Raw genomic sequence first — 51,770 nt, forward strand, 5'->3', positions numbered from 1 at the left:
GGCCTTAAGATATGGTTATTAACAAAAATCAATTCCTCTAACCAGTAATTATCAGTAAATTTGGACATCAAAATTTATATAATCAAGAAGTCAAAAAAACATGACTACCAAAAATCAACCCGAAAGTACTTGCCCTGCGGAGGGATTATTAAAGACACTGTCTGGAAAATGGAAGCCTCAGATATTCCGTTTTGCAGTAGATGGCCCCGTTCGTTTCAACGCCTTACTTAGGGATATCGAAGGAGCCAATAAACAATCTTTAGCAACAGCGTTAAAAGAACTCGAAACCGAAGGAATTCTACATAAAACTATTATCAGCGAAAAGCCATTACATATAGAATATCATCTTTCTGCAAAAGGCCTATCTCTTGTACCCATCTTTCATCAGCTCGAAGGCATCATAAAATAGCTTTGTCTACTATTTGAAGATAAAAAATAAACTTTTTGGATAAAAAAAGTATCCAAAAAGTTTGATTGTCGTAAAAAACCATTACTTTTGTCATAAATAACCTCGCAAAATAATTTATTTGTCTATATTTTTACGTAAAAAATAAAAAACGTAATTATGTCGACTGCTCTAAACCAAGTAGAAATATTTCGGACAGAGGTTAGTTGTCCGAAGACCGCCGCCCAATTGCTTCAGCGTTTGCATGAAGTATTTCCGCATGATAAGTTTAATTTCGATTTAGAGGATTGTGATAGAATTTTGAGAGTAGACAGCCCTCACGTAGAAATTGAAGCTATTCAAAAATGCCTTAGGGCACGAGGATATTTTTGTGAGTGGATTGAATAATATCCTACGTTTTGATACTTACTACCTATTCTCGTTATTGATGGACACGCTATCAATCAATGAGGTAGTAAAGCAAAAAAGATTATTTGACAAACAGTAATTTCGCCGATATCAGTTGCAATACTGATCTAAATAGCTATTTGATACTATTTAACATCGGCCTGCTACAATTGTTCTGCTCAATGCACAACTGAATTCATTACTTTGTTTCATATAAAACGATATAAGGCTTATGAAACCCCTTATTATCATCGAATCACCTTCTAATTTAGGTCTGAAAGAACCTTTGGAAGGAAAGGAGCCAGGTGTTAAAAAATTACCAGAGCATCTTAAAAAACATGGGTTGTATGAAAAAATCAACCCTGCACAGGTAATCCATTTGGCTGCACCTGTATATGGTAGTCAGCTAGATATAAATTCGGGTGTACTCAATACGTATAAGCTTGTTGAATACGCCAAGGTGCAGGCTCATGAACTCAAACGAGTATTGTCAACCAAGGCTTTCCCTATTGTTATTGGAGGGGATTGTAGTATTTTGATTGGGAATGCCTTGGCCTTAAAAGAGCTGGGAAACTACGGTCTTCTGTATTTGGATGGTCATACCGATTTTGTATTACCGTCGATGTCAAAAACTGGTGGAGTGGCAGGAATGGATTTAGCAATCGTAACAGGACATGGACATCATCAGCTTACTAATATTTATCAATTAGAGCCGTATTTTGAAGAAGAAAATGTTTGGTGTATAGGTAATAGGTATTGGGACCCCGAATACGTGGGTCTCATACAATCTTCACAAATTGAATATGTGCCATTATCTCACCTTCGAGAGATGGGTATCGACACCCTTTTATCTCTGTTTTTTATGCATATTGAAGCCAAAAAATGGGATGGCTTTTGGATACATTTAGACGTAGACGTTCTGGATCATAAAGTTATGCCAGCGGTTGATAGTCCACAACCTGGTGGTATGTCTTATGAGGAACTATGTGAACTATTAATTCCCTTGATGTCGCACCCCAAGGTGACTGGTATTCAATTAACAATATTAGACCCAACCCTTGACCCTTATGGCATTTATGCCCAAAGATTAATCGATAATCTTGTCAAAATATTGGCTCCTCTAAAAGTGGTTTCCAATGCTCATGACGAGGTAATGAGATTTTGACCTTAGTTTAACCTCTTAACTTCTCTACTATACTATTAGTTAACTTGGACCCTACACCTATTTTAATTTCGTTGTATCTCAATCAGTTGGGAATCTTCAAAAATACTAGCGGGAGAGATGACGTTTTCATTGAAAGGGATTCGTTTTTTATATCGCTCTTCTAATTTTTTTCTTACAACCTTGTTATCTATATCAAAATCCCTTAGTCGTTGAAGTTTCCCAATCTCTATATTGGCACCACGCTTGTAGATTTTCCAAATAAGTTCTGAGCAATAGATACGTTGATCGTCCCAGCCAAAGTAAATATCGTATTTCTTCCCTTGAAGTTTTTTTCCTTCTTTTTGCATTGCATCTAGTACATTCAGCGCAAGAATGCTTTCGGCATTTTTTAACCTTTTTACGACAAAATGATGTTTTTCGCCTCTTGCAATCCATTCATTCAATGGCGTAAGTTTAACAGGTTGAACTGCCTCGAACACGAAATACTCCTTGCCTTTTTGATAAATAATCCCACAATGTGAATACTTAGAATGAGTGGCTAATTGAATGGCTTTGCTCTGCGAAGAACGTGAGATTTGAAAAATAAGATCGCCATTTTTATAGCTTTTTGTAGAAGAATGACAGCTTCCGAGTGTAATAAATAGTGCGTAGTACAAGCAAAAGATTGAATTCATAGTAGATGGAGGTTTATTAAATACAATAAGCCGAGGAACTTGCATTACTCGGCTTTGTTATATAACGTAATATAGGTAAAAGTCTTTTGTTGATCGAAAAAATACTTTTGATATTCTATTCTTATAACGAACCTTTACTGTCCATTAAGTATGCAAACTTGCTGAAACACGTTTGAATAAATTTTTAATTTTTGCCGCTGCATTATCTACAGGTTCGGTCAACAAGCCACTAAATTCTTCTCCTTTATGCAAAAAATGAGTCATTACATAACCAGAAGTCATTCCCCACTTCTGTATAAAAGTAAAATAGCCTTTATTTTTATTTACTCGCCCTGTCGAACGGCCAGAGAAATGATACACTTTACTTTCACCAACGCCCTTGAATAATCGAATCCCCATTTTCCATAATTTCATAGAAAAATCAGGGTCAGAATACATACCTGGATGAAACTCAACACTGTAACCTCCGACGGCATTCCAGATATCTCGATGCACGATATTGGGTGGCCAAGTCGCGCCCGTCCAGTCGGGCTTTTTCAGGGTTTTGTACTCTTTTAATAATTTTGATTCATTGAATGTTGTCAAATCCTTACCAAAATCATGATGAATCACACAATTGTTGTTTGTATGGTAAGGCTCAATCATGGTGGCCGACAAGAAGAAGTAAGGGTGTCCAATAGCTTTGATTTCATCAGAGATGGCTTGATCCCATTCTGGACACACGTACATATCGTCGTTCATGTATAAAATATAATCGGTGGTTGCCTGTTGGGCAGCATAGTTCAGAGCATAACAAATCCCTATATTATTTGCGCTATAAGTATAGTCGATATCTGACTGTTCACGAACCCAATCTAAGGTTCCGTCCTTTCCTTCATTGACATGGACGATTATTTGGTGATTGAATTTTGAATTTTTTCGAATACTTTCTACACAAAGCTGCAAATAAGGTAGATTATTCCAAGAGGGAATTAGGATTGAAAATCTTTTCCCCGTATCCACTTCTGGGTGGTTTTTTTCTTGTAAGGTATTGATAAAGCTCATGGTATTTTGAGAGTTGGTCGGTAAAACTTTAGTTACACAAAAACTTAGACAATAAATCTTTCCCTAGTGTTGTTTCAGCATGTCCGTTCTGTGACCAATAGCATAAAAGTTGCGACCAATACATCAAAATTTCATATCTAGTTATCGTAATTGTCCTTGATAAATTTCTTCAAAAGCTGGTAAAAACCTACTTCCTACAGGAACTTCGACCCGACCAATTTCTATTTTTGATTTTTGAAATGCTGTAATTTTTTGTAAAGAAACGATATACGAATTGTGTACTCTACAAAAATATTGCGCTGGGAGTTTCCCCTCCATTGCTTTCAAGTTGGAGCGTGTCAAGATAGGTTTATTGTCATGAACTGTAAAGATTTTTACATAATCTTTTAATCCTTCCACAAAAAGAATATCACTATAAAATAGCTTAATTTTCTTATAATCAGCGTTGATAACTACATAATCTACCTCAGGTGCTGCTGGTTCGACAACCTCCTTATGCCTTAAGGTATACATTTCGTATGCTTTGTTGGTAGCACGTACAAAGCGATCAAAAGGAATGGGTTTCAATAAATAATCAATAACATTGAGGTCGTATCCTTCGAGTGCATATTGTTGATAGGCAGTCGTAAATATTACCATAGGAGGCTGGATAAGACTTCTCAGAAATTGTGTTCCTGTAAGAGTTGGCATCTGGATATCCAAAAAAACTAAATCAATTTGTCCTGAATTGATTAATTCCCAAGCTTCAAAAGGACTCGAAAAAGTATTTACGAGTTCAAGATAGGGGACTTTCTGAATATCGTCGGCAATCATCTCTAAGGCAAATGGTTCATCATCAATTGCTATACACTTTAGTTTAGTGAGGTAATCGTGTTGGGTTGATGTTTTCATAAAATTCATAAAGGTTGATGGATTTTGAGTGATTAAAAATCATGATACAGAGCTTTGGTATTAAAAAATTGTATAGGAGATAGTACCAATCAACGGTTTTATATTGGTGTTGGAGATTATTAATAGTGTATTGGTTAAATAGCAACTTGGCCAAACGACCAATTTTAGCTCACTCAACTCGGAGAAAATTATAGTTGGATATTAACTTCAACGATAAAAAGACCATTTTCTGTTATTGTAAGTTGATGTTTTTCAGGATAATGTAATGCCAAGCGTTTTTTTACATTTTGTAGTCCAATTCCTGTTTTATCTTCTTCTTTAAAATTATGGTCAAAATTGCGATTTTCGGTTCTAAAGGTTAGAGTGCGATTATCTACAAAAAGTTTAATCAAAATATGAGATTCCTCTATGCTGTGCAATCCATATTTAAAGGCATTTTCTACCAAAGGAATAAATAGTAGTGGTTCGATGGTATGCAAATGAATAGGACCCTCAAAAACAAATTCTGCTGTATTTTTTCCCGAAATACGCATTTTCTGTAGCTCAATATAGTTTTGTAAATAGTCTAATTCTTGTGCTAAAGGAACTTTGTCACTTTCGGATTGATACAACATATACCTTAGCAGCTGCGACAGTTTGATAATAGCATCTTCGGTATTTTCAGATTTTTTTCGAGCTAACCAACGGATATTATTCAAGGTATTGAATAAAAAATGCGGACTCACTTGAAGCTTTAAGACAGCCAGTTCGGCTGCTACTTTTTCCAACATGATTTGTTGTTGGGTATCATAATTTCTTAATCTTTCCTGCCACAATGCCAAGGATGAACTAAAAATTATCGAAAAGAAATACGTCAAGGTGGCGTTCATCAGCTGAGGAAAGGGCAACATCATCCGCGGAGGAAGTGGCATGTTTGGATAGGGCCTATTTTTCCAATCAGAAGGTGGAGGCATTTTAGGCATTCCCAAATTGAATTCATGCAATCTCAAATAATAATGTGACCAAATCCAGTGTAAGAATAGCGTAATTACAAACCCCAAAATGATATAAATTGTAAAAATATCTCCTCGCTTTTTCATTAAATACCTCGGTACCAATACCCACAAGTTGATATAAAAAGCTACCATCAATGCTAGGTTATTGAAGCATTGCACTGTAAAAAAACGACTAAACTCTGGTCGATTATAAAAACTATTGGGCATCATTAGCACTGGCAAAAAAAAGACTAACGACCAACCAACAAGATGAAATACTAACTGATACCTTTCAAATACTTTCATGCTTTTTTGTATGTGTTGTAGTAAATAAAGTGTTGAACTAACGTTAGAAAATTCCAAAATCACGACAACTGTCTATCAAGAATGCCTTTGTGTAGATAAACTGTGTACTCACAGGCATTTTCTACAAATACATCTTCTATATCTATCAACCGAGCCACTTAGGTTTTATCTGTATATAAATTGTATAGTTTTGAAAAACAGTTGATTAGGTCTTTGTAAGTTGTACTGGCCATATAAGTTTTTTTGACATAATGAGCTGTAAAACAATACAGATAAAACTTTTAATACACAAATAAAATGAAAAGAACACTCTTTGGTGTTTGGCTAACAGTCCTCTCTTTTGGTAGTATTTTGTGGGCAAAAGCGCAGAATTCTTCTACGCCAAATTATGCTAAGGTTTTTCCACAAAACCACTTAAACCGAATTTTGATTTCTATTTCAAAAGCTGATTGGGATAGCATCAAAATCGATATGAAAGAAAAGTTTCATACTGACTTCGGAAAGTCTCCTTTTCCGCGTATGGGACCACCCAATGGCGAAGGCCCCAAACAACAGGGGTTCCCAATGATGCCACCAGGTGAAAAGCGTCCTGATGGATTTTTTCCTAAGCGAGAAGGAGATGATGAAATGATGCATCCTCCATTAGGGACAGCAGAAGAGCCTCGATACGTTGCTTGCCAAGTAGAATTTGATGGTAAAAAATGGACAAACATCGGTTTCCGACTCAAAGGCAATTCGAGCTTGATGAGTTCTTGGGGGTCGGGGGTGTACAAAATGCCCTTCAGATTAGATTTTGATAAATATGAAAAATCAGATTTATACGGATTTCATGAACTATCGATGTCGCCCGCCTTTCATGACAATTCCTTAATTCGCGAAAAATTAGCCAGTGACCTCTATCGTCAGGCCGGCATACCCACTGCACAAACAGCTTTTTATGAAGTATATCTCGACTATGGAGATGGCATGCAGTATGCAGGTGTTTATACCATGGTTGAGGTAATTGACGATACGATGGTAAAGGCTCAGTTTGGTAATTCGACTGGAAATATTTATAAACCCGAATCAACTTTTCAGCGATTTAAAGAGAAAGAATTTGAGAAAAAAAATTTTAAAAAGGAAAAGAATTTTCAAGATGTCCAAGCTTTTATAAAAGCTTTGAACGACTCCAGTAGAGTAATCTCGCCTGTTGCTTGGCGTACCAATTTGGAAAAAACCTTTGATATGAAGCATTTTATCAAATGGTTGGCTATCAATACCGCCATGACCAACTGGGATACTTATGGGGCAATGGCTCATAATTTTTACTTGTACAATGCGCCCAATCGTGGTTTGGTCTGGATTCCTTGGGATAACAATGAGGCTATTTCGACTAACGAAAAGCCAAATTTTGCAATTCCAGAAGGTATGCCAGAGCCACCCAAGGACTTCAAAATGCCCAATAGAGGACTTTCATTATCTTTAAAAGATTGCCCCAAACAGTTTGTATTAATATCTTATTTAGCCCAGGATTCTGTTTACTATGCGCTGTATTTGAAAGAAGTAGAAAATTTTAGGAAAAATACTTGGCAAGTCGCTAAGCTTAGTAAACAAATCGATAGCTATGTTGCCCTAATAAAACAAGCTGCTAGTAGAGAAAAAGCACCTTATTCTCATCTGATGAGTGAAAAAAGTTTTGAGGAGGGAATTTTGAGTTTACAGAAACAAATTCTTAAAAGAGCCTCCGAAATTGACCAGTTTTTGGCCGAAAACCCAAGGTCAAAATAGTAGCAAACAAACAAGACTTGGTATTTTTGGAAAGTGTTATAGAGTGTCGAAAATAAAGTAAATTATGTATACAAATGGCATTTTTGGGCTCAAAAATGCCATTTTTTGTATAAAAATTGTGTTAATGGAAGTTAAAATCTACAGATAAAAACATAACTTCTACACTCTGAGCCCCACTTGATTAGGGTCTCAATATTTATCTGTTCCTTTGTAAAAGATTTCTGGACGAGAGTTAGAGATTTTATGTATAGGATGATGATTCATGGTAACTGAGCCAGATTTAGGGTTAGTTAAACCATTCATACAGTTGGGAAGTGATTTTATTTAGAATCTTTTTTAATAAGCAGGCAACAGTTTTTAAACAATTCAAGTCATGATTACTGAAAGGTTAACCTAATAGAACGAAAAAATTTACCAAAACTTTTAAGCACCAATATAAAATCTCTAACAATCAAATATGAAGAATTACACAATCGCAATGCTATTACTTGCTACGTCCTATCTAAGTTATGGACAAAGTAAAAAGGAAGTCAAGAAAAACAAGATTAAAACCGTAAGCGAACAAATTACCGAAAATGTTGGAGGTAAAGAAGTGACAAGGAACGATGGTTACAAAAAGTTTAACAAACAAGGAGAGGTCATCGAAGAGGCCGAATATGACAAGTATGGTAAACTCAAAAGAAAAGTCCTTTCAAAATACAACGAGTTTGATGACAAAATAGAAGAAATTATTGTAGATGGCAATAATCATCAGGTAGAAAGAGAAGTATATAAATATGATTCTTTCAAAGAAAAATCTGAGGTGTTACATTACAACGAGCGCAACGAATTGGATAGTAAGTCGGTATATACTACCAACGCGAATGGCCTCAAAACAGAGAAGAAAACTTACGATGCAAAAGGCAAACTGATTCAAGTTAAAAAGTATACGTATGGATTCTAACACATTCTTGCAAGAGGTTCAACTACAGGCAAGCTTGTTTGAACCAATTACGTTGGCGGAAATGGATGGGGTCAAACTCATGGACCGCATGGATGTGAAGTATTTGATTCCATTGGCACTACTTCCTGATATTCTGCGTGAAGCACAACCCTCTTATAAGGTTTTGGAAATAGATCAAAATCGACTTTGTAATTACAGAACCTTGTATTACGACACCGATGATTTATCCCTTTACAAAGCTCATCAAAATGGCGTATTAAATAGGTACAAGGTAAGAGCAAGAAATTACGTGGAATCAAGTCTGTCTTTTTTTGAGGTAAAATACAAAAACAATAAAGGCAGAACTAAAAAAACACGAATCAAGCAACCTGAGATTACTGATTTTCTTGAAAATGAAAGTGTTGATTTTTTAAAACAAACAACACAAGAGATTCTTCCCGAAACATTAAAAGGAATTCTTTGGGTAAATTATCAACGTCTCACACTCGTGAGTAAAGTTGGTGCGGAACGATTGACCATAGATTTGAACCTTACTTTTGAGTTTGACGAACAGCAAAAGGTCTATGCGGCGATAGTTATTGCGGAGGTAAAGCAGGAAAAAGTAGGTCAATCCCCTTTTATCGACCTCATGCGAAAATATCGACTCAAACAAGGCGGTATTAGCAAGTATTGTTTCGGAATCATCAGTTTGTACCAGCAAATCAAACAGAATAAGTTTAAAAAGCATTTAAGAAGAGTCTCAAAAATATTGGCGCACCATGACCATCTTACAACAACTAACCTCACCACAAGTTACTGAAAGTTTTCAGTGGATAGACAAATTACCAGCCAAGTTCTTTATCCGAATGGGAATTAATTTGCTCTCAGTTTTGGTACTAATAAGGCTGATTTATTATAAAAATTACCGTCGTGCTGACCTGTTTTTAACCTTTTTTGTTTTCAATATTATCATCTTTTTGTTGACCTATATGCTCAATAAAGTGGTAATGTCGATGGGGGCAGCATTTGGTTTGTTTGCCGTATTTTCGATGCTACGGTATCGTACTGAGGGTATCTCTGCCAAAGATATGACCTATCTTTTTATGGTAATAGCCATAGGATTGATTTCGGCAGTGAGCAAAGGTGGCTGGGACGAATTATCGGTACTGAATGGATTAATATTATTTGTTACATGGTTGTTAGAGAGTGGCTTAATCATGCGAAAAGAGTACTCCAAAATTGTGATGTATGAAAGAATAGAATTGATTACACCCGAGCGACGTGAAGAGCTTTTGAAGGATTTGAGAGTACGTACAGGCTTAGACGTTCACAGAGTTGAAATTCATGAGATTGATTTTCTGAAAGATGGAACAAGGATGACTATCTTCTATCATTAATTGAAGCTTGTAGCTTGAGTGATAAACTCTCGGACAATCATGTCTTTTCTGTGCATAACTCAAACCCTTTTAACCACAGTGAACCATAATATGAAAAGAATACTATTTCTCTTGCTCTTTATGTCTTTTAAGATGTGGGGACAAGAAACGGATTTACGTTCTTGGTCTGGACTCTCATTGGAGAAAAAATTAAACAAGCATATCAGTCTCAATGCCAATTTGCAAGTTCGAACGATGGATAATTTTACGACTGTTGGTTCGTATATCGGCGAATTTGGGATAGGGTATAAACTCAACAAGCATTGGGAAGTATCAGCCTATTACCGATACGCCCAAAAGCATAAATGGGATAAGAGTGATGATGCGTATGTGTACAAATCTTTCCATCGATTTTATGCCAATATCGAATATGACAGAAAGATTTCAATTTTTAAATTGAGTTATCGACTTCGTTATCAAGACCAATTTAAGGATACAGATACAGGTTTGGAAGAAACCAAAAGTTATTTAAGAAACAAAATTGAACTTTCCTATCCAAACAAAACAAGGTTTACGCCCGCTATTTCGGCAGACTTTTTTTACAAAATCGGAGAGGAATTTGATCAAATAAGATATAAGGCAGGCGTTGACTATACCATTAACAAACGCAATAGTGTGGGACTCACATTTTTTAGAGATTATTCTCTGGTGCCATCAGATCTCAATGTTTACACCATTGGGTTAACTTACAAGTTAAAATTGTAGTAAACGGACTATACGTGATTAGCAAAAAGTTTGTGCGAGCAAAGTCTCTAGCACAAACTTTTTCTTTTATAGGTCAGTCAACATAATCATGAGTTTTTCGAGCTCTTTGGTGGCATTTCCATAATTCGAATCATATTTATTAAAGATGATTGAAAAACAGTATAATTCACCATTGGAAGCTGTAAAATAACCTCCATAGGCTCTTACCCCCTCAATAGAACCACTCTTGGCATGGATATTACCAGCGGCTTTACTCTTCCTTGCAAGATTGGCAACTGTACCCGACACACCTACAACAGGTATAGATTCGTAATAAGAATTAAAGCTTTTTTCGGTGGTCATAATCGACAAAACATCGGTCATAATATCAGTTGTCACAGCATTGCTTGGCGATAGCCCACTTCCATCTTTCATTTTCAAGCCTTGCATATTTAGGCCTTTGGCACGCCAAATCTGCTCAAATGCTTTGACGGCATCGCCTGTTCCATTACCCATATTGAGCAACACCGAAGGCGTTTTCAAAAAAGCTTCAGCATAGAGATTGATACTATGATAATTACAAGCCTTTACCAATTCTTTCAAACTTGGTGAGTTTTGGGTAGCAATGGTCATCGTACCGTTTGGTTTGCTATGCGTTAAATAGCGTTTGTCTAATTCCAAAGTAGAGGTGGGGCCTTCCTGAATTTGAATACCAAGTTCTTCACATTTTTTGCCCAATGCAAAAGCCATATAAAAGGCAGGGTCAGGAATAGATCCTTTTACCGAAAAACTGCTGCCTTGTGGTACAAAACCTTCCATCAAAATGGCATCTTGGTAAGGCGTTGAGTAAATCATCACTTGGTCGCCCGTTCCTGAGCGGTCGGTAAGGACTTTGTTGATTTTGGTTAAATACGGTAAATCTGGTGCCGTTTTGACAAACCCCGCTGATTCCATGTAACCTTTTGGTTGAAAGGTCACCCAAAAGAGGTTTTCATTGATATTGAGTCCATAACAACCTGCACCATAATAATTGCCCATATCACCCCAAATCCAAGTATTAGGAATCACATTGGCATTAAAAAAACTTGCGTCTCCCATGATTCTGCCGTTGATTTTCTTGATACCCAAAGCTTTGACTTTCATTGCCCAAGCATCCAACAACTGTTTGTAATCTGGTTGGTTTTTGAATCGCCAACTACCCAGTGATGGGTCGCCATTGCCTTTGATATATAGGTTTCCGTTCAATACACTATCGACAATACTTCCGCTATATTCGAGGGTAGTTTGATACATAAAAGAATCACCCAAAGTCATTAAGGCTGTGGCGGTCGACAGCAACTTCATCGTGGAAGCAGGCGCAAGGCTTTTTTTGGCTTGAAAAGAGACGAGGCTTTTTCCTGTTTTGGCAGATTTTACACTCATCCCCACCATTCCAGTTTGCAAAAATGGGGAGTTGCTCAAACTATCAAGTCTTCGATTAACTTGGGTTTGCCATTTGAGAGTTAGGCTATCTGAGCTTTGTAAAGAAAATAACCAATGGCTTAGCAGTAAGGCAAGTAATTTCATAAATCAAGGGTAAGGGTGGTTCAAGTAATCACAGAGGAGAGTGGAGTCTCCTCTGTAAAAATAAATGCTGAGTTAGGGTTGTATGAAAGATTAGTTATGTATTTAGAACAAGGGTTGCCGCTACACCGATTCTATTTTAATGATAACGCCACCCTTCGTACAATTATAATGCTGAATTGAGAGACAGGCAAGGACTCTTTCTCGTTCATAACTGGTCGTGTACGAAGGATTAAAAACACTTTCAGATTTGGCGTTCTGATTTCAGAAATAAAGTAAAATAGCTTTATTTTTTACAAAAAATAAAAGCCTACACTTCCGAAATCCTTCATCCGATATCCAAAATATTAGGTTTTTAAAATTCTTCTGCCACACAACATTAATTACTACTTCAGTATCTCAACTTCAATGGCGCTACTATTATATACCTTGTGAGTAGCTTTGATAAAATCCGCAGCATCCGCTTTGTAGATATTGTCCACATATTTTTGTGGGTTAATATCAAACAAAGGGAAAGCCGTAGATTGTACCTGAATCATGATTTTATGACCTTTCTTGAAAGTATGCAATACATCTTGCAAGCGGAAAGTCACATCAGTGATTTGATTTGGGACTAATGGCTCTGGTTTTGAAAAACTATTTCTGAAACGGCTACGCATAATTTCGCTTCTCACCATTTGCTGATAACCTGCCAGCGTGATATGTTTGGGAGTATATGGCGTATTTTGTTCGTTGCCAGGATATACATCTACTAATTTCACAAACCAGTCAGCGTCTGTTCCAGTAGTGGCTACTTTAAGTTTGGCCAAAATCTCACCACCTAAAGTAACATCTTCTGTCAAAACATCCGTTTCAAAAGTCAATACGTCTGTTCTGCGCCCTGCAAAACGTTGGTCTTCGCTCATGTACGCACGAGGGGTAAAACCAAAAAGTTGCTTATTGTCCTCTGTGTAAGGCACAGGTTTATTAGGATCAGATACAAATTCAGAATAACCGTCTGAAGTGATTTTATCAGTCAATTTTCCTGAGTTGCTCAAGTAAAAATTAACTTTTTGAGCAGTTTTTACAGGCCATTCTTTAAATTCTTGCCATTGTTTTTTACCAGTGTCGAACAAATAGGCTTCTGGCAAATCAGATTTTCCATCGCCTGCACCTTTCAAGAAATGTTTAAAGAATTTTAGCTCAATATTTTTTTGGAAAAATGTCGAAATACGTCCCCAAAATATACATTTGAGTGAAGATGGTGGCCTCTTTCTCTTGCCCAATCGCCATGACCAAATGGTCCCATAACGATGGTATTATAGATATTCTGGTTGTATTTTTCTACGTTTTTATAAATTGTCAAAGGACCATACAAATCTTCGGCATCATACCAGCCACCTACGACCATAATAGCAGGCGCATTTTTGATGTTTTTTAAATGAGGAATAATGCTTCTTTTTTGCCAAAATTCATCATAGTTCGGATGCTCCACGTGCTCTTGCCAAAAGAAATTATCCTTATAATTAGCACCCAAATTTTTTAATGGTGTTTGGGTTTTGTACCAATCAAATCCATCCTGAGTTTGACGTTTTGGAAACAAGTCATCATACCAAGACTCTGTTGTTGGTTTTGGATGCTGAACGCCAAACACTGGGAAAGTCAATCCATAACCAATTGTAAACGCACCATTGTGATGGAAATCGTCGAAGAAGAAATCTGAAACTGGTGCTTGAGGCGAAGATGCTTTCAGGGCAGGGTGACCGCAAAGTGCGCCCGCAATGGTATAAAAACCCGGGTAAGAAATACCATATTGTCCTACACGACCATTGTTATTCGGAATGTTTTTTACCAACCAATCAATCGTATCATAAGTATCCGAAGCCTCATCCACGTCTGTTTTGGCCTTTTTGTTGGCAATATGAGGTGTCATATTTGTCCAAGTGCCCTCCGACATCCAACGACCACGTACATCTTGCTCTACAAAAATGAATTTTTCACGCATCATGTGACGAGAGTAATATAGCATTTGTGGATAATCGTCTTTTCCGTAGGGAGCTATATCGTAACAAGTACGTTGCATGACGATAGGATACTTATTGTTGGCCGAAGCGTCTTTTGGAACGTATACATTCGTGAAAAGTTTGACACCATCACGCATCGAGATTTGGTATTGGTATTTCACATAGTTTTCACGCACAAATGCCGAATCCTGTTGAGCAACAGACAGATTTTGAGCAGAAATTTTGGTGAAACCAACCAACAAACCGAGTAAAAGGAACAGTTTTTTCATGTTTTAGGAGTGTTGATTCAGATTTGTTTTTGCTAAAATTAAAACAAAGAATCGGTTTTCATGAAAATACAATATGTTTTTTAGCTGAAATGAGTCTGAATGATAGATTAATTATCAAAAGAAAAAGCGCCACAGGATAGTATAAAATCCGCCTTGGAACTGAATACCATCTTGTGACGCTTGGCCTAATCGATTTCTGAAAAATGTTTTTAATTCTTCAAAACACCAAAAGTGATGAATGAAGGATAGGCTTTTTGGTGATAAACTTTTTGCGTGGCTTTTTGATAGTCACTTTCTTTTGCTTCAAAGATATTGATAAATTTCTGAGGGTTTCTATCTGCCCAAGGGAAACATGAACTCTGGATTTGCACCATAATTTTATGTCCCTTCTTAAAAGTATGTAACACGTCCTGTAGCTCTAATTTTACTTCTGTTGGCTTCCCCGGAATAAATGGTTCGGGTTTGGTAAAATTATTGCGGAATTTTCCTCTGATAATTTCACTACGGATTAATTGCTGGTAGCCACCATACACTACATCAGGATGAGCGGGGTCGTAAGGGGCATTGTTTGGATATACGTCTATAACTTTCACAATCCAGTCGGCATCCGTGCCAGTGGTCGAAACCTTCAGATTCGCTAAGATATTGCCCACCATCGTCAAATCGTCTTTGAGTGTATCTGTTTCAAAACTAATTACATCAGGACGCTGATAGGCAAAACGCTGGTCTTCAACCATATATTCCGCTGAAAAACCATCATTGATTTTTCCAGAAAAAGGTACAGGACGATTTGGGTCTGATAGGTAGCTGGTTACTCCATTCTCATTTTGAGGTTTTGTAAAACCTAATTTTCCTCCATTTTGTAAATACAAAACAGTTTCTTGTGCATTTTTTGCAGGATAGGTATCAAAGCTTCTCCATTGGTTGCTACCTGTTTCGAACAAAGTTGCCTCTGCTAAACTCAAAGGTAAAGATTCGTCTATGAGGTAATGATTGAAGAAAGGACTTTCAATTTTTTCTTGATAGTATAACGAAGTTTTCGAACCAAATTCAATATCAGCCAGTGATTGTCCAGAAGCGCCAGCCCAACCGCCGTGTACCCAAGGGCCAACCACAAAACGTATATCGTTGTTTGGTGATTGTTTTTCCATGGCTTGATAGGTTTTGAACGTTCCGTACAAATCTTGTTCATCGTACCAACCACCAACTACTAATACTGCATGCTTGATATTTTGTAAGTGGGGTAAAATATTGCGTTTTTGCCAGTGCTCATCAAAATTAGGATGGTCAAAATTTTCATGAAAGTACTCATTACGCTTTTTGTAATATTGCTCTTCAGCGTTACGAGTTGGCCCCATTTTTAAGTAAAAATCATATCCATCTGGACTATCAAATGAGAAATAAGGCGCAGGGCGATTTTTGGTAGGTTGAGTTTGAGGTTGGAAAAAGTTATAAAAACCAAAATTAGCTCCCAACATAAAAGCGCCCAAATGGAAGGCATCATCACGCCACAAATCTGCCATTGGCGCCTGTGGAGAAGAAGCTTTCAAGGCAGGATGTTGCGAAACCGAACCAGCCGATGTAAAAAAGCCAGGGTAGGAGATACCCCACTGACCTACTTTGCCATTATTGTTAGGAATATTCTTGACTAACCAATCGATGGTATCATAAGTGTCGCTTGATTCGTCAATATCTTTCTCTGACGATTTTTTGTCAAGATGTGGGGTCATTTCTACAAACTTTCCCTCAGATGCCCAACGTCCACGGACATCCTGATATACTACGATGTAATTTTCCCGAATCATAAACGGGTTAGGCCCAATACGCTTTTTGAATTTATCGGTACCGTAAGGGTTGCAAGAATACGGCGTTCTCTGCATGATAATAGGGTGTTGCTTTGATTTGTCTTTGGGCGCATACACCTGTGTAAAAAGCTGAACACCATCACGCATTTTTACCATATACTCAGACTTGACATAGTTGTTTCTGATATAAGCCGAATCCTGAGCAATTGAATATTGATAGTTTGATTGAGCTTTTCCTAGAAAGGATAAAAAGCAGAAGAGGCAAATAAGTGAGTTTCTCATAAGCATATCATTAAGCGGGTTTACAAAGTATTGTTCAAAGTTAGGAGAAAAAGAGAAAAGGCACAAAGTTGAATAAGGATAGAGGCTTATAGTGAGTAAATGGTCAAGAGAGGTGTCAAAAACCATTTTCTATATCTGTAAAAAGCCATAACATTTACAGAAATCAACAATGCTCAATTTTTGTAGTCTATCTATTTTTTGACAAAATAAACTAGTCACTTTGTGCCTGACCCCTCAACACCTTATGCCTCCTCTATATTTTTTACCATATTTTACCTAAAACAAGTCGAAAGCTACGCATGATTCCGTAATTTTGCACCCGAAGTTGTCCCGAGTACGCCGAATGTACCAAAAAACAATCTATTAGGACAGCCTCAAATGCTGAAAATGAACGAAGTATTAAGAATTGCGGTCCAAAAATCGGGTCGCCTTAGTGAAGATTCACTAAATCTTTTCAAAGAGTGCGGAATCAAATTTGATAATGGTGCTGGTAAATTAAAAGCGACATCTTCAAACTTCCCCGCAGAATTTTTGTTTCTCAGAGACGACGATATTCCCGGTTATGTAGAAGATGGAGTGGCGGATATCGGAATAGTCGGACAAAACGTTCATGTCGAAACAAACAAGCATGTAAACGAAGTTAAATTATTAGGATTCTCAAAATGTCGCCTTTCAATTGCAATTCCTCGCAGTGAAACATATGGCGGAGTGAAGGAACTAGAAGGAAAAAGTATTGCTACTTCTTATCCTGTAATTTTGGGTAACTTCTTGAAAGATAATGGTGTAAGTGCTCATATTCATGAAATTTCTGGTTCGGTAGAAATCGCTCCAAGTATTGGATTGGCACATGCCGTATGTGATATCGTTAGTTCTGGAGGTACTTTGTTGAGTAATGGTTTGAAAGAAGTGGAAGTAATTTTCCGCTCTGAAGCTATTATGATTGGCTATCCCAACCTTTCTCCAGAAAAACAAAACATTCTGAATCAAATCTTGTTTAGAATAGACTCAGTACAACGTGCTAAAAACCGTAAATATGTTGTGCTAAATACCAAACAAGAGAATATTGCTTTGATTCGCCAATTGCTACCGGGCATGAAAGCACCTTCAATTTTGCCATTGGCAGACGAAGGTTGGGTGTCGATGCATTCGGTAATTGAGGAGCAAGATTTCTGGCAAAATATCGAAAAACTTCGTGAAGCAGGTGCTGAGGGGATTTTGGTATTGCCAATTGAGAAAATGATTTTTTAATAATTGCTTTCAGCAAATGACATTTCGAGATTTGAAAATAATCTCAATGGGTTCAAAATTTCCCAAGCCGAATGCCAAAGGCTGAATGCAAAAAGTATTCCTTTTGCATGAAAATTATAAAATATCCATCACCATCCGACTACCAAGCGATTCTTACTCGCCCAGTACAGGATATGTCAGTGATTGAACAAAGAGTCATCCCTATTCTTGAAAAAGTAAAGGCAGAAGGTGACAAGGCACTTTTTGAATTGGCATTACAATTTGATAAAGTGACTTTAGAAACGCTCGAAATGGATGCTTCGAAGGTAGAAGCGGCATCAGGTTTATTAAGTGAAGAGCTTAAAACTGCTATCCAGTCGGCCTATCACAATATTTATAAATTCCACGTAGCGCAAAAACAAGCACCCGAAAAAATCGAAACGACCACTGGCGTTACTTGTTGGCGCAAATCGGTAGGCATCGAAAAAGTAGGGGTCTATATTCCGGGAGGAACAGCACCTTTGTTTTCGACGGTATTGATGCTTGGTGTTCCTGCGCAAATTGCGGGTTGTAAAGAAGTAGTATTATGTACGCCTTCCGATCACCCTGCGATTTTGTATGCAGCCCAGCTTTGTGGCATTTCTAAAATCTTTCGTGTGGGTGGTGCTCAAGCGGTGGCTGCAATGGCTTACGGTACAGAATCGATTCCTCAGGTTTATAAAATTTTTGGACCAGGTAATCAGTATGTTACTGCTGCCAAAATGCTCGTAAACAAAGAAGGTGTAGCCATTGATATGCCAGCAGGACCATCAGAGGTAGCTGTTTGGGCAGACAATTCTGCTAATCCTGCTTTTGTAGCGGCAGATTTATTGTCACAAGCAGAACATGGTATCGACTCACAAGTGTTGTTGGTATCTACTTCGGAAGAATTAATTGAGGCTGTTAATCAAGAGTTAGAAAAGCAATTGGCAGTATTGCCTCGTGCCGAGTTTGCAGCCAAAGCCCTAGAAAATAGTCAAGCAGTATTGGTTGAAAATCAGGGTATTGCCATTGATATGCTCAATCAGTATGCTGCCGAGCACTTGATTATGTCTGTCGAAAATGCAGAAGAATTATCTGAGCAAATCTACAACGCAGGTTCGATTTTCTTAGGAAATTATACACCAGAATCAGCTGGGGATTATGCTTCAGGTACCAACCATACCCTACCAACCAACGGTTTTGCTAAAGCCTATTCAGGGGTAAGTTTGGACAGCTTCGTCAAAAAAATAACGATTCAGAAAATTACAAAAGAGGGTATTCAACATCTGGGTAATACGATTATCGAGATGGCCGAAGCCGAATCTTTACGTGCCCATGCCAATGCGGTTCGCGTAAGATTGGCATAATTTTTTGTCATAGAACCAACAAACTAGGTGATAGCTCCTCATTCGGTTGAGATGCATCACCTTTTGTTGTTAAAAAGGGCGAAAAGTGCCATCAGTCCGTAAGCTGATGCATTAGCCAAATTTACTTATTTCACTAAATCCAAGAAACAAACTTATGAAATTCGACATACACTCAGTTGTGCGCCCGCACATTTTAAACCTTGCTCCATACTCTTCTGCACGAGATGAATATACAGGTAAAGAAGGAGTATTTTTAGATGCAAACGAAAATCCAATTGGTTCGGCAACGCCAGAAAATTGGAACAGATATCCTGACCCTTATCAGTTTGCAATCAAGGAAAAATTGGCACCCATCAAAGGCTGTCGTCCAACGCAAATTTTCTTAGGAAATGGCTCTGATGAACCTATCGACTTAATTATTCGACTCACATGTGAACCAAAAGTCGATAATATTATTATATTGCCTCCAACTTATGGCATGTATGAAGTAAGTGCATCGGTTAATAATGTAGGAATACAAAAAATTCCATTAACTCCCGAATATCAATTGAATATTGATGCGGTTTTGGAAGCGATAAATTCAAAAACAAAATTGATTTTTATCTGTTCACCCAATAACCCAACAGGTAACTTGATTAATCGTGAGGCAATTTTACAAATCATCGAAAATTTCCAACAAGGAATCGTTATTATCGATGAAGCATACAACGATTTCTCCGATGAGCCTTCGTTCATTCCAAGTTTGGATGAATATCCTAATGTAATGGTACTACAGACTTTCTCGAAAGCATGGGGTTTGGCTTCACTACGTCTGGGAATGGCCTTTGCACAAGAAGAATTAATTACACTTTTGAATAAAATTAAATATCCTTACAACATTAATGGTTTAACGCAAAAGTTGTTAATTGAGAATATCGACAATACAGATTTTGTAAAAAAATCGGTAGCCACACTCAATGAAAATAGAGCACAACTTGAAAAAGAATTAAGCGAACTACCAAATGTTGAACATATCTACCCTTCAGATGCGAACTTCCTTTTGGTTCGTTTCAAAGAGGCAAAAGCTGTATTTGATTACTTAATTGACAATAAAACCATTGTTCGTGACCGCTCAAAGGTAATTTTATGTGACAATTGTTTACGTATTTCCGTCGGAACAAAAGACGAAAATGCCATTTTAATGGGTTATCTTCGTTCTTATGAGGCATAAATCAATTAAATAACAATTTTATGAAAAAAACAGTATTGTTTCTTCTACTTACGTTGGCATCTGCAAGTGCATTTGCACAAAACAAAGACTGGGCTTTAGGAGCAAAAATAGGTGAGCCTGCAGGGATTAGTATACGTAATTATTTGAGAAATGACAAAAATGCAATAGAAGTAAATCTTGGTCTATATGGTGCGTTTTGGGGAGTAAAAGATAGTTATAAGAGCGGATATTTTGATGGATCTGGCGTAGCCATAAGTGCTTTGTATTTGTGGCACAATCAGATGGGAAGTAGCCGATTCAAAAATTACTATGGATTTGGAGGCCAATATACTTCTCGTAGTTATTATGAAGATATAGCTGGAGGTGGCAGAAACAAACTTCCTTCAGTGGGTTTAGGTGGCGTTGGAAACGCTGGATTAGAATATTTCTCACCAGACTCACCGCTTTCTATTTTTATGGAAGTTGGAGCATACGTAGAATTAGTACCATCGTTCTTCTATTTCCACCCACAAGCGGGTATCGGTGCAAGACTTAATTTTTAAAAATAGAATTGATACTTGCAAAATTATTTTGAAATGATATCTTTGCAGTATCAATTCAAATGGGGATGTAGCTCAGTTGGCTAGAGTGCTTGACTGGCAGTCAAGAGGTCGTGGGTTCGAGCCCCATCTTCTCCACCAAAACGGGTATCGCACGTAACAGTGCGATACCCGTTTTTTTTTGATAAAAGCAACTTTTTAAATATTCTTTGATACACATTGTATGTTGATCAAAGAATACAATATGTATAGTTTCGTTGTATGACAAATGAAACTATAATACAAGAATTTGGACTAAGAATAAAACAGTTAAGGACTGGAAAAGGTATTAGCCAAGAAAAACTAGCCTTTGAAACAGGCTTTCATAGAACTTACATAGGAATGATTGAGAGAGGAGAAAGGAATATCTCCTTAACTCATATTGCTGTATTTGCGAAGTATTTTGAAATGACAGTTTCCGAATTGTTAAACTTCTCTTCTTTAAATCCAGAACACACGTATCACTCTTACACTCTTAAAAATAAAGAATAATGTCAAGAAAGCATTCGTTTACCTTGACATTATCAAACAATGTCACAGAGAAAGAAGGTGTAAATTATCTCATAGAAAATCATACAGGTTTTTTCAAGATTGATTTACCAACCAAAAAGAAAATTCTGGATTTACTACAGATTGAACATCGTTTTCTTCAGTCGTTTGATATGATATATATTCCGAATTTAATAGGGAAAGAAATTGATGGAGATGAAATAGAGACCTATTTGGAAGATATGATACTAGTTGAGCTAAAGACAACAAAGAAGTATTTACCCAATAACCCAAAAGGCTTCTTTTTTGGCGCTACTGAGAACGAATTTAATTTTGGAGAAATTTTAGGAGAAAGGTTCAGATTTTGTTTTTTTAGCTTACATGAAAAAGGCTCTTCCTACGCACTATTGACTATTGAGGAATTGGCACTCATTATTCGAAATAAGAGAATACAGTATCAAATCAACTTGTAGGTGTAAATAATAAAATGATACACCATCATCCATACCTGCTCCCCAAAATCAATAAATTATATTTGGAACCTCTCCCCAACCAAGGATAGAGGTTCTTTTTATTTATGTAGTTTTGAAAAACTTTTTTCTCCTTTGAGTAAAGTTCCACTTACTCGGAGCTTTATTGTTTTGGGCACAAGCCTCTAACATTCTTAACCATGAATATGATGAAATCCAAATTGATTAAAAACTACGGTCTTTTGTTATTCGTTTTTTGTTGCTATACTTTTGAAAGCTTGGCGCAAAAAGCCTCTCAAGCTATTTCAAGACCACTTTTGTTGAAGCAATTCAAGCAAAATTTTAATGATGCACAAAAACAATATCAGTTTTTGGCTCAGCATCTTCCTGCAGGTAAATTTCCTAAAACGTATTTTCCCAATACAGACCGCTATGAGTTTAGTAACTCTGATTGGTGGTGTAGTGGCTTTTACCCTGGCTCTTTGCTTTATATTTATGAACAAACTAAAGATCAAGCTACCTATCAGGAAGCAGAACGTATTCTGAAAGACTTAGAAAAGGAAAAGTATAATACCACTACCCATGATTTGGGTTTTATGATGTTTTGTAGTTTTGGTAATGCTAATCGTATTGCCCCAAAACCAGAATACAAAGAAATTCTATTGACTTCGGCCAAATCTCTTGCAACGCGTTTTAATCCAAAAGTGGGCTGTATTAAATCATGGGATTCAAAGCCTGATGATTTTTTGGTGATTATCGACAATATGATGAACCTCGAGTTGTTGTTTTGGGCAACCGAAGTAACGGGCGATTCTAGCTATTATAAAATTGCAGTAACTCACGCCAACACTACGATGAAACACCATTTCCGTCCTGACTTTAGTTCTTTCCATGTAATTAATTACGACGCAAATACTGGTGAGGTAAAACAGAAGAAAACAGCCCAAGGTTTTGCCAATGAGTCGGCTTGGGCACGTGGTCAGGCATGGGGTTTGTATGGGTACACGGTCATGTATCGTGTAACAAAAAATCCAATATATCTAGAACAGGCAAATAAGATTGCTAATTTCTATTTAAACCATCCAAATCTTCCAGCAGATAAAATTCCTTTCTGGGATTTTAATGCTCCTAATCAGCCAGAAGCCTTACGTGATGCTTCAGCTGCTTCGGTTGTGGCATCGGCATTATTAGAGTTGCAAGGATATGTAAAGGCTCCGTTAGCTAAAACCTATGTAGCTTCTGCCGAGAAAATGCTTTGGAGTTTATCTAATTCTCCATACAAAGCGGCTTATGGCAAAAATGGGGGCTTTTTAATCAAACATTGTGTCGGTCATATTCCACAAAATACCGAGGTTGATGTACCACTAACTTATGCAGATTACTATTTCTTGGAAGCTATGAAACGCTATCAAGAATTGAGAAAGTAAGATTTATCGAAGTAATATTCCTCTCTATTTGGTTCAAGGTTTGGATAAAAAGCTTTGAACCAAATAGATTTTTTACATAACAAACCTATGAAAAAAATTATCCTTGCCTCTTTTATGGCTTGTGCATTAAGCTATCAAGCTACCGCACAGAAAACAAAAAAGAAAAAAGAAACCGCTATTGAAGCGCCTGTGCTCACTACTCGTGAGGTATGGCTCGCTCACCTTGACCAACTGTCTCGACCTGTGTTGCAAAGCTTAGCAAATGATAGCCTCAAAATTAAAATGCCTGTCGAATTATCTGTTCATATAGATAACAAAACAAGCCGTTCGCAAGTGGCGTATCTCGAAGCCTTTGGTCGTTTGCTCTGTGGTATAGCACCATGGCTCAATGCCGAAGGTGGTTCTCCTGCTGAAGTAGCGCTGAGAAATACCTATAGACAATGGGCTATAAAAGCTGTTGCTAATGCCGTAAATCCACAGGCAAAAGATTACATGAAATTCGAAGGTGCAGGACAGCCTTTGGTCGACGCTGCTTTTTTGGCATTGGCTTTTGTTCGCTCTCCTTGGCTTTGGGAGCATCTGGATGCTACAACTAAGCAAAATGTAGTAAATTCTTTTGTTAAAACGAGAGAAATAAAACCTGGTTTTAGTAATTGGATATTGTTTTCTGGGATGATTGAGGCCTTTTTCTGTAAATATGGGTATTCATGGGATATCCTTCGGATAGAATATTGCTATCGCCAGTTTGAACAATGGTATTTGGGTGATGGTATATATGGCGATGGCGAAAAGTTTCATTTTGATTACTATAATAGTTACGTTATTCAGCCTTTTCTAGTGAATATCCACCAAGTAGTTAGTGCAAAAAATTCTTCTTTTAATTGGGCTGGAAAAAAAATCATGGAGCGTGCCCAACGCTACGCACACATTCAGGAAAAACTGGTGAATCCTGATGGCACATTTCCTGCCATAGGCCGGTCGTTGGTTTATAGAGGAGGCGCTTTTCATCATTTGGCAGATATGGCACTGGTACATAATCTTCCCAAGGAAATTAGTGTAGCGCAAACTCGAGAAGCTTTAACAGCAATCTTGAAGAAAACAACAGAATCAAAAACCACTTTTGATGAAAAAGGCTGGTTGAAAATCGGATTCTACGGCACTCAACCCGAAATCGCAGATTCATACATCACAACGGGGAGTTTATATCTATGCTCTTTTATTTTACTTCCCCTAGGTTTGCCAGAAACAGATGAGTTTTGGAGTGCTAGCCCACAACCTTGGACTTCTCAACGAATTTGGCAAGGATTACCAGTTCCGCCAGACCATGCTATTGATTAAAAGAATATTTGTTGCTTAAACAGGTTAGGATGAGTTAAAATCTAACCTGTTTATCCTTTTATCTACTGATTTGAGTATAATTGTGTATGATTGACACTTATTGGTAAAATAACCAATCTTTAAAAATTATCTAATCCCTTTAATAAACAAACCATGAAATTATTCAACTATCTTTTAGGAGTGGGTCTGTGTTTGTCAATAGCGAAAGCTACAGTAGCACAAACCGTTCGAAATTATAATCCTATTATCCCCGACTTAATTGCCGACCCAAGTATTGTGAAGTTTGGAGATACTTTTTATTGCTATGCCACCACCGATGGTTATGATAAAGGTTTGGCAACTTCGGGGCCACCAGTGCTTTGGCAGTCTAAAGATTTGGTGAATTGGTCTTTTGACGGAATATTCTTTCCATCGGCTGCCAAACAGCTTTTTTGGGCGCCGAGCTATGCCCAAAAGGTAGGAAATGACTATTTCTTTTACCCAACCGTAAACACTCATATTTATGTAGCAAAAGCATCGTCACCTAAAGGTCCTTTTAAATTGGTGGGAGAAGATACTTTCGAAAAGGGTAAAGCTCCTGCTCCGCTTGTGCTGATGGATGGACCTAAAAAGACAAAAGGGATTGACGCCGAAATTTTTATCGACGATGATAAAACGCCTTATTTGTTTTGGGCACAACGTGGTGCGGCGAAGTTAAAGCCTAATATGACCGAATTAGATGGCGATATTCAGGTGATTCAAACCAAGAGAAATGGGTATTCTGAAGGACCAATCTTTTTTAAACGAAAAGGCATTTATTACTATATGTACACCTTGAGCGGGCATGAGCATTATGCCTATGCCTATCAATATAGCAAAGTTTCTCCTTTTGGTCCTTATGAATTTCCTAAAGAAGAAATTATCGCTAAGACAGATACCACCGAAAAAATCTATGGTCCTGGGCATGGTAATGTATTCAATATCGGCGATGATTATTACTTTACTTACCTCGAATTTGGTCGCTCGGGAACTAACCGACAGGTTTGGATTAATAAAATGGAGTTCAACGAAGATGGTACTATAAAGCCTGTAAAACTAACAAACAAAGGCGTAAATCCTTTGAATGTCAAAGATAAAGGTTTGAAAATTGATGAAACAAGTGCCTCTTCCATTAAGCCAGAGTACAAAGTTCCTCATATTTATGATGCAACACTCAAGCGAACTGAGTATTATAACCCAGCAAATGCAACGGATTTGTCAAACGGGACTCGCTGGATGGCGGAAGCAAATGATTCGTTAGCCACCTTTACTGCAAAATTGTCAAAAGCCCAAACTATTAAGAAAGTAGAAACTTATTTTGTTAAACCAACTGCTGGTCATGCCTATGTTTTGGAAGGCTCACTAGACGGTAAGATATGGGTAAAATGTGGAGGGCATGACGATATTCAAATCAAATCGCCTCATACTGATAATTTAAACAAGAAATTTCAATATTTAAGAATCAGATTTATAAAAGGAGTTGCAGGTATTTGGGAGTTCAAAGTTTATTAATTTTCATTAGTTTAATTCAGAGAAAAACCTCAGCTTATTTGGCTTGAGGTTTTTTATTTTTTAGTAGGATATTTGAGTAATCGGTAGGAAGAGCGTGGCTTTTACTCCTTTTAACCATAAAACAACTAAAAAAATGAATCGAAAAGAATGCGCTGCTAAATTGAAATATTAATTAGATAAATTATGAAAGAATCAACTTGGCACGGGGCTTTTGCTCAAGAAGAGAATCTGAAAAAAAATGTAATACGCTCAATAGGAGTACATTATGAAGTACAAAAGTCTATAAAAACAAAAAAAGCAGACTCAGTAAGACTGCTTTTTTGAATTACACTTCATCAACAAACTAAAAACCAAATAAAACTACTTTATTATATTCGTAGTCAATCTGATAATCTGGGAATAAAGGTAATCAGGAAATTTTATTTTGCCAAATCGTATATCCCCAAAATTTCAGATAATTGCTGTAGGAGAAGGACTCGAACCTCCACGGTGTAGTTAGGTATAGTACAAAATCTGGTGGTCAACCCCAGTCTATCTTGCGATAGGCATTATACTAACTTTATCCCGTAATCACCACCCCCGAGACAGGAGGGCACGTCTGCCAAATTTCATCACCCTACATTGTTTGTGTGTCGTTGTTCTTTTAACTTGACAATGCAAAGTTAATAGCTGTTCAAATATTTTGCAAATATTTTAGAAAAAAATGTTAAAATTTATAGTATTTTCAAAAATATGTTATTTTTGTTAACGAATCGTTAAAAATGGCAATTCTCAGAGCCTTATTTTTTGCGAAATTGTTAATAAAAACTTTAGACTGTATTAATACTTATGGAAAAAGTACCAGGCATTGACCAAGTTGATTTAAAAATATTAGGGCTTTTGATGAGCGATGCCACAATGCCTTATACCGAAATTGCCAAAAAAATCCATGTTTCTAGCGGGACTGTCCATGTTAGGATGGCCAAAATGGAAGAAATGGGGATTGTGAAGGGCTCTCAATTGATAGTGGATCATACCCGACTTGGCTGGGATATTTCTGCTTTTCTAGGTATTTATCTGGATAAGAGTTCGCTCTATGCGGAAGTGGCCGAACATTTGATGCAAATTCCTGAAGTGGTTAGCATTAATTACACTACAGGTATTTATTCTATTTTTGCCAAAATAGTTTGTCGCGATACCGTGCACCTAAGGGAGGTTCTACACGATAAAATCCAAAAGGTAGCAGGTATTCAAAGAACAGAAACTTTTATCTCTTTGGAGGAGTCCGTGAATCGCGCTGTACCTTTTGCCAATGCTACTTAGTCCAATTTTGGGGGCTAGAAAAGAAAATTTTAACAATTATTCAGTTGTATATTAGAAAAATTCTAAACAACAGAACTTTTCTTGCGCTTTTTGGTTTATTTTTGTAGACCAATTATTTCATTGATAGAATTCAAAGGTCAACGATTAGTTGAAAAACTAACAAAAGTCATTTTTTTTCCTGATTTTTTGTTTTCAACCTTTTCAAAACTCAATTCTAATCACTGATAGACCAATTGCTGTAACAGATTAAATACAATGGCAAAAGAAGAAATCGACATTCTCGAAGAAATCACCTCCTCTGAGTATAAATATGGTTTCGAAAGTCACTTCGAAACGGATGAAGTACCTGCAGGTTTGAATGAAGACGTTATCCGTCAAATCTCGGCTAAGAAAGAAGAGCCTGAGTGGATGTTGGAATGGCGTTTGAACGCATACCGTACTTGGTTGGGTATGCAAGAACCAGAATGGGCTAACGTCGACTACAAGAAAGTTGACTACCAAGCAATTAAATATTATTCGGCTCCGAAACAAACAAAAGTGATTAACTCTTTGGATGAAATTGACCCAGAGTTACGTCGTACTTTTGAGAAGTTGGGTATTTCTCTCGACGAGCAAAAACGCCTGTCTGGAGTTGCGGTCGACGCTGTAATAGACTCAGTTTCGGTAGCAACAACTTTCAAGAAAACATTGGCCGAAAAAGGAATTATCTTTAGTTCAATGTCGGAAGCTATTAAGGAACACCCCGAACTAATTAAAAAATACTTGGGCTCGGTAGTTCCTGTGAAGGATAATTTCTTTTCAGCACTCAACTCTGCGGTATTTTCGGATGGTTCGTTTTGCTATATTCCAAAAGGTGTAAGATGCCCTATGGAATTGTCTACTTATTTCCGTATTAACGCGGCTGGAACTGGACAGTTTGAACGTACTTTGATTGTAGCAGATGAGTCTGCTTATGTAAGTTATTTGGAGGGCTGTACTGCCCCAATGCGTGACGAAAATCAATTACACGCTGCCGTGGTTGAAATCGTAGCTCACGAAAATGCCGAAGTTAAATATTCTACTGTTCAAAACTGGTACCCTGGTGATAAAGACGGTAAAGGAGGTATTTATAACTTTGTAACAAAACGAGGTATTTGTGACGGAGCCAACTCAAAAATCTCTTGGACTCAAGTAGAGACTGGTTCTGCCATTACGTGGAAATACCCTTCTGTAATATTGAAAGGTGATAACTCTATCGGTGAATTTTACTCGGTAGCTGTTACCAACAATATGCAACAAGCAGATACTGGTACCAAAATGGTACATATAGGTAAAAATACGAAATCTCGTATTGTATCTAAAGGTATCTCTGCGGGTCGTTCTCAAAACTCTTACAGAGGTTTGGTAGAAGTGATGAAACGTGCCGAAAATGCCCGTAACTTCTCTCAATGCGATTCGTTGTTGATGGGTGATCGTTGTGGTGCACATACATTCCCTTACATTGAAGTTAAAAATAATACGGCAACTGTAGAGCACGAAGCTACCACTTCGAAAATTGGAGAAGACCAAATTTTCTATTGTAACCAACGTGGTATATCTACCGAAGCTGCGATTGCTTTAATTGTAAATGGTTATGCAAAAGAAGTATTGAATCAGCTACCAATGGAATTTGCAGTAGAAGCCCAAAAGCTCCTTGCTATCTCTTTGGAAGGTTCGGTAGGTTAATGAATCAACATGTATTTGATAGATACAAAGCAGCTTCTATTTAGGATAGGAGCTGCTTTTGTTTTTATTATTGATACTTTACTCAAATTTTCTTATCCCTATGATTAATTATAACCCAAAGGAGTGGTTTACTTTTATTTTTCACTTTCATAAAGCTGATACTTTTCGAAAACTTTTTCCTATGCTTATCGCAATAGGCGCTTATGCAGGCTTTATTGCGTATCTGGAGGTAGAGGTTCTTCGCTTAGGAGACGATTCTCATGTAAAAAATATTCCAGCGATGCATGGAATGCTTGGTTTTGTGATATCTATGCTGCTAGTTTTTAGAACTAATACTGCCTACGACCGTTGGTGGGAGGGCAGACGAAACTGGGGCGCATTAACAAATACTTCTCGTAATTTGGCAATCAAGGTACAAGCGATGATTCCGAAGACAATGATAGAAGAAAGGCGAATGATTGAAAAACTTATAGTAGAGTATGCTTTTGCTTTAAAAAGACATTTACGAGGGAATCAAAATGATAGCGAGCTATTCATTTCAGCATATAAGGTAAAACCTGAGTTTCATAAACCAAATTTTATTGCCAAACTTTTGACTGAAAAAATTCAGGAGCTACATAAAAGTCAAATTTTGACGGGTAAGCAGCTACTATTTATCAACGAGGAAATACGTACTTTTACAGATATCTGTGGAGCTTGTGAAAGAATCAGAAATACGCCCATTCCATTTTCTTATACGGCTTTTCTCAAAAAGTTTATTTTCTTTTATGTAATGACCTTACCATTTGGTTATGTTTTTACACTTGGTTATATCGTAATACCAGTGGTGGTGTTTGTATTCTATGTGTTGGCAAGCTTGGAGTTAATTGCCGAAGAAATAGAAAACCCTTTTGGTACCGACGCAAATGATTTACCGCTGGCACAAATGTGTAAGAATATACAAAAACATGTTGGAGAAATATTTCAAGAAGAGTCAGTATTAAGATAAAACATGGGTTATCCCGAATTTGATTTTTGAGTGATTAGGTTAAAATTGAGATTCCTTCAGTAGATACGTAATGATTGCGTCTCCGTATTTGTGTCTTAAGCCAAATAAAATCTTGCATGATAGCATCAAAAAAGCGGTCGGAAAAAAATCCGACCGCTTTTTTGATAAAAACTTGGAGGGTAATCCCAATCCTTAAAATTCGGGATAACTCAAGTTTATACCATTTTGACATAACTTCCGAGCCACTTGATGTCAGACTCATGTTTTTTCATGATATGTTGAACATTCTCATCAAGGAAATACCCGTCAAATTCCATCAAGAACCAGAAGTTGAATGTTTCACCTTCTTTTACAGGTCTTGATTCTATTTTGACTAGGTTGATACCACGGCTTTCAAATTCTTGAAGGAATCTTACCAAAGTACCTGGTTTGCCATCATCTGGAAGTTTGGCAATAATTGTAGTTTTATCTTTTTCGCTTTTTTGATTGATAAAATCTTTACCAATAATGAAAAATCTTGTTCTGTTTTGTGAAGAATCTTGAATATTATCGAACAAAATGGGTACATCAAACAATTTGGCTGCTATATGAGAGCATACCGCCGCAGAATGTTCATCTTGAGAAGCTAATTTGGCAGCCTTTGACGTAGAATCTACTTGTACAAAAAACTCTTCATCTTTTCCGTTAAAGTACTCATTCAAGAACTTTTCGCATTGGCCAAAAGCTATATCTTTCGAATAAATACGCTTAATATCTGAAAGTTTTTCTGATTTTGTTGCAAAAGTAAAATGCACAGGAATAACTACCTCGGCAACAATTTTCAAATCTGTTTCATTAAGCAGGTCGATTGTTTCTTTAACAATACCCTCGAGGTTGTTTTCGATTGGTACGACACCAAATCTTGCACGACCAGTATCTACACTTTCAAAAACCGAGCGAATACTTGGTAAAGCAAGATAGTCGCTCATAGCACCAAAACGACTTTCGGCGGCTTGGTGAGTAAAACTACCTTCAGGACCAAGATAGGCAATTCGTTCTGGCAATTCAAGATTACGCGACACGGCAAATATTTCGAGATAGATAGCTTCAATTGCTGGGCGATTGAGTAAGCCTTGGCTCATTTCCGCCAAACGATCGATAATCTGCTTTTCACGCTCAGGACGGTATATAACGGTCTGAGTAGTTTTTTTTAGTTCTCCAACATGTTTTACAACCTCCATGCGCTTGTTCAAAATTTCAAGCATTTGGTTGTCGAGTTCATCAATCTGTTGTCGTAATTGTTCTAAAGTCATATTTTGGTTAACAGGATATTGCTGCCTATATGCAGAAGAGGAGATAATCGAATATAATTCCAACGAAATCCTATTCGATTGTCTTATGCCGCTGCATCAGCAGGGTCTTTTTCTATGATAAGATTGTCGATAATAAATTTCTGACGGTCTGGGGTATTTTTGCCCATGAAATAGGTCAGAATTTTAGGAATGGTTGTATCTTTTTCCAAAATTACAGGTTCCAATCGAATATTATCGCCTATAAATTTACCAAATTCTTCTGGAGAAATCTCACCTAAGCCTTTGAATCGTGTGATTTCTGGTTTAGGACCGAGTTTTTTAATGGCGCTCAACCTTTCTTCATCCGAATAACAATAGATGGTTTCTTTTTTATTCCGCACACGGAAAAGTGGCGTTTCTAAAATATACAGGTGCCCATTTCTCACTAAATCAGGGAAGAATTGAAGAAAAAACGTCATCATCAATAATCTGATGTGCATGCCATCGACATCAGCATCGGTAGCAATAATGATTTTGTTATAGCGAAGGCCATCCAAACCATCCTCGATATTTAAAGCATGTTGTAAAAGGTTAAACTCTTCATTCTCGTACACAATTTTTTTGGTCAAGCCGAAGCAGTTGAGCGGTTTTCCTCTTAAACTAAATACCGCTTGTGTCTGGACATTACGAGATTTGGTAATCGAACCACTCGCAGAGTCACCTTCGGTAATAAACAACATTGACTCGTAACGATCATCAGACTTTTCGTTGGTCAAATGAACGCGACAATCACGAAGTTTTTTGTTATGCAAGTTGGCCTTTTTAGCGCGTTCATTTGCTAATTTTTTAATACCAGCAATATCCTTACGCTCACGTTCCGACTGCTCGATGCGTTTTTTAAGTGCTTCGGCTGTGGTAGGGTTTTTGTGCAAAAAGTTATCCAACTCAGTTTTGATAAAGTCTCCCACAAAGCTCCTTACCGTTTGAGAATTTGAGTCTGGAGACATTGTTACCGAGCCTAACTTTGTTTTTGTTTGAGATTCGAAAACTGGTTCTTGAACTCGAACAGCCACAGCAGCTACAATACTTGCACGAATATCCTCAGGGGCATAGTCTTTTTTGTAGAAATCACGAACAGCACGCACCACGGCCTCACGAAAAGCCTGAAGGTGTGTACCTCCTTGAGTAGTATTTTGACCATTTACAAAAGAATAATACTCTTCTCCGTATTGATTACCATGAGTCATCGCAATTTCGATGTCATTCCCTTTCAAATGAATGATAGGATATCGGTTTTCCTCTTCGTTGGTTTTTTTGCTCAATAAATCTAAAAGACCTTTTTGAGAAAAATATTTCTGACCATTGAAGTTGATGGATAAACCCGCATTCAGGTAAGCGTAGTTCCAGAAAAGGTTATCTAAATACTGAGGGATAAAATGGTAATTTTTAAAAATCGTATTATCTGGTTCAAAAATTGTTTGAGTACCATTTTTGGCATTACTTTCTGGTTCGCCATCAGATTCGGCCAAAAGCTCACCTTTCGAAAACTCTGCCCATTTGGTTTTGCCTTCACGAAAAGATTGAACCTTAAAGTAGCTAGAAAGAGCATTGGTTGCTTTGGTACCGACCCCGTTCAAGCCCACAGATTTTTGGAACGCACCAGAATCGTATTTACCTCCAGTATTAATTTTAGACACACAGTCGATAACCTTACCAAGAGGAATCCCACGGCCGTAGTCACGTACTTCTACACGGTGGTCTGAAATTTTTACATCGATGGCTTTTCCGTGCCCCATCATGTGCTCATCGATGGAGTTATCGACGATTTCCTTTACTAATACATATATACCATCGTCTGACGAAGAACCATCGCCAAGCTTACCAATATACATACCTGGGCGCAGGCGGATATGTTCTTTCCAATCTAGTGACCGAATACTATCTTCGGTATATTGAACCTCATTGTTTGGCGTTGTTGACATACTGCTAGAGAAAGAATGATTTATGGGTGTTTCTTCAACACAAGTTACTAAAATTACTTATTGGCTATATTTTTGAGTTGAAATAGCCTATTTTTGACTCAAAAAAGTATTTTTGAATTAAGAAGTTAGCAAATCTACGAAAAAGGTAGAAAAATAGTATACTAACGATAATTTAATTGTCCACTCCCTAATTAATCTGCTTAAGATTTACGAGATTTAGGCAAAAGTTCGTTTACTTTGCAATTTAATTCAAACTTATCTTAAATTAAAAGTAGTGTTTTTTGAAGTATTTTGAAAAAAAACTTCTCGAATCAACCCCAGTACAAAATAAAAAATTATGTTACAACACAAAAAATTAAGCAATCTTGTTTTGAAGACTATAAATTCTTGTCATTCATGCATGTCTGCATTTTATTTACGCTCTATATCTTTATTTGTGGTTGCATTATGGAGTTTGAATTCTTTTGCTCAAATCCCCGGATTACCAGCAAACATTAGTTTACCTTCTGTATCCAACAATCGTCCTACAACTACTACCAATACGGGTGTCAAAAGCACTGGTTCAAGAAAAGTAACAGAGGTTTCTGGAGAAAAAGGTGAATTAGATTCACTCAAAAAACAAAAAGAGCTCAACTTGAGTACGGCCGATTCTGCCACTGCAGCGCTCAGAAAACGAATTTTTGGATATAGTATATTCAATAATTCAAAAATTACATTTGACTCGTATGCGAGGATGGCCACGCCCAAAAACTACATTTTGGGTCCTGATGATGAAATTATCATTGATATTAATGGTTATTCCGAAAATCATTACACTTTACCAGTTACGCCCGACGGTTACATTAAGGTAGATAAAGTGGGAAATATTTTCGTTAATGGCCTCACAATTGAAGAAGCAAAGAAAAGAATTATTAATAGACTTTCTCAAATTTATGTTGGACTTCGTGCTTCTGGCGGAGCACCAGCCAATACTACTGCCACAATTTCTTTAGGAAATATTCGAACGATTCGTGTAACTGTAATAGGAGAGGTGGTAGCCCCAGGAACATACGCCGTGCCTTCCCTAGCCAAGGTGTTTAATGTACTGTATCAGGCAGGTGGTCCTAACGAAAATGGTACTTTTCGTGAAATCAAAGTTATTAGAGGTAAAAAGCTTATTGCTCGTGTAGACTTATATGACTTACTTACCACAGGAAATTTGAGACAGGATGTTGCGCTACAAGATCAAGATATTATTCAAGTAACTCCGTACAAATCCAGAATCGAGATTTCGGGTCATGTAAAGAAACCTGCAATTTTTGAAGTAATGCCAAACGAAAACCTTGAGCGAATCATCAATGATTATGCGGGAGGTTTTACGCCTGATGCCTATAAAAATGTATTGAAAATTGATAGGCTAACAGATAAAGAAAGAAAACTTATTGATTTGAATGGTGATTTGATATCTTCATTTTTCCCGAAAGCTGGAGATGTCATTTTAGTAGATCAAATCTTAATGAATAGATACGAAAATTTAGTGAATATCAAAGGCGCTATTTTTCGCCCAGGACGATATGCCCTCAACGATAGCCCTACGCTGACTAAATTAATCCAACGTTCTGCGGGATTCAAAGAGGATGCCTTCTTAGATAGAATTATTATTACTCGTTTGAAGGATGATTTGACAAAAGAAAATATTTCTGTAAACTACAAGGCTATTTTGGCAGGTAGTGCACCAGACATCCCTCTAAAACGTGAGGATGAAGTGAATGTGTATTCTGGAATAGAGATGATGGAAAACTACACCGTAAGAATCCAAGGAGAAATCAACCTTAAGTCTATGGATGGTTTTGCAGAAAAAACAGCTACTGGTACAACCTCTGTAGGATTACTACCTGTAACAAACAGAGAATCACTTTCGGTAGGTACATATCCTTACGTAAAAAATATGACTGTAGAGGATTTGATTGTAAAAGCTGGAGGGTTGAAAGAGTCTGCGGCTACGGGTAGAATAGAGGTGATTCGTAGAAAGAAAAATATTGGTAAGGATGACCCATCGCAAATCACGCCAACTATCGGTGAAAAATTTCAATTTGCAGTAAACCCCGACCTCTCGGTTAGTGCTTCGGCTTCAAACTTTATTTTGGAACCATTTGATGAGGTATTTGTTCGCTCTTCTCCTAATTATGAAAGACAGCAATTTGTATCGATAGATGGACAAGTTATATTTCCGGGTGTGTATGCCCTTGAAAGAAAAGATGAAAAATTAGGGGATGTTATCAAGCGTGCAGGGGGATTAAATGCTCAAGCATATCCTGCTGGAGCAACTTTGATTAGAAAAGTAAAGTTGACAGATCAGGAGGTTGAGCGCAAGACGAGACAGATTCAAGATTTGAGTGATAATAATACCGAAACTTCAGTAAAAGTAGAGCCAATCAAACAGGTTTATGAAGAATCTATTGGTATTGATTTGGTAGATGTATTAGAAAATGAAAATTCTAAGTCTAATATGTTGTTGCAGGATGGAGATATTATCAGAATACCGAAAGAGCCACAGACTGTTAGAATGCAGGGAGAAGTATTATATCCGACTTCTACTAGATTTATTGAGGGAGCTTCGTTTAAGCATTATATTTCCGAATCAGGTGGTTTTACCTCACTTTCGTCTCGTAAACGTTCTTATGTAATCTATGCAAATGGTTCGGTAGATCGTACCCGTAAATTGTTGGGTTTGATTAATATTTACCCTAAAATCAACCCAGGTTCGGAGATTGTAGTACCTAGAATAAACCAAAAACAAGTTGCTTCTCAACAAGTTTTGAGTATCATTTCGACAGTTACTGCGTCATTAACAGGTATAGGTACAATTATCGCCTTATTGCGAGCAATTCAATAATCTGAAAACTTTAGCATTTATTAATTTAGACTTATGTCTCAGACTCAAAATACATTACCAGAAGATCAGTTTTCTTTTGAAGATATAGTAAAAAAAGTCATTGCCTTTAAAGACTTAGTTGTTGCAAATTGGAAGTTAATTATAGCAATGACTATTTTAGGAGTTGTTGCTGGATACCTCACTGATATTGTCACCAAAAAACCAGATACTTACACCTCAAAGATTGTTTTTAATATGGACAATGGTGGTTCTGGAGGTGGAGGCGGATTGTCAGATTTGGCTAGTGCATTTGGGCTTGGTGGTGGTGCTACTGCAAGTAGTGGCTTGTTTAGTGGCGAAAACTTTCTTGAATTGTTAAAAACCAAAAATATTTATAACAGAGCCCTATTGGCTACTGTTGATGTTGGAGGTAAAAAAGTGATTTTTGGAAACTTAGTAATCGAAAAAAGCGGCGGTTTGAAAGACGAATGGAAAGATGATGAAAGTATGCAAACTTTCAAATTTAAGCATACCGACTACTCAAAGTTTACACCACAAGAACGCTCGAAAGTAAGAACATTACAATCATTTTTGGAGCCTTTGACCTCTATTTCTAATGAAAATAAAAAGTCTTCTTTGATGACTTTGGCAGCCACTACACGAAACGACACACTTTCTCACGTATGGACTAATTTGTTTTTGAAAACTGTTACCGATTTTTATATCGAAACAAAGACGAAAAAGACTCGCGAGTTATTGGGTATAATGGAACGTCGTGTAGATTCATTGAAAAGTCAGCTGTACGGTACTCAAAGACGATACGCCCAAGTGGTCGATCAAAACCAGCAAGTAATTATGCAACAAGGGATGATTGAACAACAAAGATTGAGTACTAACACGGCACAATTACAAGGTTTGTATCAAGAGGCAGTACGCAACTTGGATAATTTAAGATTTTCGATGGTGAAAGAATCACCTTTATTTACTCGAATAGATGATTCTGAGTTACCAATTGGGGCAGATATTACTTTGAAGGGTAAAGGAATCAAACTAGGAGGTACAATAGGATTAATATTAGCGCTATTATTTGTTGCTGGTCGCGACGTAATTAAAAAAATTAAGGATAAGAATAAAAACTAGTTAGACGATGCAAGAAACAGTCATTGAGGCAGGAAGGTCTGAAAAGCATTATTGGGCTGATGTTGTTAGATTTAGAGAATTGCTATGGATTTTGGCAGTTCGTGATATAACGGTACGTTATAAACAAACTATGATTGGGGTAGCTTGGGCAGTTGTAAGGCCAATCATGACCGTTTTGGTATTTGTATTTGCATTCCATAAGGTTGCCAAAATTGAAGATACTTCTGGTGTAGACTTCAAAATTATCGTATTCACTGGTGTTATTTTCTGGAACTTTTTTGCTACTGCTTTTCAGCAAGTAAGTAACAGTATTACTGGAAATGCCAACTTGGTATCCAAAGTGTATTTCCCTCGATTATTAATGCCCCTAAGTTCGGTGGCCGTTCCTTTATTAGACTTTTTTGTAGGTTTTGTAGTGTTGGTACCCTTTTTAATTTACAGTGGTATTTCGGTAGACTATCACCTACTTTTTGTACCTATATTCTTGTTTTTTGCTTTTATGGCGGCGTTGAGTTTAGGTATTATTTTTGCATCATTAAATGTGCAATATCGTGATTTCCAACAAATTGTGCCACTGATTGTTCAGTACGGCTTCTTTATTTGCCCAGTAGCTTATTCTACTTCATCAATAAAAGAATTGTCTTGGTATCCCTTTTACACTTGGTTGAATCCTCTCGCTGGTATCATCGAAGGATTCCGTTGGTGTCTAATTCCAAACTATCCTTTTTTTACTTGGGATAGTTTTTTACCAACTATTATTTTCGTTTGCATAACCACAACTATTGCAATTATTTTCTTTAGAAAAAGGGAAAATTCGTTTGTAGATTATATTTAATTCCGAAGTAGAATGACAGTTATTGAGGCACAAAACGTAAGCAAAAGATATATCATTGATCATAAGAAAGGTAATGCCAAATCAAATACTTTTCGTGAGGTGATTACAGATACTTTTCGTAATATTTTTACTAAAAGTGAAAATGATGACGTAGAGCATGAGGATTTCTGGGCTCTTAGAGATGTAAGTTTTAAAATTGAACAAGGAGATAGGGTTGGGGTTGTTGGTTCTAATGGAGCAGGTAAATCTACTTTATTGAAGGTTCTGAGTCGTATTACCGAGCCAACTGAGGGCAAAATTACCATAAAAGGTCGTGTAGCTAGCTTATTGGAGGTTGGTACAGGTTTTCATCCAGAATTGTCTGGTCGTGAAAATATATTCCTCAATGGTGCAATTTTAGGAATGAAGCGCGACGAAATTAAAAAGCACTTTGATGCGATCGTAGATTTTGCCGGAGTTGAGAAGTTTCTCGACACTCCTGTAAAAAGGTATTCTTCGGGGATGTATGTTCGTCTAGGATTTGCTATTTCAGCACATTTGGAGCCCGAAATTATGATTGTGGATGAGGTGCTAGCTGTAGGTGATGCTGATTTTCAACGTAAATGCTTGGGCAAAATGAAAGATGCCTCCACTTCTGGACGCACCATTTTGTTTGTTAGTCATAATCTAACTGCGGTACAAGGCTTATGTAACAAAGCAATGTACATGCAAAAAGGACAATTGATTCAGATGGGTGAAACCAATTTGATTATGTCCAACTATTTGAGCCAAATCCAAAAAACAGATTTGCAAGTTAGCTATACCCATCCTAATGAGGCTCCTGGTAACGATAGAGTGCGCTTGAAAAGTGTCAAATTGGTTCCTAACTATTTGGATAATCAAAATCATTTGGATGTTCGTACTTCTTTCAAGATTCAAATAGAGTTTTGGAATTATATCGAGCATGCTAATTTGAATATCAGTCTTCATGTAAACTCTTTAACAGGAGAATGTATTTTCAATATTGGTACTCCTTCTCTAAAATTCGAAAAGGGGATTATTTCAGCAGAATGTGAAATACCAAGTGATTTCTTGAATGATGGCTCTTACTCCTTATCGTTTATGATTGTTAAAGATACAGCATCTGTTATCTACAACTTTGAGGAAGCCCTGATTTTTGAAATTGAGGATTATCGCGAAGGTACAGTTTGGTACGGTAAATGGCCGGGCTATGTGCGACCAAAAATAGAATTTCCAATTATGCAATTGGAATACGAAAACGCTATTTAATGAAAATTAAATAAAGCTTTCTGTTTTTGCTAAAAAAGAGAAACTTCATTATTGAAACTTATATTCAGATTACGCTAAATGATTAATGTAACTAAAACATATTTGCCTCCTTACGAGGAATATGAAGCCTACCTCAAGGGCATTTGGGAGCGAAATCAACTTACGAATAATGGCCCCCTAGTTCGTGAATTAGAACAAAAAATTAAGGATTATTTAGGCGTAAAGCATTGCTTGTTTGTATCCAATGGAACTATTGCTATTCAGTTAGCTCTCAAAGTTTTAGGGGTTTCAAAAGATGTTGTTACTACACCGTTTTCTTATTGTGCAACTTCTCACTCTGTGGTTTGGGAAGGATGTAATCCTGTTTTTGCGGATGTTCTCCCCTCTGATTTGTGTATCGACCCTCAAAAAGTAGAAGAGGCAATCACCGAAAATACTCAAGCAATCCTTGCCACACACGTATACGGAAACCCTTGCGATGTGTATCAACTCCAGAAAATTGCTGATAAACATAATCTCAAACTCATCTATGATGCAGCTCACGCTTTTGGTGCAAGCGTAGATGGGAAATCTCTACTTTCGTTTGGCGATATTAGTACTTGTAGTTTTCATGCTACTAAAGTATTTCATACGGTAGAAGGTGGTGCTGTTATTACCAATAATGATGAATATGCGTGGTTATTGGATAGATATCGAAGTTTTGGGCATATCGGAGACGATTATCTAACCATTGGTATCAACGGGAAAAACTCAGAGTTTCACGCTGCAATGGGATTGGTAAACTTACCAAAAGTCTCTGAAATTATTGCCGCAAGAAAGGCCATTTTTGACATTTATGATGCAGAATTAAATTGGTCGAAGTTAGGTAGTCCAGTGCTTTCGTTAAATACCGAGAAAAATTATGCTTATTATCCAATTTTTCTTGAGTCGGAAGCTGTATTGTTAAAAGTAAAAGAAGCTTTGGCCGAGCATCAAATCGTTCCGAGGAGGTATTTTTATCCCTCTTTGAGTACGCTCAAATTTGTGACTCAAGAAAGTACTTGCCCTATTTCGGATGATTTTGCTTTAAGGGCTTTAGCATTGCCTCTATATTATGATTTAGCGCACGAGGATGTGTATCGGATTGCTAAAATCGTAAATGAAAATCTATAATTTTTTTCACTAAAATATTCGTAATGAACTTTATCTATCCAATTCTATTTGCCAGTTTTATTGGCTTTGTATTGAGAATAGCCTCTAGGGTTTGCATGAAATCTTTGGTGGATATTGTGTTGACTGCATACGTTACATTTTGTGGAAGTGTTATTCTAACAGGATTTGCGCTTTCAGAAATTGGAAAAATAGACGACCGTCGTTTTTGGGCTTTGTCAGTATTTGTACCTGCGTTTGTGTTTTATGTACAATTTACAAAGCTGTTTGGTCGTGATCAACGTGAACGTTTCACCTTTTTTGAACTCATTGGTAGCCGAACACAACTCGTTTGGAACTGGTTTGGAAGCTTACCAACTTGGCTAAAGTGGTCTTTTGGTTTTCTTTTTGGTGCTTTTGTTATTACGGAAATTACCAATCTTTTCCTTATATTTTATACTGTGCCTAACGAATGGGACAGTATGACTGGTCACCTAAACCGTTTGATGTACTACATGCGCCACGGGTCTATGGCTCATTTTGGTGGAACCAACTGGAATATAGATACTTACCCGAGGAGTGTTTGTACGATTCAGATATACAATTACCTAATGAGTGGACGTATCGAGAACTGGTTTAAGGTAATTCATCATACTGCTTATATTATCATCGGTTTCGGTGTGTTTGGAATTGCTGAAAGATTGACCAAGAACTTTACGGCAAGTGTCTTTGCTGCACTTGTAATGTGGCTGCTTCCTGATGTTATGATGCAGTCTATTTCTACCGAAACAGATATTGTATTGGGCTCGTATTTGGCGTGTTTGGTATATTTCTTATTTACCTACCGCGAAAAACACTGGCGACGTTATTTATATCTTGCTGGATTGACCTTCGGGATTGCGCTTGGACATAAAATCACGTTTGTGTTTTCATTTCCGCCAATCTTTCTGATTATCGTATATACCGTTTTTGGGAAAGATTTGAAAGCTAAATTTATTGACAAATTTGGTGACTCTTTCGAAAACTTTTGGTCTAGAGTATTTGGTAGACTGTCTCACTTGATTGTGGGACTGGTAGTTGGCATTACCCTTTTTACACTTCCAACGGGATATTTAAAAAATATTCAGATATTCGGCCATCCGATAGGCCCGCCAACTGCTCTTAAACATCAATCAGTAGAGCGAGCAGGCACGCTGAGGAATCTAATCGAGCAAGGTTCGCGAAATGTAGTTCGTTATTCTATTGATATGGTAAACCTCGATGGTCTAAGAAATGTAGAACAGTTTGAGGAAGTAAATAGATTAATGCGTAAACCCATAGAAAAGGTAGAGAAAAAATTACATCTCCGTCTTGAAGAGGAGACTGATTTTACGATAAATCCATTTTCTTACAACGTTAGGTTTGAGTTTTTTAACGCAAATCCTCATTGGGGAATTTTTGGTTTTGCCGTATTACTTCCTTTGGTCGTATTAATTCTTTTGGGTGTTATTCGTAGAGGAATTGCCTTTTATATTTTGGCTGTGGCATTTTGTTTACATTTTGCTGCCCTGAGCTTTACAGCACCTTACGATGCTTGGAAAGGTCGATACATGATTAGTACTGCCGTTTATGCAGTTCCTTTGATTACCTTGCTTTTTCATGAGGGTAATAAATGGAGATTACAAGGTGCTCAATTCAAATTACTGAAAGTTTATATGGCATTTGTAGTGCTTGTTGCTTCGGTATCAGCTATTCTGGTGGTGTATCTCAATGAAAGATGTTTGCCTGTGGCAGCTTTAGGACGTCCTTCAGCATTTGATACAGATAGAATTGACCTCCAAACTTGGGCTCGTCCAGATATCACGCCTGCTTATCATAAGTTTGATGAGCTAGTACCACAGGATGCTACGGTTGCCCTAGCAACTATCAATGACGACTTTGAATATCCTTTATGGGGAAGAAAATTGACTCGTAATCTCATTGTCATAAATCCTTTCGAGAAGGGGGTTCAACCAATTCCGAAGGAGGCACAATATTTATTCTTTGCCAAAAAGGTAATTAAACCACAACCAGGTGATATTCGATTGGGTACAGATACAACCATGAAAAATATGATTACAAAAGGTGAAGATTATTATTTAAGGAAGTTAAAATAATTTTCTTCTTTCATGGAAGAAGCTTAAAATATGAAACTAGCGATTATGCAACCCTATATTTTCCCATATATAGGGTATTTTCAATTGATTCATGCAGTTGATAAATTTGTGATTTACGACGATGTCAACTTCATCAACAGGGGCTGGATTAATCGCAACAGAATTTTGGTTAGTGGTAAGGATAGTCTTTTTACTATACCTCTGAAGGAGGCAAGTCAAAATAAATTAATCAACGAAATTGAGGTAAATTGGGATAGTGCTTGGAAAAATAAATGGGTGAAAACACTTGAGCAGAGTTATAAAAAAGCTCCTTTCTTCCAACAAGTTATGCCTTTAGTGGAGCAAACTTTAGGACAAGAAAAGCAAATTTTTTCTGAAATTATTGTAGCGAATCTCCAAATCATCAACGATTATCTAGGTATAAGCACGGAGATTGTTCCGAGTTCTGTAATTTATCAGAATACAGAATTAAAAGCTCAAAATCGTATTATAGATATTTGTTTACAAGAAAAGGCCACCCATTACATTAATCCTATTGGTGGATTAGAGCTTTATGATAAACAGGTATTCGCCGAAAAGGGAATGTTGATGAACTTTATTAAAAGTCAATCCGTACAATATCCTCAATTAAAAAATGAATTTGTGCCTTGGCTTTCAATTCTTGATGTTCTGATGTTTAATTCAGTCGAAAAAATACATGAGTTTTTGAATGCCTACGAATTGGTTTAAAACAATAGCCCAATTCTTAAGTAAAATATACTAACCTGATTGGTTGAGATTTATCAACCAAATAAACTAAACGGACTATGGCAAAAGTTGTTGTTTTTGGAACAGAACTGGTGGCCGAACTCGCCCACTATTATTTGACTACCGACTCTGAGCACGAAATAGTGGCTTTTACGGTAAATCAAGAATATATCAAAGAGCCAACCTTTTGTGGTTTGCCTGTAGTGCCTTTTGAAGAGATTACGACCTTGTATCCATCCAATGAGTACAAGTTTTTTGCACCCCTTTCTGAAAGAAAAATGAATCAGGTTCGTGCAAAAGTTTATCAGGAAGCAAAAGATTTGGGTTATGAATTTATTTCATACATAAGCTCTCGAGCAACAGTACTTACAGATAAAATTGGGGAAAACTGTTTTATTTTGGAGGATAATACCATTCAACCTTTTGTTACCATTGGTAATAATGTGGTACTTTGGAGTGGCAATCATATTGGGCACCATGGAATCATCAAAGACCACGTCTATTTTACTTCGCATGTAGTGTTGTCGGGTCGTTGTGTGGTTGAGCCTTATTGTTTTTTTGGTGTAAATGCAACCATTCGCGATGGCGTACATGTGGCAGAAGGAACGTTATTTGCTATGGGAACAAATTTTACGGGAAAGAAAACAGAGCCTTGGAGTATTTATAAAGGAAATCCCGCCGAAAAGGCAAAAGTTTCTAGTAAAGACATTAATTTATAATTCATATCACGAAAAAATTCGTGCAACACGATGAGTAACTACGAACAAAAATTTATTTGCCCAAAAACAAAAACAGCCTTAGTCTTGGCTGAAGATGGCAATACTTTACATAATACCTCGACAGAAGAGCCCATTTCTTATGAAATCAATGATATCGTTGATTTGACATACCCCAAGGAATTGTTTGAGCAAGATCGCAAAGAGCAGCTTGCTTACAATGATGCCTATCAGCGTTATGACCGTGGGGTAACGTGGGTTTTTGAATCTTTGAACTCAGATGAGGCTACAGTACGTCAGAAAATGACTAATTTGTTGGGTTTGAAACCGGGTATGAAGGTATTGGAAGTTGGTGCTGGAACAGGAAAAGATTCTGAATTAATCATTAAAGCAATTGCTCCGGGTGGTCAGGCATTTTTGTCAGATTTGTCCCCAAATATGTTACGATTGGCAAAACAGCGTTTGCAGCCTGAAGATGTTGACGTAAATTATTTTATTGCAAACGGTACTTATTTGCCATTTGAAGACAATACTTTCGATGCAGTTTTTCACTTTGGTGGTATCAATACCTTCTCTGAACGTAAAGAAGCATTTGAAGAATTTAACCGTGTTGTAAAAGTTGGTGGTCGTGTTGTGGTAGGAGACGAGAGTGTCGCACCTTGGTTGCGTGATCAGTCAACATACCAAACCTTGATGTCTGCCAATCCTATGTTTGCCGACCAAGTACCATTGGAAGACCTTCCAAAAAATATTGATAATTTTGAGTTACACTGGATTTTTGGATTTGGATATTATGTATTAGCATTTGATAAAACCGAAAAAACTCCAGAAGTAAATGTAAATCTTCAAATCCCGGGTAAAGATTTTGAAGATAATTGGAGAATACGCGCAGAAAGAAATGCTCAAAAAAAGGCATAAATGTATTAAAGGTTTTTAGGCAATAAGCTTTAAGCTAGAGAAAAAAGAAAATTATGAAGACCTTTTACCTAAGGCCTTTGGCTTACAGCCTAAAGCACTCAAGTTAAATCTAACTTTGCAGGATTACTCGAGTTAGTACTCAAAATAGAATTTAATTTTGAGCTTTTGGCAAAATATATCTATTGTTAAAAAAATCAATTTAATTCTCTTTGTCTTTTGCCTAAACACCTAGCTTAAGTAATCGAGCAGAATACTATTTAAGTTAGGTGTTTAGGGACAAGGCAACAGGCACAGAGTGTTAAAATGTTTTTACTATGCTTTTTCCAAAGCCCACCGCCGAAAGCTGATACCTGAATGCCTTGGGCACAAAAATTAAATTCTATTTTGCCCACTAACTTAAATCTAATTCTGCACTCTTACAGAAGGGTGTTGCGTTGGGGTTTTAGAAAATATATTTCGGATTCCTGTCGCTACGTTTATCATACAAAATAGAAGTACTATGTGGATTAAAAAAGGAGTAGTTTATAAACCAGATGGTTCATTAGCTCATAGTCAATCACATGCTCAGGTACCATTTGCCTACAAGCATGATGATTTTCTGAGAATATATTTTTCTACCAGAGATGCGCAAGGTCAATCGCGTCCTACCTTTATTGATGTAGAATATGATGACCCAACTCAGATTCGCTATATTCACGATAAGCCAATTTTGGAATTAGGTGGTCCAGGCGAATATGACGAAACGGGTGCAATGCCCTCTTGGTTTGTTGATATGCCTAATGGCGATATTTGGTTATACTACACAGGCTGGAATCGCACACACAATTCTTACCGCTTGTCGATGGGCTTGGCGGTAAGTCATGATGGCGGTTTGAGTTTCAAAAAGATGTTCCGTGGACCAATTATGGACCGTTCGATTCACAATCCTATCTGGGCAGCTCAACCTTCGGTTATGTACGATAACGGTGTTTGGAGAATGTGGCATATTTCAGGGCAGAAGTGTGAATATATTCACGGGTATCCTGAGCCATTCTATGATTGTCGTTATGCAGAATCAAAAGATGGGATTCATTGGACTTCTACGGGTGATGTAGTTTTGGCATTTGACGATTTTTTACATGCCGTAGGCCGTCCAAGTGTGTTTAAAGAAGATGGTATTTACAAAATGTATTACTCGTACCGTCACACGCGCGATTATCGTACCGATCGAAATCAAAGCTACCGTATGGGATATGCCGAATCATTGGATGGTATCAAATGGGAAAGAAAGGACGATTTGGTAGGGATTGCAAAGTCGGAAAATCCAGCAGATTTTGATTATAATATGATAAATTATGCTCATTATTATGAACATAATGACAAGAAATATTTGTTATACAACGGCAATGGTTTTGGCGCATCAGGTTTTGCTTATGCTGTTTCAGAAAAATAGTCACTCAGGTTTTTGATATTTATCATAAATTTACCAACTCCTGTACTATAATTTTGAGCCATTGTTGAACCCATTGCTAAGCAATTAGCCAAACATTTCACTAAGCTATGGCAGCCTCAAAAGAACAATTCAATAAAGACGGATATTTGATTTTGAAAAACTTTTTTTCAAAAGAAGAAATCAGCAAAATTTATTCAGAAGCAAAACAGCTTTTTGCTATTCAAATTAAACGTGTGCTCGGTATTGACGTAGATATCAACGAACGTGATACCTTCGAAAAAGCGATGTTTGATTATTTTCAAGCTGATTTTACTTCATTCGTTAATACTGGAAAACAAGTACAGCATTTGATTTCAATGCATCGTTTGGGTACAGATGACCGTATTGTTAATTTATTGAAGGAAATCGGTTATGAATTTCCTACTATTGCTGTTCGACCAGCCATGCAGTTCAATAGCCGCTATTTGTCGAAAGGTGGTAGCCACTGGAAATTGGGTGCCCACCAAGATTGGCGTACTGGACAGGGCTCTTTGGATAGCGTTGTATTGTGGTTCCCTTTGGTGGATTGTGGGGCTGACTTGGGTTCTCTACAAATTATACCTGCAAGCCATACCGTTGGATTATTACAAGCTGATACTTCTGGTTACACTGGTTCGATTCAAGAATCTTTGCCAGAGGAGGATTATGTACAGACTTCTTTTGAAGTGGGTGATTTATTGATTTTCTCAGCGTTTTTGGTGCATCGTTCTGGCGATAATATCACGCAAAATATTCGTTGGTCGATTCAATTGCGCTACAATAATATGGCAGAAACTACCTTTCAAGAGCGTGGTTTTCCGATGCCTTACATTTATAAGCCAGAAGAAAATTTGGTTACTCCAGATTTTCCTAAGAAAGAACAACTTGAGCAAATTTTTGCCTAACAATATTCCTTGTATCTTTGCAGACCTGTGGGTATAACTCACAGGTCTTTTGTTTTTCTTGCATACATGTTTTCCAAATCACTATTTTAATTTTTAAGTAAACCGATACTCAAACAGTACTGAATATTTTGTTCAATATTGTGACTAATACCAAGTTCAATGATTAAAGTTAGCGTAATCGTCCATACATATAAACACGAAAATTATATTCGTCAAACCTTAGATAGTATTGTTAATCAACAAGTTAATTTTGAATTTGAAGTAATTGTTGGGGACGATGCATCGCCCGACAGCACTCCCGATATCATTAAGGAATATCAGCAGAAATATCCCCATTTGATTAAACCGCTGTTACATCCAGTTAATTTGGGAGGTTTTGGGAAAAATAATACAATGGCTACTTTGGCAGAAGCACAAGGACAGTATATTGCCCCGATGGATGGTGATGATTATTGGACTAGTCCTCATAAACTTCAGAAGCAAGTAGATTTTTTGGATGCGAATCCCGATTTTGTGGCCTGTTTTCATAATGCATTAATCCATTTTGAAGATGGTTCACATCCTGATGACTATGTAAATAAGCCAGACCAAAAGGTTATTACGACCATCGATGACTTGGTAGGAGAAGATGAAATATGGTATATGGCAACCTCGGCAGTAATGTTTAGGCATGGTATTATCAAAACCTATCCAAGATGGTTTCATGAGTCAAAAAGTGGTGATATTCCAAGATATATCTTACTCGGAAAACATGGTAAGTTTTACTACATGAACGAAGTAATGTCCGTTTATCGTAAAAATGGAGGTGGAATGAGCTTTACAGATGGAAAACAAGATGCCGAATTTCTGCTCAATAGAATTGGTATGTACAAGGGTATAGATGAAGAGTTAGACTATAGATTTCATACTCGAGTTCGTAAAAATATCGCAAGATATTATCTGATGTTGGCCAATTCGATTCAGTATGGGGATAATCCAATTTTATCACGATATTACGCGCTAAAATCTTTGAACCTATCAAGACCTAATTCTTTAGCCCACACCAAAAAGGTATTGCTGGATTACGTGATTCCTCATGGATTCATGGGGCTTTACGCAAACCTAAAATGGCAATTATTGAAGCTTTTGGGAAAAGCAAAATAACCGTCTTTTGTCCAGCACCCATGGACGAAAACATTAATTTTATGCCTAAGAACTTAAGTAAGTAGCAAGAAAGATTAAATTAATAGTATTCCAAAGGGAAGAATAGAAGTTAATATTTTGATTATTAATATATTACAATAAATAATCTACTGTTAACCTAATTACTGGACAAATTTGAGGTTACTAGTTCAAGACTTAGTCTTGGACTCATTTTTTTAACAGTTTTAAACTGTATTTAAGCATTCATTGAAAAAGTCTAAATACCTTTTCTCTTTTTGTCCAGTAATTAGATTGTTAATGTATTTATCCGACTTACTTTCTGAATTCGAGATACTTTGTATGTATTCTATATAAGTCTAATAAGGATTGTAAATGACAGTTTATTGGATTTAGTCTTTTATTTTCATAAATAAATTATTATAAAATAGAACTTTCCCAAGCTATTTTGTATGATTCTTAAAAAATAACAGACTATCCAATGAAACGTTTATTCTTTTTACTCATTCTCTTCGCTTTGGGTTTGTGCAGTCGGGCTCAAAGCATCCATCAAGATATATTACATAAGGTTTGGACAGCTTATTGGATTGCAGCCCCACACTCAAATCCACAAGACTACGGGGTTTATCATTTTAGGAAAAACTTTGTTTTGAATGAAGTACCCTCCGATTTTATTGTACATGTGTCAGCCGATAATCGATATAAGTTGTTTGTAAATGGTCAAATGGCTTCGCAAGGACCAGCCCGAGGTGATTTATCCTATTGGAATTTTGAAACTATCGATATTGCGCCATATCTGAAAAAGGGCAAAAATGTAATAGCCTCGATAGTGTGGAATGAGGGAAATTATCGAGCCGAAGGGCAAATCTCAAATAGAACGGCTTTTGTATTGACAGGAAATACTACTCAGGAGAAAATCTTAGATACTAACCCGACTTGGAAGAGTTTTACCAATGCGGCCTACCAGCCATTATCAAAGGGTGTCGGTTATCCGACCTATTATGTAGCAGGTTCGGGCGAGTTACTGGACTATAACAAAGCATTGTCTGCTGATTGGGCTTCTGAAAATTTTGATGATGATTCTTGGGTAGCTGCGCAACAAGTAGGATGGAGAGGCGCCTGCCCCAAGGGAATCTCTGATATAAATAATTGGATGTTAGTTCCTTCCTCTTTACCTCAAATGGAATTACGAAAACAGTATTTTTCAAGCCTCAGAAAGGTGGAAGGAATAGTATTGGAGTTTGCTAGTCTTGAGAAATTGGATTTTGTTATCCCTCCAAACACACATGCTAAAATTCTTTTGGATCAAGGTTTTCTGACAAATGCTTTTCCAAAATTAGTCATGAAAAATGGAAAGAATACCCAAATAGGATTGACTTATGCAGAGGCCTTGATGGATAAAGAGGCTTTGAAGAAGCGGTTTATTCTTAAAAATAATCGTAATGAAATAGAAGGGAAGGTAATTGTCGGAAGAAAAGACAGCCTACTGCTTTCGGGAAAGTCTACACAAATTTTTGAATCTCTAAGCTATAGAACCTTTAGATATCTTCAATTGGATATTCAAACGAGTAGCGAACCACTTCAAATACTCGAAATTTCGAGCACATTTGTAGGATTTCCTTTTACTCAAAAATCACAAATACTGAGTACTAATTTCGATTTTCAGACATACTTAAACGTTGGTTGGAGAACTGCCAGACTTTGCGCTGTGGATACCTATATGGATTGTCCCTATTATGAGCAGCTCCAATACATAGGCGACGCCCGTATTCAGGCCTTAGTATCCTATTTTAATGCTGGAGATGACCGTTTGGCTCGTAATGCATTGAATCAAATGGATCATTCTCGAATGGCCGAAGGAATAACACTGAGCCGTCATCCTTCTTATTCGCCCCAGCAAATCCCTACATTTTCGTTATGGTACATTGGTATGCTTCACGATTATCTGAGATACAGAAATGATGCAGGTTTTGTCAAAGAAAAACTCCAAGGCGTCAGAAATGTATTATGGTTTTTTGAAAAACATCAAAATTCTGAAGGCTCTTTAAGGAAAGTCCCTTATTGGATTTTTACAGATTGGGTCGAGAATCGGAAAGGATGGTCTAATGGCGAAGCTCCGCTCGGAAATCATGGAGAGTCGGCTGTGTTGGATTTACAGTTATTGTGGGCTTATCAGTTGGCAGCTGAACTAGAAGCCCAATTAGGCATGAAAACCTATGCCGAAATGTACAATCAAAAGGTTGTTCAACTAAAAAATATGATTCGCAGAAAGTATTGGGATGCTTCAAAAGGATTATTGGCTGATACAGAACAAAAAGATTTTTTTTCGCAACATGCCAATAGCTTGGGAATACTTACCGGGGTTCTTTCTCCAAATAATTATGCTAAAGTAACTGAAAAATTACTCCAAGATAAGTCTTTGGCTTCTGCTTCAATTTATTTTAAGTATTATTTGCACCAAGCCCTAGTAAAAGCTGGGAGGGGAGATGAATACCTAAGATGGCTTGGTGATTGGAAGAGAAATATTGACTTAGGATTGACTACATGGGCAGAAATCTCTGAAATAGAACATGCGCGGTCTGATTGTCACGCATGGGGCGCCAGTCCTAATATCGAATTTTACCGTGTTGTTTTAGGGATTGACTCTGATGCGCAAGGATTTTCAAAAATAAAAATTGAACCTCATCTCGGAAGTCTGAAGGCAATACAGGGACAAATGCCTCATCCACTAGGCAAAATTGTTTGTGATTATGTTATGAAAAATAATCACTGGGAAATTCACATAGAATGTCCTGTAGAAGGAAAATTAGTGTGGAAAGGAAATGAGCTAAAATTAAAAAAAGGATTAAATCAATTCCGTTTCTGAGTAAGATATTATCGGCGTATTCATCCTATGCTGGGTAGGCTTACACGACTTGTATTGAGTGCTTTAGGCTGTAAGCCGTAAGCCTTAGGCAAAAGGGCTTTATAATTTCATAAAAACGCTTTATTTTTTAAGCTTACGGCTTTCAGCATTGAGCTTTCGGCAAAATAAATCTAGTTTAAAAAAAT

41 protein-coding genes, 1 tRNA gene and 1 pseudogene are annotated in these 51,770 nt (G+C 37.1%); 34 read left to right on the top strand and 9 right to left on the bottom strand.

Features of this window, described 5'->3' with window-relative positions; all coding sequences use genetic code 11:
- The first annotated feature begins 100 nt into the window (after nucleotides 1-100).
- The 3 genes from ACOVQ4_RS16590 to ACOVQ4_RS16600 all read left to right on the top strand — a co-directional run bounded on the left by ACOVQ4_RS16590 (nucleotide 101) and on the right by ACOVQ4_RS16600 (nucleotide 1,958).
- Nucleotides 101-409: a winged helix-turn-helix transcriptional regulator gene (locus tag ACOVQ4_RS16590; RefSeq protein WP_421821740.1), complete on the top strand. Its 309-nt coding sequence runs from the start codon at nucleotides 101-103 to the stop codon at nucleotides 407-409.
- A gap of 156 nt (nucleotides 410-565) precedes the next feature.
- Nucleotides 566-793, top strand: a complete 228-nt coding sequence (locus tag ACOVQ4_RS16595; RefSeq protein WP_421821741.1) for a hypothetical protein — start codon at nucleotides 566-568, stop codon at nucleotides 791-793.
- 232 nt (nucleotides 794-1,025) lie between these two features.
- Nucleotides 1,026-1,958 (top strand): arginase family protein, encoded by a 933-nt coding sequence (locus tag ACOVQ4_RS16600; protein ID WP_421821742.1) that lies wholly within the window; start codon nucleotides 1,026-1,028, stop codon nucleotides 1,956-1,958.
- Nucleotides 1,959-2,020: 62 nt separating this feature from the next.
- On the opposite strand, the gene ACOVQ4_RS16605 is transcribed toward ACOVQ4_RS16600, so the two are convergent.
- From ACOVQ4_RS16605 to ACOVQ4_RS16620, 4 genes are all read right to left on the bottom strand, one after another.
- Nucleotides 2,021-2,632: a YiiX family permuted papain-like enzyme gene (locus tag ACOVQ4_RS16605; protein WP_421821743.1), complete on the bottom strand. Its 612-nt coding sequence runs from the start codon at nucleotides 2,630-2,632 to the stop codon at nucleotides 2,021-2,023.
- Nucleotides 2,633-2,776: 144 nt separating this feature from the next.
- Nucleotides 2,777-3,676 (bottom strand): glycosyltransferase family 2 protein, encoded by a 900-nt coding sequence (locus ACOVQ4_RS16610; RefSeq protein WP_421821744.1) that lies wholly within the window; start codon nucleotides 3,674-3,676, stop codon nucleotides 2,777-2,779.
- A gap of 141 nt (nucleotides 3,677-3,817) precedes the next feature.
- Nucleotides 3,818-4,567: a LytR/AlgR family response regulator transcription factor gene (locus ACOVQ4_RS16615; protein WP_421821745.1), complete on the bottom strand. Its 750-nt coding sequence runs from the start codon at nucleotides 4,565-4,567 to the stop codon at nucleotides 3,818-3,820.
- Nucleotides 4,568-4,755: 188 nt separating this feature from the next.
- Nucleotides 4,756-5,847 (bottom strand): sensor histidine kinase, encoded by a 1,092-nt coding sequence (locus tag ACOVQ4_RS16620; protein WP_421821746.1) that lies wholly within the window; start codon nucleotides 5,845-5,847, stop codon nucleotides 4,756-4,758.
- Between the two features lie 297 nt (nucleotides 5,848-6,144).
- Here ACOVQ4_RS16620 and ACOVQ4_RS16625 point away from each other — a divergent pair, with 297 nt between their 5' ends.
- The 5 genes from ACOVQ4_RS16625 (at nucleotide 6,145) to ACOVQ4_RS16645 (ending at nucleotide 10,677) form a co-directional block, all read left to right on the top strand.
- Complete coding sequence (locus ACOVQ4_RS16625; protein WP_421821747.1) at nucleotides 6,145-7,614, top strand: CotH kinase family protein; 1,470 nt, start codon at nucleotides 6,145-6,147, stop codon at nucleotides 7,612-7,614.
- 457 nt (nucleotides 7,615-8,071) lie between these two features.
- Nucleotides 8,072-8,557, top strand: a complete 486-nt coding sequence (locus ACOVQ4_RS16630) for a hypothetical protein (RefSeq protein ID WP_421821748.1) — start codon at nucleotides 8,072-8,074, stop codon at nucleotides 8,555-8,557.
- Entirely contained in the window at nucleotides 8,547-9,356 is an 810-nt protein-coding gene (locus ACOVQ4_RS16635) for a polyphosphate polymerase domain-containing protein (RefSeq protein WP_421821749.1), read from the top strand. Before ACOVQ4_RS16630 ends, ACOVQ4_RS16635 begins: the two co-directional genes overlap by 11 nt.
- Nucleotides 9,316-9,933, top strand: coding sequence for a DUF4956 domain-containing protein (locus ACOVQ4_RS16640; RefSeq protein WP_421821750.1), 618 nt, complete (start codon nucleotides 9,316-9,318; stop codon nucleotides 9,931-9,933). Before ACOVQ4_RS16635 ends, ACOVQ4_RS16640 begins: the two co-directional genes overlap by 41 nt.
- A gap of 90 nt (nucleotides 9,934-10,023) precedes the next feature.
- Complete coding sequence (locus tag ACOVQ4_RS16645) at nucleotides 10,024-10,677, top strand: DUF2490 domain-containing protein (RefSeq protein ID WP_421821751.1); 654 nt, start codon at nucleotides 10,024-10,026, stop codon at nucleotides 10,675-10,677.
- Between the two features lie 66 nt (nucleotides 10,678-10,743).
- On the opposite strand, the gene dacB is transcribed toward ACOVQ4_RS16645, so the two are convergent.
- The 3 genes and pseudogenes from dacB to ACOVQ4_RS16660 all read right to left on the bottom strand — a co-directional run bounded on the left by dacB (nucleotide 10,744) and on the right by ACOVQ4_RS16660 (nucleotide 16,578).
- On the bottom strand, nucleotides 10,744-12,222 hold the full coding sequence (gene dacB / locus ACOVQ4_RS16650) for a D-alanyl-D-alanine carboxypeptidase/D-alanyl-D-alanine endopeptidase (RefSeq protein WP_421821752.1): 1,479 nt from the start codon (nucleotides 12,220-12,222) through the stop codon (nucleotides 10,744-10,746).
- A gap of 383 nt (nucleotides 12,223-12,605) precedes the next feature.
- Nucleotides 12,606-14,491 (bottom strand): annotated as a pseudogene (locus ACOVQ4_RS16655) (CocE/NonD family hydrolase).
- Between the two features lie 209 nt (nucleotides 14,492-14,700).
- Entirely contained in the window at nucleotides 14,701-16,578 is a 1,878-nt protein-coding gene (locus ACOVQ4_RS16660; RefSeq protein ID WP_421821753.1) for a CocE/NonD family hydrolase, read from the bottom strand.
- A gap of 387 nt (nucleotides 16,579-16,965) precedes the next feature.
- Here ACOVQ4_RS16660 and hisG point away from each other — a divergent pair, with 387 nt between their 5' ends.
- From hisG to ACOVQ4_RS16725, 13 genes are all read left to right on the top strand, one after another.
- A complete protein-coding gene (gene hisG, locus ACOVQ4_RS16665) occupies nucleotides 16,966-17,826 on the top strand; it encodes an ATP phosphoribosyltransferase (protein WP_421821754.1) in 861 nt (286 codons plus the stop codon).
- Nucleotides 17,827-17,933: 107 nt separating this feature from the next.
- On the top strand, nucleotides 17,934-19,193 hold the full coding sequence (gene hisD, locus ACOVQ4_RS16670; RefSeq protein WP_421821755.1) for a histidinol dehydrogenase: 1,260 nt from the start codon (nucleotides 17,934-17,936) through the stop codon (nucleotides 19,191-19,193).
- Nucleotides 19,194-19,347: 154 nt separating this feature from the next.
- Nucleotides 19,348-20,403: a histidinol-phosphate transaminase gene (gene hisC / locus ACOVQ4_RS16675; protein ID WP_095163003.1), complete on the top strand. Its 1,056-nt coding sequence runs from the start codon at nucleotides 19,348-19,350 to the stop codon at nucleotides 20,401-20,403.
- A gap of 20 nt (nucleotides 20,404-20,423) precedes the next feature.
- The gene (locus ACOVQ4_RS16680) at nucleotides 20,424-20,945 is read left to right on the top strand and encodes a hypothetical protein (RefSeq protein WP_421821756.1); all 522 of its coding nucleotides are present in this window, start codon (nucleotides 20,424-20,426) and stop codon (nucleotides 20,943-20,945) included.
- A gap of 61 nt (nucleotides 20,946-21,006) precedes the next feature.
- A tRNA-Ala gene (locus tag ACOVQ4_RS16685) sits at nucleotides 21,007-21,083 on the top strand.
- A 120-nt stretch (nucleotides 21,084-21,203) separates the two neighbouring features.
- Nucleotides 21,204-21,473, top strand: coding sequence for a helix-turn-helix domain-containing protein (locus tag ACOVQ4_RS16690; protein ID WP_421821757.1), 270 nt, complete (start codon nucleotides 21,204-21,206; stop codon nucleotides 21,471-21,473).
- Nucleotides 21,473-21,943: a hypothetical protein gene (locus tag ACOVQ4_RS16695; RefSeq protein ID WP_421821758.1), complete on the top strand. Its 471-nt coding sequence runs from the start codon at nucleotides 21,473-21,475 to the stop codon at nucleotides 21,941-21,943. Before ACOVQ4_RS16690 ends, ACOVQ4_RS16695 begins: the two co-directional genes overlap by 1 nt.
- A gap of 203 nt (nucleotides 21,944-22,146) precedes the next feature.
- Complete coding sequence (locus tag ACOVQ4_RS16700; RefSeq protein ID WP_421821759.1) at nucleotides 22,147-23,367, top strand: glycoside hydrolase family 88 protein; 1,221 nt, start codon at nucleotides 22,147-22,149, stop codon at nucleotides 23,365-23,367.
- A gap of 87 nt (nucleotides 23,368-23,454) precedes the next feature.
- Entirely contained in the window at nucleotides 23,455-24,705 is a 1,251-nt protein-coding gene (locus ACOVQ4_RS16705; protein ID WP_421821760.1) for a DUF2264 domain-containing protein, read from the top strand.
- Between the two features lie 153 nt (nucleotides 24,706-24,858).
- Nucleotides 24,859-26,235, top strand: a complete 1,377-nt coding sequence (locus ACOVQ4_RS16710) for a family 43 glycosylhydrolase (RefSeq protein ID WP_421821761.1) — start codon at nucleotides 24,859-24,861, stop codon at nucleotides 26,233-26,235.
- A gap of 828 nt (nucleotides 26,236-27,063) precedes the next feature.
- Nucleotides 27,064-27,537, top strand: coding sequence for an Lrp/AsnC ligand binding domain-containing protein (locus ACOVQ4_RS16715; protein ID WP_421821762.1), 474 nt, complete (start codon nucleotides 27,064-27,066; stop codon nucleotides 27,535-27,537).
- Nucleotides 27,538-27,792: 255 nt separating this feature from the next.
- Nucleotides 27,793-29,241, top strand: coding sequence for a Fe-S cluster assembly protein SufB (gene sufB / locus ACOVQ4_RS16720; RefSeq protein WP_421821763.1), 1,449 nt, complete (start codon nucleotides 27,793-27,795; stop codon nucleotides 29,239-29,241).
- Nucleotides 29,242-29,341: 100 nt separating this feature from the next.
- Nucleotides 29,342-30,229, top strand: a complete 888-nt coding sequence (locus ACOVQ4_RS16725) for a bestrophin family protein (protein WP_421821764.1) — start codon at nucleotides 29,342-29,344, stop codon at nucleotides 30,227-30,229.
- Nucleotides 30,230-30,444: 215 nt separating this feature from the next.
- On the opposite strand, the gene pheA is transcribed toward ACOVQ4_RS16725, so the two are convergent.
- On the bottom strand, nucleotides 30,445-31,521 hold the full coding sequence (gene pheA / locus ACOVQ4_RS16730; RefSeq protein WP_421821765.1) for a prephenate dehydratase: 1,077 nt from the start codon (nucleotides 31,519-31,521) through the stop codon (nucleotides 30,445-30,447).
- Nucleotides 31,522-31,604: 83 nt separating this feature from the next.
- Nucleotides 31,605-33,482, bottom strand: coding sequence for a DNA topoisomerase IV subunit B (locus tag ACOVQ4_RS16735; protein ID WP_421821766.1), 1,878 nt, complete (start codon nucleotides 33,480-33,482; stop codon nucleotides 31,605-31,607).
- 400 nt (nucleotides 33,483-33,882) lie between these two features.
- Between ACOVQ4_RS16735 and ACOVQ4_RS16740 the strand changes: the two genes are divergently transcribed.
- From ACOVQ4_RS16740 to ACOVQ4_RS16800, 13 genes are all read left to right on the top strand, one after another.
- Entirely contained in the window at nucleotides 33,883-36,357 is a 2,475-nt protein-coding gene (locus ACOVQ4_RS16740) for an SLBB domain-containing protein (protein WP_421821767.1), read from the top strand.
- A 33-nt stretch (nucleotides 36,358-36,390) separates the two neighbouring features.
- Nucleotides 36,391-37,476, top strand: a complete 1,086-nt coding sequence (locus ACOVQ4_RS16745; RefSeq protein WP_421821768.1) for a hypothetical protein — start codon at nucleotides 36,391-36,393, stop codon at nucleotides 37,474-37,476.
- A gap of 7 nt (nucleotides 37,477-37,483) precedes the next feature.
- Nucleotides 37,484-38,311 (top strand): ABC transporter permease, encoded by an 828-nt coding sequence (locus ACOVQ4_RS16750; protein ID WP_421821769.1) that lies wholly within the window; start codon nucleotides 37,484-37,486, stop codon nucleotides 38,309-38,311.
- Between the two features lie 12 nt (nucleotides 38,312-38,323).
- A complete protein-coding gene (locus ACOVQ4_RS16755) occupies nucleotides 38,324-39,580 on the top strand; it encodes an ABC transporter ATP-binding protein (protein ID WP_421821770.1) in 1,257 nt (418 codons plus the stop codon).
- Between the two features lie 78 nt (nucleotides 39,581-39,658).
- Nucleotides 39,659-40,732: a DegT/DnrJ/EryC1/StrS family aminotransferase gene (locus ACOVQ4_RS16760; RefSeq protein WP_421821771.1), complete on the top strand. Its 1,074-nt coding sequence runs from the start codon at nucleotides 39,659-39,661 to the stop codon at nucleotides 40,730-40,732.
- 23 nt (nucleotides 40,733-40,755) lie between these two features.
- Entirely contained in the window at nucleotides 40,756-42,843 is a 2,088-nt protein-coding gene (locus ACOVQ4_RS16765) for a glycosyltransferase family 39 protein (protein ID WP_421821772.1), read from the top strand.
- Between the two features lie 30 nt (nucleotides 42,844-42,873).
- Entirely contained in the window at nucleotides 42,874-43,572 is a 699-nt protein-coding gene (locus ACOVQ4_RS16770; protein WP_421821773.1) for a WbqC family protein, read from the top strand.
- Between the two features lie 77 nt (nucleotides 43,573-43,649).
- On the top strand, nucleotides 43,650-44,309 hold the full coding sequence (locus ACOVQ4_RS16775; RefSeq protein WP_421821774.1) for an acetyltransferase: 660 nt from the start codon (nucleotides 43,650-43,652) through the stop codon (nucleotides 44,307-44,309).
- A gap of 30 nt (nucleotides 44,310-44,339) precedes the next feature.
- Complete coding sequence (locus tag ACOVQ4_RS16780; protein ID WP_421821775.1) at nucleotides 44,340-45,224, top strand: class I SAM-dependent methyltransferase; 885 nt, start codon at nucleotides 44,340-44,342, stop codon at nucleotides 45,222-45,224.
- A gap of 499 nt (nucleotides 45,225-45,723) precedes the next feature.
- The gene (locus tag ACOVQ4_RS16785) at nucleotides 45,724-46,656 is read left to right on the top strand and encodes a hypothetical protein (protein ID WP_421821776.1); all 933 of its coding nucleotides are present in this window, start codon (nucleotides 45,724-45,726) and stop codon (nucleotides 46,654-46,656) included.
- A gap of 107 nt (nucleotides 46,657-46,763) precedes the next feature.
- The gene (locus tag ACOVQ4_RS16790; protein WP_421821777.1) at nucleotides 46,764-47,579 is read left to right on the top strand and encodes a phytanoyl-CoA dioxygenase family protein; all 816 of its coding nucleotides are present in this window, start codon (nucleotides 46,764-46,766) and stop codon (nucleotides 47,577-47,579) included.
- Nucleotides 47,580-47,738: 159 nt separating this feature from the next.
- On the top strand, nucleotides 47,739-48,722 hold the full coding sequence (locus ACOVQ4_RS16795) for a glycosyltransferase family 2 protein (protein ID WP_421821778.1): 984 nt from the start codon (nucleotides 47,739-47,741) through the stop codon (nucleotides 48,720-48,722).
- A 478-nt stretch (nucleotides 48,723-49,200) separates the two neighbouring features.
- Nucleotides 49,201-51,585, top strand: coding sequence for an alpha-L-rhamnosidase C-terminal domain-containing protein (locus ACOVQ4_RS16800; protein ID WP_421821779.1), 2,385 nt, complete (start codon nucleotides 49,201-49,203; stop codon nucleotides 51,583-51,585).
- Nucleotides 51,586-51,770 lie beyond the last annotated feature (185 nt).

This window comes from Flectobacillus sp., assembly GCF_049240685.1.
GTDB lineage: Bacteria > Bacteroidota > Bacteroidia > Cytophagales > Spirosomataceae > Flectobacillus.

Bases quoted from the DNA above. Each gene is read 5' to 3' on its own strand.
- ACOVQ4_RS16635 (WP_421821749.1), top strand. From the start codon at position 8,547: ATGGATTCTAACACATTCTTGCAAGAGGTTCAACTACAGGCAAGCTTG.
- ACOVQ4_RS16705 (WP_421821760.1), top strand. From the start codon at position 23,455: ATGAAAAAAATTATCCTTGCCTCTTTTATGGCTTGTGCATTAAGCTAT.
- ACOVQ4_RS16610 (WP_421821744.1), bottom strand. From the start codon at position 3,676: ATGAGCTTTATCAATACCTTACAAGAAAAAAACCACCCAGAAGTGGAT.
- ACOVQ4_RS16645 (WP_421821751.1), top strand. From the start codon at position 10,024: ATGAAAAGAATACTATTTCTCTTGCTCTTTATGTCTTTTAAGATGTGG.
- ACOVQ4_RS16765 (WP_421821772.1), top strand. From the start codon at position 40,756: ATGAACTTTATCTATCCAATTCTATTTGCCAGTTTTATTGGCTTTGTA.
- ACOVQ4_RS16745 (WP_421821768.1), top strand. From the start codon at position 36,391: ATGTCTCAGACTCAAAATACATTACCAGAAGATCAGTTTTCTTTTGAA.
- ACOVQ4_RS16595 (WP_421821741.1), top strand. From the start codon at position 566: ATGTCGACTGCTCTAAACCAAGTAGAAATATTTCGGACAGAGGTTAGT.
- ACOVQ4_RS16775 (WP_421821774.1), top strand. From the start codon at position 43,650: ATGGCAAAAGTTGTTGTTTTTGGAACAGAACTGGTGGCCGAACTCGCC.
- ACOVQ4_RS16790 (WP_421821777.1), top strand. From the start codon at position 46,764: ATGGCAGCCTCAAAAGAACAATTCAATAAAGACGGATATTTGATTTTG.
- dacB (WP_421821752.1), bottom strand. From the start codon at position 12,222: ATGAAATTACTTGCCTTACTGCTAAGCCATTGGTTATTTTCTTTACAA.
- hisG (WP_421821754.1), top strand. From the start codon at position 16,966: ATGAACGAAGTATTAAGAATTGCGGTCCAAAAATCGGGTCGCCTTAGT.
- ACOVQ4_RS16710 (WP_421821761.1), top strand. From the start codon at position 24,859: ATGAAATTATTCAACTATCTTTTAGGAGTGGGTCTGTGTTTGTCAATA.
- hisC (WP_095163003.1), top strand. From the start codon at position 19,348: ATGAAATTCGACATACACTCAGTTGTGCGCCCGCACATTTTAAACCTT.
- ACOVQ4_RS16620 (WP_421821746.1), bottom strand. From the start codon at position 5,847: ATGAAAGTATTTGAAAGGTATCAGTTAGTATTTCATCTTGTTGGTTGG.
- ACOVQ4_RS16780 (WP_421821775.1), top strand. From the start codon at position 44,340: ATGAGTAACTACGAACAAAAATTTATTTGCCCAAAAACAAAAACAGCC.
- ACOVQ4_RS16615 (WP_421821745.1), bottom strand. From the start codon at position 4,567: ATGAAAACATCAACCCAACACGATTACCTCACTAAACTAAAGTGTATA.
- sufB (WP_421821763.1), top strand. From the start codon at position 27,793: ATGGCAAAAGAAGAAATCGACATTCTCGAAGAAATCACCTCCTCTGAG.
- ACOVQ4_RS16690 (WP_421821757.1), top strand. From the start codon at position 21,204: ATGACAAATGAAACTATAATACAAGAATTTGGACTAAGAATAAAACAG.
- ACOVQ4_RS16640 (WP_421821750.1), top strand. From the start codon at position 9,316: ATGACCATCTTACAACAACTAACCTCACCACAAGTTACTGAAAGTTTT.
- ACOVQ4_RS16700 (WP_421821759.1), top strand. From the start codon at position 22,147: ATGATGAAATCCAAATTGATTAAAAACTACGGTCTTTTGTTATTCGTT.
- ACOVQ4_RS16605 (WP_421821743.1), bottom strand. From the start codon at position 2,632: ATGAATTCAATCTTTTGCTTGTACTACGCACTATTTATTACACTCGGA.
- ACOVQ4_RS16630 (WP_421821748.1), top strand. From the start codon at position 8,072: ATGAAGAATTACACAATCGCAATGCTATTACTTGCTACGTCCTATCTA.
- ACOVQ4_RS16755 (WP_421821770.1), top strand. From the start codon at position 38,324: ATGACAGTTATTGAGGCACAAAACGTAAGCAAAAGATATATCATTGAT.
- ACOVQ4_RS16590 (WP_421821740.1), top strand. From the start codon at position 101: ATGACTACCAAAAATCAACCCGAAAGTACTTGCCCTGCGGAGGGATTA.
- ACOVQ4_RS16660 (WP_421821753.1), bottom strand. From the start codon at position 16,578: ATGAGAAACTCACTTATTTGCCTCTTCTGCTTTTTATCCTTTCTAGGA.
- ACOVQ4_RS16795 (WP_421821778.1), top strand. From the start codon at position 47,739: ATGATTAAAGTTAGCGTAATCGTCCATACATATAAACACGAAAATTAT.
- ACOVQ4_RS16750 (WP_421821769.1), top strand. From the start codon at position 37,484: ATGCAAGAAACAGTCATTGAGGCAGGAAGGTCTGAAAAGCATTATTGG.
- ACOVQ4_RS16760 (WP_421821771.1), top strand. From the start codon at position 39,659: ATGATTAATGTAACTAAAACATATTTGCCTCCTTACGAGGAATATGAA.
- ACOVQ4_RS16770 (WP_421821773.1), top strand. From the start codon at position 42,874: ATGAAACTAGCGATTATGCAACCCTATATTTTCCCATATATAGGGTAT.
- ACOVQ4_RS16600 (WP_421821742.1), top strand. From the start codon at position 1,026: ATGAAACCCCTTATTATCATCGAATCACCTTCTAATTTAGGTCTGAAA.
- ACOVQ4_RS16735 (WP_421821766.1), bottom strand. From the start codon at position 33,482: ATGTCAACAACGCCAAACAATGAGGTTCAATATACCGAAGATAGTATT.
- ACOVQ4_RS16725 (WP_421821764.1), top strand. From the start codon at position 29,342: ATGATTAATTATAACCCAAAGGAGTGGTTTACTTTTATTTTTCACTTT.
- ACOVQ4_RS16715 (WP_421821762.1), top strand. From the start codon at position 27,064: ATGGAAAAAGTACCAGGCATTGACCAAGTTGATTTAAAAATATTAGGG.
- ACOVQ4_RS16740 (WP_421821767.1), top strand. From the start codon at position 33,883: ATGTCTGCATTTTATTTACGCTCTATATCTTTATTTGTGGTTGCATTA.
- hisD (WP_421821755.1), top strand. From the start codon at position 17,934: ATGAAAATTATAAAATATCCATCACCATCCGACTACCAAGCGATTCTT.
- ACOVQ4_RS16800 (WP_421821779.1), top strand. From the start codon at position 49,201: ATGAAACGTTTATTCTTTTTACTCATTCTCTTCGCTTTGGGTTTGTGC.
- ACOVQ4_RS16680 (WP_421821756.1), top strand. From the start codon at position 20,424: ATGAAAAAAACAGTATTGTTTCTTCTACTTACGTTGGCATCTGCAAGT.
- pheA (WP_421821765.1), bottom strand. From the start codon at position 31,521: ATGACTTTAGAACAATTACGACAACAGATTGATGAACTCGACAACCAA.
- ACOVQ4_RS16695 (WP_421821758.1), top strand. From the start codon at position 21,473: ATGTCAAGAAAGCATTCGTTTACCTTGACATTATCAAACAATGTCACA.
- ACOVQ4_RS16625 (WP_421821747.1), top strand. From the start codon at position 6,145: ATGAAAAGAACACTCTTTGGTGTTTGGCTAACAGTCCTCTCTTTTGGT.
- ACOVQ4_RS16785 (WP_421821776.1), top strand. From the start codon at position 45,724: ATGTGGATTAAAAAAGGAGTAGTTTATAAACCAGATGGTTCATTAGCT.